Here is a 46,068-nt window from a genome sequence, read left to right as displayed (position 1 = left end):
AGCTCCACCACATCGGAGGTCTTCGCCATGTTCAAGACCCGCCAGTGTCAGCAACGCTCGTGATCGATACACCTAGGTCGTGTCTGACGATTCCCGCCGTCGCCCGGAGGGCGGCCTCGCGGCGTCAGGTGCGTGGCAGGAGGGAATGGTCAGACAGGCCCTAGGCGAAGACGACGGTCCGTCGCCCGTTGAGCAGGATCCTCCGCTCGGCGTGCCACTTCACGGCCCGCGCCAGCGCCTGGCACTCCACGTCCCGCCCGATCGCCACCAGCTGGTCCGGCGTCACGTCGTGGCCGACCCGCTCGACCTCCTGCTCGATGATCGGGCCCTCGTCGAGGTCGGCCGTCACGTAGTGCGCCGTCGCCCCGATCAGCTTCACGCCCCGGGCGTGCGCCTGGTGGTACGGCTTCGCGCCCTTGAAGCTCGGCAGGAACGAGTGGTGGATGTTGATGATCCGCCCGCTGAGCTGCTTGCACAGGTCGTCCGAGAGGACCTGCATGTAGCGGGCCAGCACGACCAGCTCCACACCCTCGGCGCGCACGATCTCCAGCAACCGCGCCTCGGCCTCGGGCTTGTTGTCCTTCGTCACCGGGATGTGGTGGAAGGGGACGTTGTACGAGGCCACCAGCTCGGCGAAGTCCGTGTGGTTGGACACCACGCCCGCGATGTCGACGGGCAGTGCCCCGATCCGCGCCCGGAACAGCAGGTCGTTCAGGCAGTGCCCGAACCGGCTGACCATCAGCACGACCCGCATCCGGTCCTCGGCCCGGTGGATCTGCCAGTCCATCTGGAAGGAGTCGCCGATCGCGGCGAAACTGGCGCGCAGCTTGTCCACGGTGACGGGCGCGTCCGCCGAGAAGTGCACCCGCATGAAGAACAGTCCCGTGTCGTGGTCGCCGAACTGCTGGCTGTCCTCGATGTTGCACCCGGTCATGAACAGGTAGCTCGACACGGCGTGCACGATGCCCTTCCTGTCCGGACAGGAGAGGGTCAGGACGTACTGGTCGGGCGGGACCGGGGCGCTGGAGGACTGCTCGCTCATGCGGAACAGGTTCCCACAAGGGACGGCGGCTCCGGCAATCGTCCCGATCCGCGGACCGGCGGCGACGACCGCGGGCGGCGACCGCGGGCGACGTCCGCAGCACCGCCGCCGCGCCCGCCGGGCTAGGCGGACCTCGTCATGAGGTGCAGGACCTCCAGGCTGCGCGGCGGGGAGTCGGGCTCCTCGCCGTCACTCGCGGCGAGCCGCACGTGGGCCTCCCGGGCCGCCCGCACCGCCTCCGGCCACGCCTCGTGCTCCAGGTACGCGGCGACCGGGGCGTCCGGCCCCACCTGGTGCATGATCCGCAGCACCCGCAGCACGGCCGTGTCGACGAGCGCCGCCTCCTGCGAGTCCCGGAAGATCGTGCCGACGTACTTCTCCGCCGACCAGTGGTCCAGCCAGGTGTCCTCCACCAGCCGGTACACCGCGTCGGTCACGTCGCCGTAGCCCTCCACACCGGCCAGCCAGACGTCCCGCTGGAAGGCGGGATCGGAGAGCATGTGGAGCGCCGAGCGCACGTTGCTGCGCCAGCGCCACCACGGCATGTCGTTGACAGGCATGCCGCCCATGGTGGAGGAGCGACGGCCACGCCGGGAAGAGTTCTCCGAAGCTTGCACGGTCATCGATCGTACGTTCCCCTCCACATCGGCCACACCAACCCCCGCAATTCACCTGTACGTCACCATCCGTTGATCGCGGATCACTCACGGGTTAGTCATGTGACGGAATCGTGCGGACCCATGACCGGCAGGCGACGCACCCGCAGCACATTCCTCCCCGGCCTCCTCACCCGTCACGCCAGAAAAGGCCTCTTCACCGCGGGCACGGCGGTCGCGTGCGCGTCGCTCCTCGCCGGCTGCGGTGTCGTCCCCGGCACCACGGGGGGAGCCGGGGACGACACCATCACCGTCATGACCTGGGCTCCGCAGGGCACCCGGGCCACCAACAAGCCCGGAATGCCCGCCTTCGCCCAGGCCTACGCCCGCTGGGTCAACGCCCGGGGCGGGATCAACGGCCGCACGCTCAACGTACTGACCTGCAACGACCACAACGACAGCGTGGCCGCCGCCAAGTGCGCGCGCCGGGCCGTCAAGGAGAACGCGGTCGCGGTCGTCGGATCCTACAGCCAGCACGCCGACTCCTTCTTCCCGTCCCTGGAGGGCGCCGGCATCCCCTACATCGGCGGCTACGGCATCACCAACGCCGAGTTCACCAGCCCCCTGTCCTACCCCGTCAACGGGGGCCAGCCGGCGCTGCTCGCCGGTCTCGGCCGGGAGCTCGCCGGCTGCGGGCCGGTCGCCCTGGTGCGGCCCGACACCATCGCGGGCGACCAGCTGCCCCCGCTGCTCGACTCCGGCCTGAAGACGGGCGGCCACGAGGGCTCACGCGACCAGCGCGCCGCGGAGGACGCCACCGAGTACGACGGCCAGGCGGCGCGGGCGCTGCGCACCACGACCGCCGACCCGGAGGAGCGGGGGTGCGTGGTCCCGGCGCTCGGGGACCGCAACGGCACCTTCATGGACTCCTTCCGCCGCGCCCGCGAGGACTACCCGGACGTCCGCACGGCCACGGTGCTCGGCAGCGTCGACCAGACGGTGATCGACGCGACCGGCGGGGCGTCGGGCCCCTACGAGGGGGCCTACATCACGGGCTGGTACCCGGTGGTGACCGATGCGCGCTGGGACGGGATGAAGCGGGTGATCCGGGAGGAGGCCTTCGGCGACAACCGCGTCGACCCCGCGGACGCCGGGGTGCAGACGACCTACATCGCCTACACCGTGTTCCGGAAGGCCGTCGAGTCGCTCGGCGGCGGCCAGGTGAGCGCCGACACCCTCACCGAGGCCCTCGACGACGGGCTGCGCATCGGCACGGGCGGGCTCACGCCGACGCTGCAGTGGCGGTTCCAGGACAAGCTCGCCGGCGTCGGCTTCCCCCGCCTGGTCAACGCGAACGTGACCCTGCAGGTCGTCCGGGAGGGGCGGCTGGTGTCGGCGCGCAAGGGCTTCGTCGACACCACACGCACGCTCCAGGACGCCGACGTCACCTACTGAGCGGCGCCGCTCACAGCTGGGTCGGCCCGCGCTCGGTCAGACCGTACTTGCGGGCGATGGCGTTCCACAGCCCGGCCGCCTTGGCCTTCTGGGCACTCGCCACACCGCTGGCCCGGTTCCCGGCCGCGGTCTGGCCGGTGACCCTGGCCTGGCCCTTCTTGCAGCCCTTCTTGCCGGCGGTCTGGTCGGCCCAGGCCGCGTAGTGGTCGTCGGCCGAGGCGGAGGCCTGCCAGGCCTTGGTCAGGGCGGTGGTCAGCGCGGCGTGGCCGGGCAGCCGGCCGATCTCGATGCCGCCGAGCCGGGTGACCAGCTGGTTGCGCTGCTTGGCGGCCTCGCGCAGGTCCTTGGCGGCCTGCGGGAGGTTGGCGCAGCGCTTGACGTCGGCGACGGCGTTGATCACGGTGCTGCGGCTGTCCCCGCTGTCGGCGAGCAGCTTGTCCAGCTCGACCGCCTGCGCCCGGGCCGGGTCGGCGGACGGCGAGGCGGACTCCTCCTCGGCGGGCGCGGAGGCGGCCACGGTCCTGCCGTCGCTGCCGTCGTCGCCGCCGCCCCCGCCGCCGGCGAGCAGCGCGCCCGCGCCGATGCCGAGGACGGCGATGCCGACGCCGACGGCGGCGATGACGGGCACGCGCGAGCCGGTGCGGCCGCCGCGGGAGCGGCCGGGGGCCGCCGCGGCGCGGGAGGACTGCCGGCCGCGCGGGGGCGGCGGCACGGACGCCTCGACCCGGGGCATCTGCTGCGTGGCCCCGGACGGCTCCTGGCCGCCGTCGCTGCGGAAGAGGTGGCCGAAGCCGGCGGGCGGCTGCTGCTCCCCGCCGCCGGGCACCGGCGGGATGTACTGCGTGGCCTCGGCGTCCGGGCCGGGAGCCGGCGGCATCCCCGCGGCCCGCGGCCCGGTGCCCAGGTAGCGGGTCGCCTCGGGGTCCTGCGCCGCGGGCCGCTCGGGCGGCAGCGCCCCCGGCGTGACCGGGGGTATGTACTGGGTCGCGGCCTCGTCGGCGCCCGGGGGCACGGGCGGCAGGTACTGCGTCGCCGCGGCGGACCCGTCGGCCGGGACGGGCGGCAGGTACTGCGTCGCGCCCTCGTCGGACGCCGGGGCCGGGTGGCCGGCTCCGGCGGCGGGCGGCAGCGGGGCCCCGGCGGTGCCGTAGCCGCCCGCGGTCCCGTACGCCTGCGGGTCGCCGCCCGCGGTCCCGTACCCCTGCGGGTCGCCGCCCGCGGGACGGCCGTAGGGGTCGGCGGCGGGGGGCAGCGGACCGTACCCCTCGGCGCGGCCGGTGTCCTGCGCGGGCAGCGCGGCTCCGCCGCCGGGCGCGCCGTAGGGGTCGGTGCCGTACGGCCCGGCGGACTGCCGGCTGCCGTACGGGTGCGGTGCGTTCTCCGGCGGGAGCGCTCCCGGTCCCTGCCCGCCGGACGGCTGTCCGCCGTTCCACCCCTGCTGCTGCTCCGGGCCCGTCCACTGCGGGGCCTGCGGGGACTGCCAGCCCTGGTCCGGCGGCGGGGGCGGCGCCTGCTCGCCGGGGCCCCAGGGCTGTCCCCACATCTGGCCGCCCGCCGGAGCGCCCGACGAGGCGTCACGGTGGCCGGACGGGGCGCCTGCCGGTCCGCCCGTCATGCCCGGCAGCAGCGGTTCGCCACCGTCCGAGGGCAGCACGATGCCTTCGCGCGCGGGGCGCGCCGAGGGCTCCTCGCCCTGTCCACTCTGCGTCACCGGGACTCCTACTAATGGGGGACCTTGTGAATCGTCGGGTCACGCTACCGGGTCCCCGGAGCCCGGTGCCACGCAGCACAGGACGTGACCTCCCGCCCTGTGAGCGCGGCAACGGCACGGCTCACGGCACGCCTTGCGGTTCACCTCCCCCGCGTCAAGCGGCCGTTGTCCGCACGTTCACGCGCCGGTGGAGCGTGTGTTCACGCGGCCGCCTGGAGATCCAGCCGGGCCCCGAACTCCCGTACCACCGCCTCGTCCCGGTACGGCTCCAGCCGCTGCTGGAAGTCCTCCAGGTACTCGGCACCCCGGTTGGAGCGCAGGTCCTCCAGCAGTTCCACGGCCTTCATCCCCGTGCTGCACGCCTCCTCGATCTCGCGCTGCTGCACCTGGGCCGTGGCGAGCAGCACGTAGCCGATGGCCCGGCGGCGGGCCCGTGTCTCCGGGTGCCCGGCCAGCGACTCCTGCGCGCAGCGGGCCGCCGCCTCGGCCTGGCCCAGGTCCCGGTGGCAGTGCGCCAGCTCGTCGGCGAGATAGGCCGCGTCGAAGTGTGCGATCCACACCGGGTCGTCACCGGCTCCGGGGTCGGCCGCCTCCAGGGCGCTCACCGCGCGCCCCGCGCAGGAATGAGCGGCGCGCGCGTCGCCCAGGAGGGCGTGCCCGCGCGCCTCCGCGGCGTGGAACATCGACTCCGCCCGCGGGGTCACGCGCCCCCGCGCCCCCTCCTGCGCCGCCCGCGCCAACTGCGCGATCTCCCGCGGGTTCCCGAGCTGCGCGGCGAGGTGGCTCATGGAGGCGGCCAGGACGTAACCGCCGTAGCCGCGGTCCCCGGCGGCCTGCGCGAGCCGCAGCGCCTGGATGTAGTAGCGCTGGGCCAGGCCGGGTTGGCCCGTGTCGACGGCCATGTACCCGGCGAGTTCGGTCAGGCGGGCCACCGCGGCGAACAGGTCGCGGCCCACGGCCTCCCGGTACGAGCCGGCGAGCAGCCCGGAGACCACGCTGTTGAGATAGTGCACGACGACCGGCCGCACGTGCCCGCTGCCGTACTGGTGGTCGAGGTCGACCAGCGCCTGCGTCATCGCCCGTACGGCCTGCACGTCCGACTGCCCCACGCGCGGCCCCGCCGACCGTGACACCTGCGCGTCCGGTGCCGAGATCAGCCAGTCGCGGCTGGGCTCGACCAGCGCGGACGCGGCGACGGACGAGCCGGCCAGGAAGTCCCGCCGCCCCACGTCGCTGCGCCACAGTTCGCAGACCTGCTCCACGGCCCCCAGCACCGTCGGCGAGAACTGCAGACCCACGCCCGAGGCGAGGTTCTTGCCGTTGGCCATGCCGATCTCGTCGATCGTGACCGTGCGGCCGAGTTTGCGGCCCAGTGCCTCGGCGATGATCGCCGGTGCCCGGCCCCGCGGTTGCTGCCCGCGCAGCCAGCGCGCCACCGAGGTCTTGTCGTAGCGCAGGTCGAGACCGTGCTCGGCGCCGCACATGTTGACCCGGCGGGCGAGGCCGGCGTTGGAGCATCCGGCTTCCTGGATGAGCGCCTGGAGCCGTTCGTTCGGCTGCCGGGCGACGAGCGGCCTTGCGGCCATGGCTTACCCCCTTGGCTGCGGTGCCCTGCCCACGCACCGAGTTGACGTGTCTTCCGCGGCCGGGGCCCTTTCGCGTCCCGGCGAGAGAGATCCGGCCGTGAAGATCAATGCCCCGCCGACCAGCCGAAAATGCGAGGCATGTGAGGATTGCCGGGGTTGCGGCTGGCGCCGGCCCCCCTCGTGGCTACCCACCCGAGGCCGCCGATCCTCACGCGCGCCCCCGGACATGCACCCATGCGCCCCGGCCACGGGCACGATGCCCCTCCCCGCGCACACGGGTGGGCGTAACCCCTGGTGACCACCGGAGTTGTGTTCATCGTGGAAGAGACGATCGCCGGCCCCGAAGCCGCCCAGATCCCGAAGCAGCGCGGGGAATCGCTGCTGGAGACCGCCGTCCGCTACGCCGAGGAGCGCCACTGGGACGTCTTCCCCGGCACCTGGCTGGAGGCAGTCGACGGAAGCCAGCGCTGCTCCTGCGGTGACGCGGCGTGCCCGGCACCCGGATCACACCCGGCGCGCCCCGACTGGGCGACGCAGGCGACGGGCAGCGCCACCGTCGCGCGGCGGATGTGGCAGAAGCAGCCGGCCGCGTCCATCCTGCTGCCGACGGGCCGGACGTTCGACGCGATCTCCGTGCCGGAGACGGCCGGGTTCCTGGCGCTGGCGCGGATGGAGCGGATGGAGCTGACCCTGGGGCCGGTGACGCTCACGCCGGACCGGCGGATGGAGTTCTTCGTGCTGCCGGGGGCCGCGGCGAAGGTGCCCGACCTGGTGCGCAAGCTCGGCTGGTCGGTGTCGTCGCTGGACCTGACCGTGCTGGGCGAGGGGGCGTACGTGGCCGCGCCGCCCACGCGGTTCGGGTCGCGGGGGGCCGTGCAGTGGGCCTGCCGGCCGACGCCGGCGAACCGGTGGCTGCCGGATGCCGAGGAGTTGGTGTCGCCGCTGGCCTACGCGTGCGGGCGGGATCGGTAGCGCCTGTTCGTCCGCCGGGTTGCGGTCGGCCGGCGGCTGCGGCTTCGTCGAGGCCGATCGCGCGGTTCCCCGCGCCCCTTCGGGCACGCTGCTCCACCGTAGGGTGCAGGGTGACGGAGGGAGGCGCGGTGGGATCCAGCGCTGTGCGTGTGCAGGGGCTCTGGAAGCGGTTCGGGCAGCAGGTCGCTGTCGCCGGGATCGATCTGGAGCTGCCCGCGGGCAAGTTCATCGGGCTCGTCGGGCCGAACGGGGCCGGGAAGACCACCACCTTGTCGATGGTGACCGGGCTGCTCCGGCCCGACCGGGGAACCGTCGAGATCGTCGGGCACGACGTGTGGCGCGACCCCGTCGAGGTCAAGGCCCGCATCGGGGTGCTGCCGGAGGGCCTGCGGCTGTTCGAGCGGCTGTCCGGCCGGGAACTGCTCGCCTACACCGGGCGGTTGCGCGGGCTGCCCGGGGCCGAGGTGGACAAGCGGGCCACCCAGCTCCTGGACGTGCTCGACCTCGCCGGGGCGCAGCACAAGCTGGTCGTCGACTACTCGACCGGCATGCGCAAGAAGATCGGGCTCGCCACCGCTCTCCTCCACAACCCCGAGGTGCTGTTCCTCGACGAGCCGTTCGAGGGCGTCGACCCCGTCTCCGCCCAGACCATCCGGGGCGTCCTGGAGCGGTACACGGCCTCCGGTGCCACCGTGGTGTTCTCCTCCCACGTCATGGAGCTCGTCGAGTCGCTGTGCGACTGGGTCGCGGTGATGGCCGCCGGGCGGATCCGCGCCACCGGCACGCTCGCCGAAGTGCGCGGTGACGCACCGTCGTTGCAGCGGGCCTTCCTCGAACTCGTCGGCGCGCAGGGCCGGGACGCCGGCTCGGACCTCGACTGGCTGGGCGGCGGGGCCCGGTGAGCACCCCCGCGATCACTTCGGTCTTCGTCCGGCTGAAGCTGTCGCTGCTGCGCAACGGACTGCGCCGGTCCGGGGGGCGCAAGGCCGCCTACGTCACCTCGGCCGTCTTCGCCCTGCTGTTCGCCGCCCTGCAGCTGATCGGCCTGATCGCGCTGCGCGGGCACGCGCACGCCGACGCGGTGGTCGTGCTGGCGGTGGCGGTGCTGGGGCTCGGCTGGGCGGTGATGCCGCTGTTCTTCCCCGGCGGTGACGAGACCCTCGACCCGACCCGGCTGGTGATGCTGCCGCTGCGGCCCCGGCCCCTGATGCGGGCCCTGCTCACCTCCTCCCTGGTGGGCATCGGCCCGCTGTTCACGCTGTGCCTGCTGATCGGCTCCGTGGTCGCGGTGGCCCGGGGCGCGGCGGCGTTCGTGGCCGGCGTGGCCGCCGTCGTCCTGGCGCTGCTGGTGTGCGTGGCGCTGGCCCGGGCCGTCGCCGCCGCCAACGTCCGGCTGCTGACCAGCCGCAAGGGACGCGACCTGGCGGTGCTCAGCGGGCTCGTCGTCGCCGTCGGCGCGCAGGTGGTCAACTTCGGCGCGCAGCGCATCGGCGCCTCGGGCCTGGGCGAACTCGCCCCGGCGGCGGACGTGCTGCGCTGGGTGCCGCCCGCGTCGGCGATCGGCGCCGTGCACGCCGTGAGCGAGGGGGCGTACGGGCGCGCCGGCGCACAACTGGCGCTGACCGCCGGCGCCCTGGCCGCGCTGCTCGCCGTCTGGTCACGACACCTGACACGGCTGATGACCTCGCCGGACGGATCGACCCTGCCGGCCGCCGACTCGGCCGCCCGGGAGCGGACCTCCACCGGCCTGGCCCGGCTGCTGCCCTCCCCCGGTGCCGAAAGCCCGGGAGGTGCCGCCGCCCGCACCGGCACGGTCATGGAGCGCAGCCTCCGGTACGTGTGGCGCGACCCGAAGACCAAGGCCGCCTGGGTGACCTCGCTGGCCATCGGGCTGATCGTGCCGGTGTTCAACGCCTGGCAGGGCACGGGCTCGGTGTACTTCGCGTGTTTCGCCGCGGGGATGCTCGGCATCCAGATGTACAACCAGTTCGGGCAGGACACCTCCGCGTTCTGGATCGTCGTCATGACGATCTCCTCCACCCGTGACGCCTACGTCGAACTGCGCGCCCGCGCCTACGCGCTGCTGCTGATCACCCTGCCCTACGCGACGCTCGTGACGGTCCTGACCACGGCCGTGCTGGGCGACTGGCGGCGGCTGCCCGAGGCGCTCGGGCTTTCGTTCGCCCTGCTCGGCGCGATGCTCGCGACCGGGGCGTGGACCTCAGCCCGCTTCCCGTACTCCATTCCGCAGGAGGGCTACAAGAACGTCGCCCCGGGGCAGACCGGGCTCGCCTGGATCTCCATCTTCGGCGGCATGATCGCCGCGGCCCTGCTGTGCGCCCCCGTCATCGCGCTCACGATCTGGCTGAACATCAGTGCCGGCGGCGAGGCCTACGGCTGGCTGCTGCTGCCGGCCGGCACCGCCTACGGGGCCGCGCTCACGGCGGCGGGGCTGCGCCTGGCCGCTCCGCCCACGGCCCGGCGGCTGCCGGAGATCCTGACGGCGGTGAGCAAGGGGTGAGGCCCCCGGGCCGGGGCCGGGGAGGCACTGCGTCAGTGGCCGCCCAGCGAGTCCAGGAACGGCTCGATCGCGGCGCGCCAGGCCTCCGGCTGGTCGTAGTGGACCAGGTGGCCGGCGTCGGCGACCTCCGCGTACTGGCCGCGGGGCAGGACCCGGACCATCTCCTGGGCCTCCGCGCGGCCCAGCTCGCCGTCCAGGCCGCGCACCACCAGTGCCGGGCACCGCACCTGCGCCAATTCCTCCCAGTGCGCGTCGTACACCCACGTCTCCCGGGAGCGGAGCATCTGCTCGGGGTCGAAGACCGGGCGCCAGCCGTCCGGGGACTCGGCCATCACCTCGGCGTAGAACTCGCCCCGGGCCGGATTGGGCCGTTCCACCCAGGGGTCGTCCTCGCCGAACCACTTGCGGACGTCGGCCAGGGTGGCGAACGGCAGGGGCCAGGACTTGAACCACTGGTCCCACTCCCGCTGGGAGGCGGCACCGAGCGCGGAGGCCCGCATGTCGCAGATGATCAGGCCGCGGACCAGGTCGGGGCGCCGGGCGGCGAGCTGCCAGGCGGTCAGCGCGCCCATGGCGTGGCCGATCAGGACGACCGGGGCGAGCCCGAGCTGTTCCAGGGCGGCCTCGGCGTCGTCGACGTAGGCGTCACGGGCGAACGACCCCTGCGGCGGCTTGTCGCTGCGGCCGTGGCCGCGCTGGTCCAGGGCGACCGCGCGATAGCGCTCGGAGAGCCAGCGGGCGGTGGGCGCCCAGTGCGAGGCACGGCCCATCAGGCCGTGCAGTAACAGCACGCCCGGGGACCCGTCGGAGGCGGGATGCGTACCCTGCGCGTCCGGGGCCGCGGCGGCCGGATCCGGCTTGGGCGGGTCGCCGAACTCCCAGGCCGCGAGGCGTACGCCGCCCGTCCCGGTCACGTCGATGCGTCGCGCCATGTCCTGGCACCCCCCAAGCTTCGCGCGGACCCCCGGCCCGATCGGCCGGTCCGGTCCTGTGAACCGTGTTCTGCCTGCTGTGCCTTCTGCCCTGCGTGACGTGCCACGCCACCGCCGGTGGCGCCCGTGCCGCACGCCGTCCGCAGACTATCGAATGCGCTTTCGAGGATGGCCGTCCGGCGGTCAACACCCCTCAATCGAGTGACCGCCCCCGGGGATTGATCGCCGTCTGCGAGGGGAGACCTTCAGCGGGGGGCGGACCGCTCGGGGAAAAACGGTCCGAGGGAATGACCCTGAGAGCTCGGGGCTCCGGGTCAGTCCAGGGGAGGACAGGCCCCGGCGCCGCACGGCGCCGGGGCTCTCCACGTTCCGACGGCGCATCCTCCCGCCCCCTCCCCGGCCGGGTGACATCGCTGTCAAGCCGCGGCCCAGAGCCCCTCAGGTCATATGCCTCACGCCCCAGCGTCGCACGGGAAGCGGACGAGCGCTGCCCTTCGACGCACTGCGCACGGGAACCGGCAAAGATCGCGCCAACGCCACGGCGCCACGCTCAGCGACGCGAACCGGGCCCCACCCGCGACGAGAACCGAGCCACCACCTGGGAGGGACAGCGAGCCGCCACCCGCGAGGAAGCCGAGTCACCAGGGGCGAGGAAGCCCCGTCCCCCGGCGCCAGGAAGCCGAGCCGGTGACAACCGCACCCGCGGCCCGCCGTGACGCCCGGCCCCGGCGGCCCCGGCCCTGTCCGCGACGGCCGGACCCACGACGGCTCAGGGCTTCGCCACGAACACGTGCGAGGCCACGTCCGCCTCCAGCTCGGCCGCCTCCCCGCCGCTGCCGACCAGCACCCCGCCCGCCGACTCCGTCACACTCACCACCGAGCCGGGCTGCACACCGGCCCGCCGCAGCGTGTACATCAGCTGCGCATCCGTCTGGATCGGCTCACCGATCCGGCGCACCACGACCGTCTTGCCCTCCGCACCCGGGTCCAGACTGGCCAGCGACACCATGCCCTCGTCCAGGAACGGATCAGCGCCGTCCTTCTCGCCCAGCTCCTCGAGACCCGGGATCGGGTTGCCGTACGGCGACTCCGTCGGGTGCCGCAGCAGCTCCAGCACGCGGCGCTCCACCGCCTCGCTCATCACGTGCTCCCAGCGGCACGCCTCCGCGTGGACCTGCTCCCACTCCAGACCGATCACGTCCACGAGCAGGCACTCGGCCAGGCGGTGCTTGCGCATCACCCGCGTGGCCAGCCGGCGCCCCTCCTCCGTCAGCTCCAGATGCCGGTCGCTCGCCACGGACACCAGACCGTCGCGCTCCATCCGCGCCACGGTCTGGCTCACCGTCGGCCCGCTCTGGTCGAGCCGCTCGGCGATACGGGCGCGCATGGGGACCACACCCTCTTCCTCCAGCTCGAGGATGGTGCGGAGATACATCTCCGTGGTGTCGATCAGTCCGGACATACGTGCCCCTCGAATGAGATCTGCCGGAGGCTGGACAGCTCACCGGCGTGTGCGCTGGCCCTGCCTCCAATTCTGCCGGATACCACCGACAACCGTGCCGCGGGAGCGAAAGCAGGGGGTTACACGCCCTCGTGCGAGGGTACGGCCCCGGGTTCGGCCCGGGTTCCGCCGCTCACCCGCCCACTGGGGCCCGGCCCGCACCCCCCGCACCCGGCCGTATTGACACCACACTGGTCCAGACCGCACCGTGATGCGCGACACAACGACGAGGCCAGCATGAAGGGACCCTCCATGAGCGACCGCGCGCCGGCCGATCAGTTCCTCGACGCCGCGATCGACCTGCTGCGCACCGTCCGCGACGAGGAGGCCGACAGCATCGACGCGGCCGGAACCCTCCTCGCCGACACCGTCGCGAGCGGCGGCCGGCTCTTCGCCTTCGGCGCCGGGCACTCCTCCCTCGCCGCGCAGGACCTCGTCTACCGCGCCGGGGGCCTCGCCCTGATGAACCTGCTCGTCGTGCCGGGTGTCGTCGGCGTCGACGTCATGCCCGCCCCGCTCGGCTCCGCCCTGGAACGCGTCGACGGCCTCGCCTCCGCCGTCCTCGACAGCTCCCCCCTCCGCGCGGGCGACGCCCTGCTGATCATCTCCCTGTCCGGACGCAACGCCCTCCCCGTCGAGATGGCCCTGCACGCCCGCGCCCTCGGCGTGAAGGTCATCGGCGTGACCTCGGTGGCCTACGCCTCCCAGACCACGTCCCGGCACAGCTCGGGCACGTACCTCAAGGACCACTGCGACCTCGTGCTCGACTCCCGGATCGCGGTCGGGGACGCCGAACTCACCCACGACGCCATCCCCGCGCCCTTCGCCCCCGCCTCCACGGTCGTCACCTGCGCCCTGCTCCAGGCCGTCATGGCCACCACCGCCACGACGCTCGCCGCCCGCGGCATCGAACCCCCACTGCTCCGCTCCGGCAACGTCGACGGCGGCCACGACTGGAACGCCCGCGTCATGGAGCAGTACGCCGACCGCATCTTCTACCGCCACTGACACCCTCCGGGCAGGCCGGCCGGGACCCCCGAGGGCGTCCCCGGCGACCCACCGCCGGCGCGGGACGGCACCCGCCGTCGGTGACCCGGCCGCCGGGAGCGGCCCGGCGGGCTCAGCCGCGGCCCGTCAGTTCCGCCAGGTCCAGGGCCGCGGCGATCCGCACCGCCACGTCCTCCGCGTACATCGCGTCCGCGCGCTCGAAGGCACTGCGGCCCGCGCCCCGCAGGAACGTCACCACGCCCAGCGTCCGCCCCCGGCTGCGCAGCACCGCGCACAGCGCGTGCACCGCGTCCGGCGGCCACTGCCGGGACACCGCCCAGGCCCGCGCCTCCTCCGGCGCCGCGGCCCCCGCGCTCGCCCGCAGCGCACCCGCCCGCTCCACGCACTGCAGCGCCGGATGCCCCTCGGCGTACCGCACGGGCAGACCCGCGCGGCCGGACAGCCTGCTCGGGCCCGGCGCGCCGGACGGCGTGGCCGCCACCCGCACCAGCCGCACCGGCCCCCCGTCCTGCTCACCGGCCGGCGACCCCTGCGCGACCCGGTCGATCAGCGCGTGATCGGCGAACCCCGCCAGGGCGAAGTCCAGGTGCACGGTGGCCGCCTCCCCCGGGTCCTCGCACTCCGCCGCCGCCCGGGACGCCCGGTGCAACTGCTGCGCACGGAACCGCAGCAGCGACGCCTCCTGCTCCGCCTGCTTGGACTCCGTCACGTCCTGGAACAGCCAGCCCACACCCAACGGCACCGGCTCCTCCGCCAACGGCGACGCCAGCCGCAGGAAACCGCTGCGCCAGCACCGCCGCCGCTCGCCCTCCGGCGAGCGCACACTCACCCACACCTCGGCCGGCTCCGGCGGCGCCCCCTGGGCCAGCACGTGCTGCAGCGCGCTCTCCAGCTCCTCCACGCCCTGCGCCAGCAGCTCCCCCAGCGGCCGCCCCAGCACCGACGTACGGCCCGTGCCCAGCGCCCGGGCCGCGTGCGCGTTCACCACGGCGGGCCGCAGATCGGCGTCGACCAGCACGACACCCCAGCCCGCGTCCTCGAACAGCGCCTCGCTCAACGCGATCGACCGCTCGAGGTCGATCTGCGTGTGCACCTCGCTGAACGCGCAGTACACCCCCGCGGGCTTCCCGTCCGGCCCCCGCACCGCCGCCGACTGCGTCCGCACCAGCACCCGGCCGCCGTCCTTGGTCAGCAGCGCGAACTCGTGCACCTGCCGCCCCGGGGCGTGCATCGCCGACAGCAGCCGGCTCTCGACCTCCTCGGCGTCCGCGCTGCGCACCGCCCAGCCGGCCAGCCCGCGCCGCCCGACGGCCTCCTCCGCGCTCCAGCCGAGAATCCGCTCGGCCTCGCGGTTCCAGTGCGTCACGACCCCGTCGGCGTCGAACGCGCACAGCGCCGCGTCCATCCCGTCCAGCAGCGCGGCGAGCAGATCGGAACCGGAACCGTCCGAACCGTCCCGCCCGGGCTCGTCGGGCCCCAGCTCGTCGGTGGTCCCACTACGCCGGGAAGCACTCACCTGGACCCCCTGCAGGCTGCGTCCGCACGCACGGCACGTCGGTTCGCTCCTTGCAATCATTCAACTTGAACGTGACCGGGCGCACACCGAGTTCCCACAACATTGAAGGAATCGTTGTACGGCGGCAATCCCCACGTCAACGCCCCGGCCACCGCCTCGCACCCCGCATCACGAGGTCGAGCTCTCAGAAAAACAGTTGATCCCGAGCGGAACGGTTTCTTAGGGTTCCAGGTACACGAGAAGGGAGGTGGTTCGGCAGATGTATGAGAACCGGACGCGTGAGGTGGCTGCGGGCTAGCGGCTCGTCACCACACTCAGTGCGGTGCCGGACCAGCGTGTGATCGAAGCGCGCAGCCGGCCCAATCTCAAGCAGTCACCCGACCCGCGAGTCGCCGGTACGTCCGGCCGGCTCCTCCACTGGAGGACCCGGACTCGCGGGTCGTCTGCGTTCTCGGTGTTTTCACGGCGTTCCGCGTTCTCGGGGGTGTGGTCGTGGCCGGTGGGTGGCGTTCCGACCGGGTCGGCAGTGCTCTGCGGGGCGAGAATCCCACGGTGCTGCGCAGGCTGGAGGCCGGGTTCGCGGTGATCGGGGACGTGCAGTTCCTGCCGGGCTACTCGGTGCTGCTGACCGACGATCCGGCGGTGCAGCGGCTGTCGGAGCTGCCGCGCGGCAGGCGCCTGGCGTTCCTGGAGGGCATGGACCGGCTCGGGGAGGCCGTCGAGCGGGCCTGCCGGCGGCTGGAGCCGGGGTTCCGGCGGGTCAATCTGGAGATCCTGGGGAACACCGACCCGTTCCTGCACGCGCATGTGTGGCCGCGCTACGACTGGGAGCCGGCGGATCTCGTACGGCGGCCCGTGTGGCTCTATCCGCGGCGGATGTGGCGTGAGGAGCGGTACGCGCTCGGGGTGCGGCACGGTCCGCTGCGGGCCGCTGTCGGCGAGGAGCTGGACCGGCTGCCGGGGCGGGGTGCGGGTGCGGCCCCACCCGGGGAGCGGATGGGGCCGTGAGGGGGGAACGGGGGCGAAGGGTCAGTGGGCGATGTCGCCGTAGCCCTCGATCTCGCGGGGGTTGCGGCTGCCCGGGCCCACGTACCGGGCCGAGGGGCGGACCAGGCGGCCGGTGCGCTTCTGCTCCAGGATGTGGGCGGACCAGCCGGCCGTGCGGGCGCAGGTGAACATGGACGTGAACATGTGCGCGGGGACTTCGGCGAAGTCCAGGACGATGGCCGCCCAGAACTCGACGTTGGTGGCGAGGACCCGGTCGGGGCGGCGGGCGTGGAGTTCGGCCAGGGCCGCCTTCTCCAGGGCTTCGGCGACCTCGAAGCGGGGGGCGCCGAGTTCGCGGGCGGTGCGGCGCAGGACGCGGGCACGGGGGTCCTCGGCGCGGTAGACGCGGTGGCCGAAGCCCATGAGGCGTTCGCCCTTGTCGAGCGCGTTCTTCACGTAGGCCTCGGCGTCGCCGGTGCGTTCGATCTCCTCGATCATGCCGAGGACGCGGGAGGGGGCGCCGCCGTGCAGGGGGCCGGACATGGCGCCCACGGCGCCGGACAGGGCCGCCGCCACGTCGGCGCCGGTCGAGGCGATGACGCGGGCGGTGAAGGTGGAGGCGTTCATGCCGTGCTCGGCGGCGCTGGTCCAGTAGGCGTCGACCGCCGCGACGTGCTTGGGGTCGGGCTCACCGCGCCAGCGGATCATGAAGCGTTCGACGACGGACTGGGCCTTGTCGATCTCGCGCTGCGGGACCATGGGCAGGCCCTGGCCGCGGGCGGACTGGGCGACGTAGGACAGGGCCATGACGGCGGCGCGGGCGAGGTCCTCGCGGGCCTGCTCGGCGTCGATGTCGAGGAGGGGTTTGAGGCCCCAGACGGGTGCGAGCATGGCCAGCGCGGACTGGACGTCGACGCGGATGTCGCCGGAGTGGACGGGGATGGGGAAGGGTTCGGCGGGCGGCAGGCCGGGGTTGAAGGCACCGTCGACGAGCAGGCCCCAGACGTTGCCGAAGGAGACGTGGCCGACGAGGTCCTCGATGTCGACGCCCCGGTAGCGGAGGGCGCCGCCCTCCTTGTCCGGTTCGGCGATCTCCGTCTCGAACGCGACGACTCCTTCGAGCCCGGGTACGAAGTCGGACATCAGGCGGCTCCTCGTGGTGTAAGTGACAGATGGTGCGTTGCGGGGTGGGCCGAAGGCACCGTGTCGGTCAGCTGGCGAGCGGGCGACCGTCCGACGGATCCGCGGTCGTCTGCGGCGACTCGCGGTCCCGGCCGGTCCTCCCTGTGATGCCCCGTGCGGTCGGCGGTCATCCGGCCGCAACGGCACGGAAACGATATCCCCGGGTGTCAGGATTGGGGAGGGGTCGCGGCACTGAGTGCCATGCAGTGACGAAGGACACCGTCCGTACGGCAAGATGACCGGGTGACCGACCGCGACGCCGTCCCCTTCGATCTGGCCTCGATGCGCAAGCAGTACCGGGCCGACGGACTTGCCGAGAGCGAGCTGGCCGCGAGCCCGGTGGAGCAGTTCGCGCGCTGGTTCAAGCAGGCCGCGACGGACGGCGGGCTGTTCGAGCCGAACGCCATGGTGGTCTCCACGGCCGACGCCGAGGGGCGGCCCAGTTCCCGTACGGTCCTGCTGAAGCACTTCGACGAGCAGGGGTTCGTCTTCTACACGAACTACGACTCCCGCAAGGCGCGTGACCTGGCGCAGAACCCGTACGTCTCGCTGCTGTTCCCGTGGCATCCGATGGCGCGGCAGGTGATCGTGTCCGGGGTGGCGCGGCGGACCGGGCGGGACGAGACGGCGGCGTACTTCCGGAGCCGGCCGCACGGTTCCCAGCTGGGGGCGTGGGCCAGCGCGCAGTCGTCCGTGGTGTCGACCCGGGCGGACATCGACGCGGCCTACGCGGAGCTGGCGGCGCGGTATCCGGAGGGCGAGCAGGTGCCGGTGCCGCCGCACTGGGGCGGTTTCCGGGTGGCGCCGCGGACGGTGGAGTTCTGGCAGGGCCGGGAGAACCGCCTGCACGACCGCCTGCGGTACGTGGGGCAGCCGGACGGCAGCTGGCGGGTGGAGCGCCTGTGCCCCTGAGCCGGCGCCGGCAGGGTTCTCAGCCGAGGGTTTCTTCCAGGAGGCCGGCCCACTGGGCGACCACGCGTTCCCGGCGGGGGGCGTCGTCCGTGAGGAGGTTGGCCAGGCCGAGGCCGCGGGCCATGTCGAGCAGGCCCTGGACGGTTTCGCGGACGCCGGGGACGGTTTCGTCGGCGGACAGCAGTTCGACGGCTATGCGGTGGGTCTCGCGGCCGACCCGGGATTCGAGTTCCGTGACGCGGGGGCGCAGCTGGTCCTCGTTGGAGGCGGCGACCCACAGATGGAGGGCCGCGCGGAACAGGGGCCCGGTGTAGAGGTCGACGAGGGCGGCCACGACGGCGCGGCGGTCGCCCGCGGCGCCGTCGGGGAAGAGGGCGCGCAGGGCGGTCGAGCGTTCCTCGGCGACGTATTCGACCGCTGCCGTGAAGAGGTCCTCGCGGGTCGGGAAGTGGTGCTGGGCGGCGCCGCGGGAGACACCGGCGCGTTCGGCGACCACGGAGACGGTGGAGCCCGCCCAGCCGTGTTCGGCGAGGCAGGCCACGGCGGCCTCCAGGAGCCGCTGCCGGGTGGCCCGGCTGCGGTCCTGCTTGGGGACTCTCTCCGCACGGTCGACCGCGCTCACACCACCCATGCCGGATCCCGTCGTTCGAGGAAGGCCGTCATCCCCTCGCGTGCCTGTGCGGAGGAGAACAGCCGGGCCGAGAGCGCGGTGAGGTGTTCCGCGTCCCGGTCGAAGGCTTCCAGCACCCTAGCCGTGAGCAGCCGTTTCGTCTCGGCCAGGGCGTCGGGGGCGGACTTGCGCAGGCCGTCGAGCATGGGGGTGAGGGCCGTGTCGACGTCGTCGGCGTGGGCGGTGAGCAGGCCGGCCGCGGTGGCTTCGGCGGCGTCGAAGCGTTCGCCGGTGAGGCAGTGGCGGGACAGGGCGCGCGGATCGGCGCGGGGCAGGAGCGGCAGGGAGATGACGGCGGGGGCGACGCCGATGCGGACCTCGGTGAAGGCGAAGGTGGCGGTGGTGGCGGCGACGGCGATGTCACAGGCGGCCAGGAGGCCGAGGCCGCCGGCGCGGACGTGTCCGGTGACGCGGGCGACGACGGGTTGGGGCAGTTCGACGATCTGGCGCAGGAGGGCGACCAGGGCCTCGGGGCGCGGAGGGTCCTTGAGGTCGGCGCCGGCGCTGAAGGTGTTGCCGGTGTGGGTGAGGACGACCGCGCGGACGGCTCTGTCCCGGCCGGCGTCGGTGAGGGCGTCGGCCAGCTCGGTGACGAGGGCCGCGGACAGGGCGTTGCGGTTGTCCGGTGAGTCGAGGGTCAGGGTGTCCACGGCGCGGGTGCGCGTGCGGGTCACGAGGGTCATGTGCGCTCCCTGAGTCGGCGTCGCAGGATCTTGCCGGAGGCGGCGCGCGGGATGCCGGCGGTAAAGGTGACGCGGCGCACCCGCTTGTAGGGGGCGACGCGTTCGGCGACGTACGCCATGACGTCCTCCTCGGTGAGGGCGGCGGAGGGCTGGCGGACGACGTAGGCGTGCGGGGTCTCGTTGCCGTCGTCGTCGTAGGTGCCGACGACGGCGGCGTCGGCGATGCCCGGGTGGGTGAGGAGGAGGGCTTCGAGTTCGGCGGGGGCCACCTGGAAGCCCTTGTACTTGATGAGTTCCTTGACGCGGTCGACGACGAACAGCCAGCCCTCCTCGTCGACGTGGCCGACGTCGCCGGTGTGCAGCCAGCCGTCGGGGTCGATCATGGCGGCGGTGGCGTCGGGCCGGCCGAGGTAGCCCTTCATGATCTGCGGTCCGCGGATGAGGATCTCCCCGGATTCGCCGGCCGGGAGGTCCTCGGCGGGGTCGTCGAGGGAGACGATGCGCATCTCGGTGCCGGCGACGAGCTTGCCGACGGTGCCGGGCGGGGCGTCGCGCATGGCGTCCAGGGGGACGACGTGCGTGCCCGGGGAGAGTTCGGTCATGCCGTAGGCCTGGCCGACGGGCGGCAGGCCGAGGCGTGCGGAGCAGGCGGCGGCGAGGCGGGCGTCCAGGGGTGCGGCGGCGCTGATGATGTATCTCAGCGACGACAGGTCGTACTGGGCGACGGCCGGGTGCTTGGCCAGGGCGAGGACGATGGGCGGGGCGACGTAGAGCGCGGTGATGCGGTGGTTCTGGATGGCCGCGAGGAACTGTTCGAGGTCGAAGCGGGGCAGGACGACGACCGTGGCGCCTTGCCGCAGGGGGGCGTTCATCAGGGCGGTGAGGCCGTAGATGTGGAAGAAGGGCAGGACCGCCAGGACGCGTTCGCCGGGGCCGGCGGGGATCGCGGGGTGGAGCTGGGCGAGGTTGGTGGCGATCTGCCGGTGGGTGAGCATGACGCCCTTGGGCGTGCCGGTGGTGCCGGAGGAGTAGGGCAGGACGGCGACGTCCTCGCCGGGGTCGATGGCGACCCGGGGCTCGGGGGCGGTGGTGGCCAGCATGTCGATCAGGGAGCGGTGGCCGGTGGCGCTGTCGCACACGAAGATCTCCCTTACGCCGCCCGCGAGTTCGGCGGCGCGCCGGGCGGTGCCGAGCAGCGGTGAGACGGTGATGATCCAGCGGGCCGCGCAGTCCGTGAGCTGTTTGGCGAACTCCTCGGCGGTGGCGAGCGGATGCACGGTGGTGACGGTGGCGCCCGCGCGGGTGGCGGCGTAGAAGGCGGTCGGGAAGGCGACGGTGTTGGGGCTGTGCAGGGCGAGGACGTCGCCCTTGCGGACCCCGGTGTCGGCGAGGGCGGCGGCGACGCGCCGGTGGAACCGGTCCACCTGCTCGTACGTGAGCGTGGTGCCGTCGGTGCCGTCGACGAGGGCGGGGGTCGCGCCGAACTCGGCGGCCCGGGCCAGGACGGCGTCGTGGATGGGCCGGTCGACGGGTGGGACGTCTGCGTACTCGCTGCGGAACATGGCTGGTTCCTCCTCGCGGCGCGGGCCGTCTCAGTACGACTTGGGCAGGCCCAGAGTCTGGTGGGAGACGTAGTTGAGAATCATCTCCCGGCTGACCGGCGCGATACGAGCCACGCGCGCGGCCGTTATCAGCCGGGCCAGGCCGTACTCGCGGGTGAGGCCGTTGCCGCCGAGGGTGTGCACGGCCTGGTCGACGGCCTTGACGCAGGCCTCTCCGGCGGCGTACTTGGCCATGTTGGCGGCTTCTCCGGCGCCGGTGTCGTCACCGGTGTCGTAGAGGTGGGCGGCCTTCTGCATCATCAGGCGGGCCAGTTCGAGGTCGATGTGCGCCTGGGCGAGGGGGTGGGCGACGGCCTGGTGGGCGCCGATGGGGGTGTTCCAGACGGTGCGGTCGCGGGCGTAGCCGACGGCCTTGGCGAGGGCGTGGCGGCCCATGCCGATCGCGAAGGCGGCCGTCATGATGCGCTCGGGGTTGAGGCCGGCGAACAACTGGAGCAGACCCGCGTCCTCGTCGCCGACCAGGGCCTCGGCGGGCAGGCGCACGTCGTCCAGGACGAGTTCGAACTGCTTCTCCGCCGCGTGGAGTTCCATGTCGATGGGGCGGCGGGTGAAGCCGGGGGTGTCGCGCGGGACGATGAACAGGCAGGGTTTGAGGCGTCCGGTGCGGGCGTCCTCGGTGCGGCCGACGATCAGGGTGGCGTCGGCGATGTCGACGCCGGAGATGAAGACCTTGCGGCCGGTGAGGATCCAGCCGCCGGTGCCCCGGTCGCGGCGGGCGGTGGTGGTGATGCGGTGGCTGTTGGAACCGGCGTCGGGTTCGGTGATGCCGAAGGCCATCCGGCGGGTGCCGTCGGACAGGCCGGGCAGCCACTCCCGCTTCTGGGCGTCGGTGCCGAAGCGGGCGATGACGGTGCCGCAGATGGCGGGTGAGACCACCAGCATGAGGAGGGGGCAGCCCGCCGCGCCCAGTTCCTCGAGGACGATGGAGAGTTCGGAGATTCCGCCGCCGCCGCCTCCGTACTCCTCGGGGAGGTTGACTCCGAGGTAGCCGAGTCCGCCTGCGTCCGACCAGAGGTGGGTGGGGTCGCCTCCGGGGCCGTGCCGCGTGCCGAGGGCGGCGACGGCTTCTCGGAGCGCCTTGTGCTCTTCGGTGTCCATGGGAGTTCCTTTCGGTGCGGGCCGGATGTGGCTTGTCGCGCAGTTCCCCGCCCCCTAAGAGGCTTCCTTCACCACGGCCAGCAGCGCGCCCGGTTCGACCTGTTGCCCTGACGCGACGCACAGGTCGGTCAGTGTTCCCGTCACCGGGGCGGTGATCCTGTGCTGCATCTTCATCGCCTCCAGCCAGAGCAGGGGCTCGCCGGCCCGCACCGGCGTCCCGGCCGTGAGCCCGTCGGCGACGCGGACGACCGTGCCCGGCATGGGCGCCAGGAGGGAGCCGGGGGCGTGCCGGGCGGTGGGGTCGGGGAAGCGGGGCAGGGCGGTCAGGAGGGCGGTGTTGACGTACACCCGCTCGCCGTGGCGGGCGACTTCGTAGGTGCGCCGCACGCCGTCCACGTCGAGGACGACGAGGTGGGCGTCGGCGTGCACGACCCGCACGCCGTCGGCCTCGGGGCCGTTCCTGCCGTGCCGGTAACGCGCCTCGTGCTCCTCGCCGGCCATCAGGTAGCGCTTGGTCTGCGGCTGGGAGGGGACGTTGCGCCAGCCGCCGAAGCGGGAGCGGCCGTGGGCGTCGGCGAGGGCGGCGGCCAGGGGGGCGTGCGGGTCCGGGGCCGGTTCGGTCAGGCCCGCGAGGTGGCGGTCGTAGAAGCCGGTGTCCATGCGGGCGGCGGTGAACTCCGGGTGGCGCAGGGAGCGGACCAGGAGGTCGCGGTTGGTGACGGGGCCGTGGATCGCCGCGCGTTCGAGGGCGGAGGCGAGCCGGCGCAGGGCCTCGGGGCGGGTGGGGGCGTGCGCCACGACCTTGGCGATCATCGGGTCGTAGTGGACGCCGATGTCGTCGCCGTCGGTGTAGCCCGTGTCCAGGCGGACGCCCTCCGGGACGGCGAGACGGTGCAGGCGGCCCGTCTGCGGGGACCAGTCGCGGGCGGGGTCCTCGGCGTACAGGCGGGCCTCGACGGCGTGGCCGCGGGCGGGCGGCGGTTCGGCCGCCAGGGGGTGGCCCTCGGCGACGCGGATCTGCTCGGCGACCAGGTCGACGCCGAACACGGCCTCGGTGACGGGGTGTTCGACCTGGAGGCGGGTGTTCATCTCCAGGAAGTGGGCGCGGTCACCGGCGACGAGGAACTCGACGGTGCCGGCGCCCACGTAGTCGACGGCCCGGGCGGCCCGGACGGCGAGGGCGGCGAGTTCCCGGCGCAGTCCGTCGGTCAGGCCGGGCGCGGGGGCCTCCTCGACGACCTTCTGGTGGCGGCGCTGCAGGGAGCAGTCGCGGGTGCCGAGCGCGTGGACGGTGCCGTGGGTGTCGGCGAGGATCTGCACCTCGACGTGGCGGCCGTTCTCGAGGTACGGCTCGACGAACACCTCCCCGTCGCCGAAGGCGGCGGCCGCTTCGGCGCGGGCGGCGGCGAGTTCGGCGTCCAGGTCCGCGAGGTGCCGTACGACGCGCATGCCGCGGCCTCCGCCGCCCGCCGCGGCCTTCACCAGCACCGGCAGGTCGGCCTCGGTGACCTCGGTGAGGGGTGCGATGCCCATGAGCTGCTTGGCGCGGGTCTTGGACGCCATGGCCTCGATGGCCTCGGGGGGCGGTCCGATCCACACCAGGCCCGCGTCCCGCACGGCCCGGGCGAAGGCGGCGTTCTCGGAGAGGAAGCCGTAGCCGGGGTGCACGGCGTCGGCGCCGGCCGCGAGGGCGGCCTTCACGATCAGGTCGCCGCGCAGGTAGGTGTCGGCGGGCGTGTCCCCCGGCAGCCGTACGCTCGTGTCGGCCGCGCGTGTGTGCAGGGCCCTCGCGTCGGCGTCCGAGTGCACGGCGACGGTTCGGATGCCCAGTTCGCGGCAGGTGCGGAAGACCCGGCAGGCGATCTCGCCCCGGTTGGCGACGAGTACAGAACAGATCACTGGGGGTTCCTCACATCCGGAAGACGCCGAAGCCGCCGCGCGCGCCCTCGTAGGGGGCGGTGTGGATCGCGGACAGGCACAGGCCGAGGACGGTGCGGGTGTCGCGCGGGTCGATGACGCCGTCGTCGTAGAGCCGCCCGGACAGGAACATCGGCATCGACTCGGACTCGATCTGCTGCTCCACCATGGCGCGCAGCGCCGCGTCGGCCTCGTCGTCGTAGGGGTGTCCCTTGGCGGCGGCCGACTGGCGGGCGACGATCGACAGGACGCCCGCGAGCTGCTGCGGGCCCATGACGGCGGACTTGGCGCTGGGCCAGGCGAACAGGAAGCGCGGGTCGTAGGCGCGGCCGCACATGCCGTAGTGCCCGGCGCCGTAGGAGGCGCCCATCAGGACGGACAGGTGGGGGACCGTGGAGTTGCTGACGGCGTTGATCATCATGGCGCCGTGCTTGATGATGCCGCCCTGCTCGTACTCCTTGCCGACCATGTAGCCGGTGGTGTTGTGCAGGAAGAGCAGCGGGATGTCGCGCTGGTTGGCGAGCTGGATGAACTGGGCGGCCTTCTGCGACTCCGCGCTGAACAGCACGCCCCGGGCGTTGGCGAGGATGCCGACCGGATAGCCGTGCAGCGTGGCCCAGCCGGTGGTCAGGCTGGTGCCGTACAACGGCTTGAACTCGTCGAAGTCGGAGGCGTCGACGAGGCGGGCGATGACCTCGCGCGGGTCGAAGGGGGTCTTCAGGTCGCCCGGGACGATGCCGAGCAGCTCCCCGGCGTCGTACTTGGGTGGTTCGGCCGGGCCGGGATCGCCGTACGCCTTGCGGTGGTTGAGGCGGGCGACCACGCGCCGGGCCTGCCGCAGGGCGTCGGGCTCGTCGACGGCGAAGTGGTCGGCGAGGCCCGAGGTGCGCGCGTGCATCTCCGCACCGCCCAGGGACTCGTCGTCGCTCTCCTCGCCGGTCGCCATCTTCACCAGCGGCGGGCCTCCGAGGAACACCTTCGCGCGCTTCTCGACCATGATCACGTGGTCGGACATGCCGGGGACGTAGGCGCCGCCCGCGGTGGAGTTGCCGAAGACGACCGCGACGGTGGGGATGCCGGCGGCGGACAGCCGGGTGAGGTCGCGGAAGATGGCGCCGCCGGGGATGAAGATCTCCTTCTGGGACGGCAGGTCGGCGCCGCCGGACTCCACCAGGCTGATCACGGGCAGCCGGTTGGCGAGGGCGATGTCGTTGGCGCGCAGGGCCTTCCTCAGCGACCAGGGGTTGCTCGCCCCGCCGCGCACGGTCGGGTCGTTGGCGGTGATCAGGCACTCGACGCCCTCCACGACGCCGATACCGGTGACGAGGGAGGCGCCGACGGTGTAGTCGCTGCCCCATCCGGCCAGCGGGGACAGTTCCAGGAAGGGCGTGTCCGGGTCGAGGAGCAGTTCGATGCGCTCGCGGGCGAGGAGTTTGCCGCGCGCCCGGTGCCGTGCGACGTACTTGTCGCCGCCGCCCGCGAGGGCCTTGGCGTGTTCGGCGTCGAGCGCGGCGAGCTTGTCGAGCATCGCCTCGCGGTTGGCCCGGAACTCGGGGCTGCCGGGGTCGAGGGCGGAGGTCAGGACGGTCACAGCAGGGCCTCCGGTATCTCCAGGTGGCGGGAGCGCAGCCATTCGCCGAGGGCCTTGGCCTGCGGGTCGAAGCGGTGCTGCGCGGCGACGCCGGCGCCGAGGATCCCCTCGACGACGAAGTTCAGGGCGCGCAGGGCCGGCAGCACGTGCCGTCGGACGGTCAGGTCGCGGCTCTCGGGGATCAGCTCCCGGAACCGGTCGGTGGTCAGTTCGTGCGCGAGCCAGCGCCACGCCTGGTCGGTGCGGACCCACACGCCGACGTTGGCGTCGCCGCCCTTGTCCCCGCTGCGGGCCCCGGCGACCAGCCCCAGCGGTGCCCGGCGGCACGGCCCGGCCGGCAGCGGTTCGGGCAGCGCGGGCTCCGGTACGGGTTCGAGGGCCCGGGTGTCCTGCGGGGGCGGCACGTTGATCCGGCGCCCGTCATGGAGGACGGCCACATGGTCGACGGCCCCATGGGGGACGTACACCTCCTCGAACACCCCGTAGGGCGAGCCCTTGGAGGGTGGGGCCAGCACATGGAAGCCGGGGTAGCTCGCCAGGGCCAGCTCCACCGCGGCCCCGCTCAGGGCACGTCCCACGGCCTGCTGGTCGGGGTCCTTGACGACGAGCCGCAGCAGGGCGCTGGCGGTCTCCTGCGTGCCGGCGTCGGGCTGGTCGGTGCGCGCGAGTTCCCAGCGCGCCTCGGCGACCGTGCCCAGGGCGGGCTCCAGCTGCTCCCTGACCAGGGCCGCCTTTGCCTCGACGTCCAGCCCGGTGAGCACGAAGACGACCTCGTTGCGGAACCCGCCGAGGCGGTTGCGCCCGACCTTGAGGGTGGGCGGCGGTGCCTCCCCGCGCACGCCCTCGATCCGCACCCGGTCGGGCCCGTCGGAGCCGAGCCGGACGGTGTCCAGCCGGGCGGTGACGTCCGGCCCCGCGTACCGGGCGCCCGCCGTCTCGTACAGCAACTGGGCCGTGACCGTGCCGACGTCGACGAAACCGCCGGTGCCGGGGTGCTTGGTGACGACGCAGCCGCCGTCCTCGTGCAGTTCGGCGAGCGGGAAGCCGGGGCGGCGGACGTCGCCGTCGCGGAAGAAGGCGTAGTTGCCGCCGGTGGCCTGGGTGCCGCACTCGAGTACGTGCCCGGCGACCACGGCCCCGGCCAGCCGGTCGTACGCACCGGGCTGCCAGCCGAAGTGGGCGGCGGCGGGCCCGGTGACCAGGGCCGCGTCCGTGACCCGCCCGGTGACCACGACGTCGGCGCCCTCCCGCAGGCAGGCCGCGATGCCGAAGCCGCCGAGGTAGGCGTGGGCGGCCAGGCTCCCCGGGTGGGCCGCGGTCAGGTCGTCGCCCTCCACGTGGGCGACCCGCACGGGCAGCCCCAGCCGGCCGGCCAGCTTCCGTACGGCGTCGGCGAGCCCGGCCGGGTTGAGGCCGCCCGCGTTGGCGACGATCCGCACGCCCCGCTCGTGGGCGAGCCCGAGGCACTCCTCCAGCTGCCGCAGGAACGTGCGGGCGTATCCCGCGGCCGGGTCCTTCAGCCGGTCGCGGCCGAGGATCAGCATGGTCAGCTCGGCGAGGTAGTCGCCGGTGAGGACGTCCAGTTCGCCGCCGGTGAGCATCTCGCGCATGGCGTCGAAGCGGTCGCCGTAGAAGCCGGAGGCGTTGCCGATGCGCAGGACCGTCATGACGCGGCCCTCCCGCCGGCGCCCGGGATCGCCCAGGCGCCGGGCGCCGCCCCGGTGTCCCGGCCCGTCACGAATCGGCTCCCTTCGGCGGGCGTCCGCCGCCCGGTGGCCCGGCGAACGCCTGCGCGATGTCCAGCCAGCGGTCGGCGTCGGGGCCGTCGGCCCGCAGGGCCAGGTCGCCGCGGTGGGCGCGCTGGGTGACCAGCAGACAGAAGTCGACGGCGGGTCCGGTCACGCGCTGCGGGGCGTCCTCGGGGCCGTAGGCCCACACGTCGCCCGAGGGGGCGAGGAGTTCGACGCGGAAGGGCGCCGCAGGCGGGGTCAGCCCGTGCACGCTGTAGGCGAAGTCCCGGGTCCGGACCCCGAGCCGGGCCACATGGCGCAGCCGGTCGGTGGGTGGGCGCACCACACCCAGGGTGTCGGCCACGTCCTGCCCGTGGGCCCAGGTCTCCATGAGCCGGGCCGTCGCCATGGAGGCGACCGACATGGGCGGGCCGTACCAGGGGAAGCGCGCCGGGGGCGGGGCGGCCCGCAGGGCCCGCTCCAGGTCCGTACGCCCCTCCCGCCACCGGGTGAGCAGCTCGGCGGGCGGCAGCGCGGCGCCCTCCTCGGCACCCTCGTCGACGAAGGAGCCCGGGGCCGCGAGCGCCTTGTCGACCAGGGCGTGGAAGGCGCCGGTGTCCGTGACGGCGAGCAGGGCCGAGCGGTCGGTCCAGGCGAGGTGGGCGATCTGGTGGGCCACGGTCCAGCCGGGGGCGGGCGTCGCGAGCGCCCAGCGCTGCGGGCTCAGCCCGGCGACGAGCGCGTCCAGTTCCTCGCTCTCCTCGCGCAGGTCGTCGATCACCGGCGTCGGATCGGACACGGGCGCTCCCTCGGGACACGGCGGTGTGCGGGGTGGTGCGGCGTGCTGAGGAGCATGGCAGCGGCCCGAGAAACAATCAAGCGTGCTTGCATGAAAAGGTGCGCGGGGCGCGTACCGTCAGTTCCCTCCGGCCGCCTCGCGGGCCGCGCGTTCCAGGCGGTCGCGGTGGGACGCCCACCAGGCCCGGTCACCCTCGGGCATGTTGTCCCTGCCCACGGCGAGGCCGACCGACCCGTCGATCAGTTCCCGCACGATGTCCGCGTGTCCGGCGTGCCGGCTGGTGTCGGCGGTCACGCGGGCCAGGACGTGGTGCAGCGTGGTCTCGCACCGCTCGGGCGGCCACCAGGGGACACGGCCGGTGGCCTTCAACGGCAGGCTCGCGATCGTGGTGTCCGCGTGCTCCCAGGCGCGGCGGTAGAGCCCGGTGATCTCCTCGCGGGTCTCCTCGGGCGTGGCCCACATGTCGGCGTTGGGCTCGGCGTCCCGCGTGTACCACCAGGGGGGCACGTCCGCCGCGGCGAAGAAGGGCCTGCCGAAGGTGTCGCCGAAGTACCCCAGTTCCACCCCGGCGGCGTGCTTGACCAGCCCGAGGAGATTGGTGCCGGTCGGTGTGAGGGGGCGGCGGACGTCGTACTCGGAAAGGCCGTCGAGCTTCCACAGCAGGGCGTCCCGGGCCTCCTGGAGGTAGCGCAGGAGGTCCGACTTCGGGTCATGTGCGCTCATGCCGGGGAGTGTCGCACCGGCCACCGACAACCGCGGCCGCACGGCGACACGACCCGATGCCCCCGCCCCGCGTCCCGGGCACCGTCCCGGGACAGCACACCTAGCCCTCCAGTCCCGTGCTCTCCAGCGCTGCCCTCTTCTTGCGGCCACGGCCCACCTGGGTGCGGACCGCGCCCATGCTCGCCGCGATGACGAGGGCGATCGCGGCGGCCTCGGTCGCGGCGAGGGCCTGGTCGAGGATGAGGAAGCCGGCCGCCGCCGCGAGCGCCGGCTCCAGGCTCATCAGGATCGCGAAGGTCGAGGAGGGCAGGCGGCGCAGGGCGAGCAGTTCGAGGGTGTAGGGCAGGACGGAGGAGAGCAGGGCCACCGCCGCGCCCAGCCCCAGGGTCACCGGGTCGAACAGCTTCGCACCGGACTCGGCGAGCCCCAGGGGCAGGAACAGCACCGCCCCGACCGCCATCGCCAGCGCGAGACCGTCGGCCTGGGGAAAGCGGCGGCCCGTACGGGCGCTGAAGACGATGTAGGCGGCCCACATGGCTCCGGCGCCCAGGGCGAAGGCCGCTCCCACGGGATCGAGGCCGCTGAAGCCGCCCCCGCCGAGAAGGAAGACACCGGCGAGCGCGAGGGCCGCCCAGACGACGTTGATCGCGCGGCGGGAGGCCACGACCGACAGGGCGAGCGGGCCGAGGACCTCCAGGGTGACGGCGGGACCCAGCGGGATGCGGGCGACGGCCTGGTAGAAGAGGCCGTTCATCGCGGCCATGGTGACGCCGAAGGCGACGACGGTGCCCCAGTCGGCGCGGGAGTGGCCGCGCAGCCGCGGCCGGCAGACCAGCAGCAGGACGACCGCGGCCACCAGCAGCCGCAGCGCCACGACCCCGAGGGCTCCGGCCCTCGGCATCAGCGTCACCGCGACCGCGGCGCCGAACTGCACGGAGACCCCGCCCGCGAGCACCAGGCCCACGGGCCCGAGGGAGCCGAAGCGGCCCGGGCCGGCGGACGGGGAGCCGGCGGCACCGGTCGTGGACTGGGGTGGGGCGGTGGTCTCCGGCGTGGTCACGGGCGGGTCCTGTGCTCGAGGGTCGGGGTCCGGGGTGCTGCTCGTGTGCGGTGCGTACACCCTGATGCACTCAACGTGCAACCAGATGCACTGCACAGTCCAGGGTAATGGACTCCGTCAGGTGCGTGAACCCTTTTTGCCTCTGTCTCGGGCTGTGAGATGTCAGCGGCGGGCGAGATACAGGCTGAACCCCTTGTAGAGCAGCCGGTTGAGGGGGTGGTCCCACTCGCCGAGGTACTCGACGGCCTCGCCGCCCGTACCCACCTTGAAGCGCAGCAGGCCCAGCAGGGGGCTGGACTCCTCCAGGGTGTCCGTGATGCCGCGCAGGTCGTAGACGGCGGCGCCGAGTTCGTGCGCGTCGCTCATCATGCGCCATTGGACGGCGCTGCTGGGCTGCACCTCGCGACGGCGGGCGGTGGAGGCGCCGTAGGAGTACCAGACGTGGTCGCCGACGGTCAGCATGGTGGCGGCGGCGAGCACCTCCCCGTCGTGGTGGGCGAGGTAGAGCCGCATGCGGTCCGGGTGTTCCGCGGTGAGCGCGGTCCACATGCGCTGGAAGTAGGGCAGCGGGCGCGGCTGGAACCCGTCCCGTTCGGCGGTCTCCGTGTACAGCCCGTGGAAGACCGGCAGGTCCGCCAGGTCGCCGCGGACGACCTTCACCCCGGCCTTCTCCGCCTTCTTGATGTTGCGCCGCCACTGCTGGTTGAGGCCGTCGTGGATCTCTTGCAGCGAACGCCCGGCCAGCGGCACCTGGAAGACGTAGCGGGGCTGGCCCGCGGCGAAACCGTTCCGGCCGGGCGCGGTCTGCCGCCAGCCCATGTGCCGCAGGACGTCCGCCACCCGCCCGGCCGGGGTCTCGTACGACGTGGCCCGGACGTCGCGCAGCCGCCGGGCGGCCGGGTCGGCGATGGCCGCCTTGACCGTCTCGGCGCTCCAGCGGCGCACCACGACCGGGGGCCCCATGCGCACGGCGAAGGCGCCCCGCAGCTTCAGGTAGGTGAGCATCGGTTCCAGCAGGCGTTCCAGACCCGGTTCGTGCCAGTCCAGGAGCGGGCCCTCCGGCAGGTAGGCGAAGTGGCGCGGCAGGCCGGGCAGCCGTGGTCCGGGCAGGGACCGCAGCAGCACCAGGCCGGCGCCGACGAGCTGTCCGGACCGGTCGAACCAGCCGAGGCTCTCCGCCTGCCAGTCGGGCTTCACCTCACCCCAGGACGGGACCTGGGTGTGGCTGGCGGAGGGACGGGCCGCGACGAACGCGAGGTGCTCCTCGCGGGTGATCGGCTGGACGCGGACGCTCATGCGCGGGCTCCTTCGAGCAGCGGCCCTCGACGGGCAGTGACTGGTCCCGCGAGCGTAGGAGCGGCCCGGGCCCTCCCCCGGCTCAGACACTCGGGTCCGCCCGCCCGTGGCCCGAACGCCCCACAGCCCCGAGCCACCTCACTCCCCGCCCCGCCGCCACACCAGCCGGCCCGTCACCTCACTGCCCGCCCCGCCGCCGCACTCCCCGCCCCGGCCGCCTCACTCCCTACCCTCGTCCAGCGCCTGCGCCAGCACTTCCGCCAGGTGCCTGCCCCGCACGCCGGCCAGGTGTTCCAGCTGGGTGCGGCAGGAGAAGCCGTCCGCCAGGACCACCGTGCCGTCCGGGGCGTTCCGCACCGAGGGCAGGAGCCTCTCCTCGGCGACGGCCACGGAGACCTCGTAGTGGCCGCGCGTGAAGCCGAAGTCGCCCGCGAGCCCGCAGCAGCCGCCGCTCAGTTCCCCGGTGAGCCCGGCCGCCCGCCGCAGCCGGCGATCGGCGGCGTCGCCCAGGACCGCGTGCTGGTGGCAGTGGGTCTGTCCCGCGACGGGACGGCCGACGCTCGGCGGCGTCCAGCCGGGGGCGTGCCGCTGCAGTGTCTCCGCGAAGGTGAGGACCTGGGCGGCGAGGCGGGCCGCCCGGGGATCGTCGTGCAGCAGCTCGGGGAGGTCGGTGCGCAGGGCGGCGGCGCAGCTCGGTTCCAGGACCACGACCGGCGCATCCGTCTCCAGCACCGGTTCCATCAGGTCGAGCGTGCGGCGCATCACGGCACGGGCGCGGTCGAGCTGCCCCGTCGACACGTACGTCAGTCCGCAGCACACCCGGCCCCGCCCGCGCAGCAGCGACAGCGGGTCGAGGGCGACCGTCCGGCCGTCACCCACGGGCGGCCTGGCCAGGTGCACGGTCGGCGGCAGCGCCACCCGCAGCCCGGCCGCCTCCAGCACCCGCACGGCGGCCCGCCCGACGGCGGGCGAGAGGTGCTCGGTGAAGGTGTCGGGCCACAGCACGACGAGGTCCCCGCTCGTGGCGGGGCGGTGCGGGCGCCGCCGCTCCCACCAGCCGCTGAACGTCCGCCGCGCCAGCCGCGGAAGCGGCCGTTCGGGTGCGATGCCGCCCAGCCGCCGGGCCGCCCGGGCGAGCGGCCGGATACCGGACAGCGCGTTGACCAGCCAGGCCGTGCGCGTGCGCGACACCACCCGCAGCCACAGCGGCAGCCGGCCCATCGCGTGGTGCGCGGCGGGGCGCCGGCGCCCGGCGTAGTGGTGGTGCAGGAACTCCGCCTTGTACGTGGCCATGTCGACGCCGACCGGGCAGTCCGAGCGGCAGCCCTTGCAGGACAGGCACAGGTCCAGCGCGTCCCGCACCTCGGGCGAGCGCCAGCCGCCGGTGACCACCTCGCCCGCGAGCATCTCGTGCAGCAGCCGGGCCCGCCCGCGCGTGGAGTGCTCCTCCGCACCCGTCGCCCGGAAGGACGGGCACATCACGGCCGGGCCGGACACCGATTCGGTGCGGCACTTGGCGACGCCCACGCAGCGGCGCACCGCTGCCGTGAAGTCACCGCCGTCGCCGGGGTAGCCGAAGGCGACGTCGACGGGCTCACGGGGCAGGACGGCGAAGCGCAGGCCGGAGTCCAGGGGCGCGGGCCGGACCAGCATGCCGGGGTTGAGCAGGTCGTCCGGGTCCCACAGGCCCTTCACCCGCTCGAACAGGCCGACCAGGTGGGCCCCGTACATCTTCGGCAGCAGTTCGGCGCGGGCCTGCCCGTCGCCGTGCTCCCCGGACAGCGACCCGCCGTGCGCCACCACCAGGTCCGCGAGTTCCCCGGAGAAGCGGCGGAAGCGGGCGACCCCGGGACCGGTGAGCAGGTCGAAGTCGATGCGGACGTGGATGCAGCCGTCCCCGAAGTGCCCGTACGGCGCGCCGCGCAGGCCGTGCGAGGCGAGCAGGGCCCGGAAGTCCCGCAGGTAGGCACCCAGCCGTTCCGGCGGCACCGCGCAGTCCTCCCAGCCCGGCCAGGCCTCGGTGCCGTCCGGCATCCGGGTCGCCGTGCCGCTCGCGTCCTCCCGGATCCGCCACAGCGCCCGCTGCCCGGCCGGGTCGGTGACGACCAGCGCGTCCAGGACGTCCGCCGCCCGCACGATCCTCTCCGCACGCGCGCGTGCCTCCGCCGGGGACTCCCCGCCGGTCTCCACGAACAGCCAGGCCCCGCCCCGCGGCAGCTCCACCGCCGAGGGCACCAGGTCCGCCGCCATGCCCTCCACCGTCAGCGGCCGGTAGGGCAGCAGCCCGGCGGCGGCCTCGGCCGCCGCACCCTCGTCGGCGTACGCCAGCACGGCCAGCGCACGCGCGCGTGGCGCCTCGACCAGACGCACGACCGCCTCCGTGAGGACGCCCAGGGTGCCCTCGCTCCCGCAGAAGGAGCGGGCCACGTCGGCTCCCCTCTCGGGCAGCAGGGCGTCCAGCGCGTACCCGGAGATGCGGCGGGGCAGGTCCGGGAAGCCCGTGCGCAGCCGGGCCAGCTCCCCCTCCACCAACGCCCGCAGGCCCTCCGGCGCCCCGGCCCACTCCCGCCCGAGCCGCAGCCGCTCCCCGCGCGCGGTGAGGACGTCCAGCCGGCGCACACTGTCGGCGGTCGTGCCCCACGCGACCGAGTGCGAACCGCACGCGTTGTTGCCGATCATGCCGCCGAGCGTGCAGCGGCTGTGGGTGGACGGGTCGGGTCCGAAGCGCAGTCCGTGCGGGGCGGCGGCCTCCTGGAGCCGGTCCAGCACGAGCCCCGGCTGCACGACGGCCGTGCGTCCCTCGGGGTCGAGGGCGACCAGCCGGTTCATGTGCCGGGTGAAGTCCAGGACGACACCGGTCCCGGTGGCCTGCCCGGCGATGGACGTCCCCCCGCCCCGCGCCACGACCGGCACCCCGTGCTCCCGGCACACCGCCAGCACGGCGGCCACGTCCTCGGCGTCCACGGGGGCCACCACCCCCAGCGGCACCCGCCGGTAGTTGGACGCGTCCATGGTCACCAGCGCCCTGGCCCCGGCCCCGAAGGCGACCTCACCCCGGACGGCCGCCCGCAACTCGCCCTCCACGGCCGCCGGATCCGCACCGCGCAGAAGATCCGTCATCCCTCCAGCATGCACGCGTCCCCGTCCGGCGGCGGGGGGACGGGGCGATGCAACGGGCGCCGGGTGGGGCGGCAACGGCCCCGGAAGGACGCCGTCGGCCTGCCGTCTCACCCGACGGACGACGTTTCGCCCGCGTTTGGGGAAACGGCTACGCTCCCCTCCGTGGCTGAGATCCGGATTCCCTCTGACATCAAGCCCGCGGACGGACGTTTCGGCGCGGGACCCTCCAAGGTGCGGACGGAGGCGCTGGACGCCCTCGCCGCCACCGGCACCTCCCTCTTGGGCACCTCCCACCGCCAGGCCCCCGTCAAGAACCTGGTCGGCCAGGTCCGCGAGGGCATCCGCGAGCTGTTCCAGCTCCCCGACGGCTACGAGGTGATCCTCGGCAACGGCGGCTCCACCGCCTTCTGGGACGTCGCGACGCACGGACTGATCGAGAACAAGTCGCAGCACCTCAGCTTCGGCGAGTTCTCCTCCAAGTTCGCCAAGGCCGCCAAGCTCGCCCCCTGGCTGGCCGAGCCGGACGTCATCTCCGCCGACCCGGGCACGCACCCCGAGGCGGCCGCCGAGGCGGGCGTGGACGTCTACGCGTTCACCCACAACGAGACCTCCACCGGTGTCGCCATGCCGATCAAGCGCGTGACCGGCGCCGACGAGGGCGCCCTGGTCCTCGTGGACGCCACCTCCGGCGCCGGCGGCCTGCCCGTCGACATCAGCGAGACGGACGTCTACTACTTCGCCCCGCAGAAGTCCTTCGCCTCCGACGGCGGCCTGTGGATCGGCGTGTTCTCCCCGGCCGCGATCGAGCGCGCCGAGCGCGTCCACGCCTCGGGCCGCCACGTCCCGGAGTTCTTCAGCCTCCCCACGGCGATCGACAACTCCCGCAAGAACCAGACGTACAACACCCCGGCGCTGGCCACCCTCTTCCTGCTGAACCAGCAGCTGGAGTGGATCAACGGCCAGGGCGGCCTGGACTGGGCGGTGCGCCGCACGGCCACGTCCGCGCGGACGCTGTACGGCTGGGCCGAGGACGTGAAGTTCGCCAACCCGTTCGTCACCGACCCGGCCAAGCGCTCGCAGGTCATCGGCACGATCGACTTCACGGACGAGGTCGACGCCGCCGCCGTCGCCAAGGTGCTGCGCGCCAACGGCATCGTGGACACCGAGCCGTACCGCAAGCTCGGCCGCAACCAGCTGCGCGTCGCGATGTTCCCGGCGATCGACCCGGCGGACGTCGAGGCGCTCACCAAGTGCGTCGACTACGTGATCGACAAGCTCTGACCGTCGCGCGTACGTGAGTGAGGGCGCCCCGCGTGTGCGGGGCGCCCTCGCCCGTCACCGGCTCAGCTTCTGGAACCGCCGGACCGCCAGCGGCAGGAAGAGCGCCGTCAGGATCACCGGCCACACCCCGGCCATCAGCAGCGCGTGCTGTTCCACCCACGAGCCGTCGCCGCCGGCCGGGACGCCGAACAGCTCCCGGGTCGCCGCCGCCGTCGAGGAGATCGGGTTCCAGGCCGCCACCCAGCCCAGCCAGTCGGGCATCAGCTGCGGCGCGACGAAGATGCTGGAGATCATCGTCAGCGGGAAGGCGACCGCGAACAGCCCGCCCGCCGCCTCCGGGTTGGGCACCAGCAGACCGAGCCACACCCCGATCCAGATGAGCGCGAACCGCAGCCACAGCAGCAGCCCGAACGCGCCCAGGAAGGCGAGGCCGCCGTCCGGCCGCCAGCCCATCGCGAACGCGGTGAGCATCATGATGGCCAGCTCGGCGCAGGCGACGATCAGATCGGTGACGCCCCGCCCGGCCACCACGGCCGAGGACGCCATCGGCATGGACCGGAACCGGTCGATGACCCCCTTGGTGGAGTCGTAGACCACGACGGTGGCGGTGTTGATGAAGCCGAACGCCATGGTCATCACGAACATGCCCGGCATCAGGAAGTCCTGGTAGTCGCCGCCGCCCGGCACCTTCATCGCGCTGCCGAAGACATAGCCGTAGAGCAGCACGGACAGGATCGGGAAGCCGAGCTGCCAGGCGATGTTGACGGGCTGGCGCCGGTAGTGGGTCAGTCCGCGGCGCACGATGTTCCAGCAGTCGGCCAGCAGCCAGTAGGCACCGCTGCGCGTGCTCGGTGTGCTCAGGTCGACGGCGCTCACGCTGCGGCCTCCTTCTCGGTGCGGTGTCCGGTCAGGCGCAGGAACACGTCGTCGAGGCTGGGCCTGCGCAGCCCGATGTCCTCGACGCGCACGCCCTCGTCCTGGAGGGTGCGCGCCACGTCGGTCAGGGCGGCGACGCGGTCGGCGACCGGGGCGTGCACCCGCAACTCGGTCTCGTCCGCCTCGGGTTCGCCGTCGGCGACCCGGGCGACCACCTTCACCACCCGGGGGATCTCGGACCGTTCCGCGACCACGACCTCGATGCGGTCGCCGCCGACCCGGTTCTTCAGCCCGTCCGGAGTGTCGTCCGCGATGGCCCGCCCCTGATCGATGACGGTGATGTGCGAGGCGAGCCTGTCGGCCTCCTCCAGGTACTGCGTGGTCAGCAGCACGGTCGTGCCGCCCGCGACCAACGCCCGTACGGAGTCCCACACTTCACCGCGGCTGCGCGGGTCGAGACCGGTCGTCGGCTCGTCCAGGAAGAGGACGGCCGGCGCGAGGATCATCGACGCGGCCAGATCGAGGCGGCGCCGCATGCCGCCGCTGTACTTGCCGACGCCGCGGTCGGCCGCGTCGCTCAGGTCGAACTGCTCCAGCAGCTCGGCCGCCCGGAGCGCGGCCCGCCGGCCCCCGAGATGGAACAGTCTGCCGAACATCTCCAGGTTCTGCCGCCCGGTGAGCACCTCGTCGACCGCCGCGTACTGCCCGGTGAGGCCGATGCGGGCCCGGACCTCGCGGGGCCGGCGGGCCACGTCCAGCCCGGCGACCGTCGCGTGGCCCCCGTCCAGGCGGACCAGCGTGGACAGGATGCGCACGGCGGTGGTCTTGCCCGCGCCGTTCGGCCCGAGCAGGCCGTGCACCGTGCCCTCGCGGACCGCGAGGTCGAAACCGTCCAGGGCGCGCTTCTCGCCGTACCGCTTCTCCAGCGCCTCGGCGCGCACCGCGTATCCGTCCATGTCGCCCCTCCCGTGGCTCGTGCCGTGCCGGCACTGAACTGAGTACAGCGTACCCGATTGTGCGTACGGCGTACCCGGTTTTTGCGCAGGGCCCTAAGCTGGGCTCATGACGAGCGGCACGAGCGGCAGTGGCGGTACGGAGACCAGCGGCAGCGGTGACATCGCCCGCACCCTGGAGCTGCTGTGGGACACCGGCCGGCGCCCGAGCCGCGGCCCCAAGCCGACCCTGACCCTGGACCGGATCGTGGAAGCCGCCATCCGGGTGGCGGATGCCGAGGGCCTGGAAGGCCTGTCGATGCGCCGCGTCGCGGCCGAACTGGGCACCGGCACCATGTCGCTGTACCGGTACGTCCCCGGCAAGGGCGAGCTGCTCGACCTCATGCTGGACCGCGTCCAGCGTCCCTCGGACAACCCGGCCGACCTGGGCGACGGCGGCTGGCGCGGGGCCCTGGAGGCACTGGCCCGCGCGACCCTCGCCCTCTACCGCCGCCACCCCTGGCTGCTCCACGTCAACCAGTCCCGCCCGATCCTCGGCCCGAGCGCCCTCGACGGCATGGAGAAGGTCCTCACCCTCATCCGCCCGATGGGACTGAGCGACCCCGAGCTGGTCTCCGCCATCATCATGATCGACGGATACGTCGTCGGAGCGGCCCGCACGCAGCTGTACCAGCAGGAGGCGGAACGCCGGACGGGCCTGACCGACGCCGAGTTCTGGCAGGCGCAGGTGCCGGTCCTGGAGAAGGTGATGGCCTCGGGCCGCTACCCGGTCATGGCCTCCCTCTCGGAGGACGCGTTCGGCACCGAGTTCGACCACTTCGAGTTCGGCCTCCAGCGCATCCTGGACGGCCTGGAGGTCCTGGTGAAGGACCGCGAGGCGGCTGCCGCCCGGCCCGACTCCTAGGGCCTGTCCGACGATTCCCGCCGTCGCCCGGAGGCAGGAGGGAATCGTCGGACAGGCCCTAAGGCCGGCGCCTCAGCTTCCGCAGGGCGACGACCACCACCAGGGCCGCGCCCGCGGCGATCACGCCCGTCCGCAGATTCCCGTTCAGCCCCTCACCCCCGCCGGACGCGGCAGAACCCCCCTCGCCCGCACGCGAGTCGGAGCCCTGACCCCCGGGTGCGTCCTGCGGTTCCACCGGACTGTCGGCACCCTCGGCCCCGTACATCAGCTTCGTGCCGTCGGCGGTGTAGGTGACCGACTCGCCCTGCCCGAGGAACGGCACCCCGAGCCGCTTCTCGCGCTTGATCCGCCCGCCGTTCCAGTCGTACGCGATCGACCCGAAGTAGCTGCGCACGACGAGGTGTTCGCCGTCCGGCGAGAGCGTGGCGTCCGTGGCCTCCAGGTCGGGGACGGCCGCGACGGGGCGGAAGGTGTTGGACCCGGACGCGGACAGCCGCGCCGGGCCCTCGTAGAGGTGGCCGCCCTTCTCGTTCTTGTCGACGATGTAGACCCGCCCGGTCTTCGGGTGCACGACCAGGGACTCCGCGTCGCGGGGTCCGTCGGAGTACTTCACGACGTACTGCGTGGCCCGGATCGTCCGGTCCGTCAGCTCCTTCGGCTCGGGCAGCCGGTAGATCCACACGTACGGCCAGGTGCCACCGAGATTGTCGCCGATGTCGCCCACGTAGAGCTGGTCGTCCGGCCCGACCGAGACGGCCTCCACGTCCCGCGGGCTGCCCACACCGGACATCGTGATCGTCGCCACCGTCTCGCCGGTGGAACCGTCCACGGCGTACAGGTACGCCCCGTCGTCGCTGTCGTTGTGCGTCCAGTAGATGCCGGGGTGCTGCCGGGAGGCCGCCAGGCCGCTGGACTCGGTGATGCGCGGATCCTTGATCGTGAACTTCCCGTCCCCGTCGGCGGCGGAGGCGGGCACGGCGAGCGCGCCCGTGACGAGGGCCGCGGCGAGGAGGGCGAAGGATCTGCGCATGCCCCAAGCCTGCCACCCCGCCCGGCCGTTCAGCGCCGGGGAACCGGAGCGGGGGACTGCGGAGGGCGGTCGCGGGCGGGTGCGTGGCCCGACTCACATCCCGCGGCGCACGGCGATCGTCCATGATGAGCGGATGCTCAGGTTCATGCCCGTCGGTGACTCCATGACGATCGGGAGCGCGGGCGAACACACGTGGCGCTACCGGATGTGGCAGCACCTGTGCCGCTCCCACGGCGGCCCCTTCACCCTGGTCGGCCCCCGCGAGACGCTCTACGACAAGCTCACCGACGCCCCGACCTCGTACGCGTACGCCGAACCCGACTTCCCCCGTGCCCACCTGGCCGGCTGGGGCGAGGGCTGGCTGCACATGGCCCCCTTGATCGGCGAGGCGGTGCGGGCCGGCCGCGCCGACGTCCTGCTGGTCTCCCTCGGCCTGATCGACCTGGGCTTCTACACGAACGCCGAGCAGACCGCCGAGAACGTCCGGGCCTTCACCCGCGAGGCACGGGCCGCCAACCGCCGGGTGCGGATGGTGTGGCTGCCGGTCACCCCGAACATCCGGGCCCGGACGGACGAGGCCTTCGCCACCGAGGTCGCCCGCTTCAACGAACTCCTCGCCAAGACGGCGGCCGACCTCGACGAGCCCGGCTCCCCCGTCCTCCTGGCCTCCTCCCCGCCCTCGTACGACGTCTCCGCCGACACCTACGACGGCACGCACCCCAACGCGAGCGGCGAGCACAAGATCGCGGCGGCCTTCGCGGCGGCCATGCACCAGGGGTGGGACCTGGGCGGGCCCTACGGGTCCTGACCCTCGGTGATCGTCCGATCCCCCGACTCGCCCCTGACGCCCTGCGCGTGCTTGCCTGGAGCGCACTCCAAGACGTTGGCTTGGGCACCATGGAGTACACGCAGCTCGGACGCACGGGACTCAAGGTCAGCCGACTCGTCCTCGGCACCATGAACTTCGGCCCGCAGACCGACGAAGCCGACAGTCACACCATCATGGACGCGGCGCTGGACGCCGGCCTCAACTTCTTCGACACCGCCAACGTGTACGGCTGGGGCGAGAACAAGGGCCGTACCGAAAGCATCATCGGCACCTGGTTCGCCAAGGGTGACGGGCGTCGCGACAAGGTCGTCCTCGCCACGAAGGTCTACGGCAACATGGGCGCCGACGGCCCCGCCTGGCCCAACCACGACAAGCTCTCCGCCGTCAACATCCGCCGGGCCGTCGACGCCTCCCTCAAGCGGCTGCAGACCGACTACATCGACCTCTACCAGTTCCACCACATCGACCGGGACACCCCGTTCGAGGAGATCTGGCAGGCGATCGACGTCCTGATCCAGCAGGGCAAGATCCTCTACGTCGGTTCGTCCAACTTCCCCGGCTACAAGATCGCCCAGGCCAACGAGATCGCCGCCCGGCGCGGCGGGACCATCGGCCTCGTCAGCGAGCAGTGCCTGTACAACCTCGCCGAGCGGCGGGCCGAGATGGAGGTCATCCCGGCCGCGCAGGACTACGGCCTCGGCGTCATCCCGTGGTCCCCGCTGCACGGCGGCCTGCTCGGCGGTGTCCTCAAGAAGGAGGTCGAGGGCAAGCGCCGCGCTTCCGGCCGGGCGGCCGACGCGCTCGCCGACCCCGCGCAGAGGGCCCGGATCCAGGCCTACGAGGACCTGCTCGACAAGCACGGGGTGGAGCCCGGTGAGGCCGCCCTGGCCTGGCTCCTCACCCGTCCCGGCGTGACCGGCCCGATCGTCGGCCCGCGTACCGCCGAGCAGCTCGCCTCCGCCGTCCGCGCGGTCGAACTGGAACTGTCCCAGGAGCTGCTGGCCGGGCTGGACGAGATCTTCCCGGGTCCGGGGCCCTCCCCGGAGGCCTTCGCCTGGTAGGTCCGCCCGGCAGAGCACGTGGTGAAGCCGCCCGGCAGGGCACGTGGTGAACCCGCCCGGCAGGGCACCTGGCAGGCCCGCCTGGCGGGGCACCCGAAGAGCCGTGCCGCTCGCACAGGCCCGCGGGGAACCGTGTCGCACGCCGCCCACCGGCCCGTCGCCGGAGCGCAGGCGTCCGCGGTTCCCCGCCGGTCTACCTCCCGAGCACCGAGGCCAGGGCGACGACGAGGAACATCAGCACGAGCACACCGGCCATGATCCGGTTGCGGGTCTTCGGGTCCACGCCACCGAGCCTAACCGGCACCGCCGAGCGCCCAGCGCCCGACCGCCTCGTAGCGGGGCTGCTCGCCCGGCACCCCCGACACCGGCAGCCTGCTGCGCACCAGCGTCAGCTCCTCCACGGTCCAGGTCCGGCCGCCGAACGCCGCCAGGGCGTCCACGTACGGCCGTACGTCCCTCGCCTCCCGGCTGCGGGCCACGGTCAGGTGGGCCTTGTACCGCCGGTGCTCCCCCAGCGGCACTCCGGCCTTCCGCGCCGCCGCCTCGGCCCGTTCGGCCAGCAGCCGCAGCGCGGCCACGTCCTCCCCGGCCCCGGCCCACAGGGCTCTGCCGTGCCCGAACTGGCCCCCGCCGCGCACGGCCAGCGGGAACGGCGCGGTCCGCCGCGCGGCGCGCTCCAGCCGGTCCGACAGCGCGGGCACGAGGGCGTCGTCGACCTCGCCGTAGAAGGCGAGGGTGAAGTGCCAGCCGGGGCGGCCGGTCCAGCGCATCCGGTCGGCACCGGGGCGGCTCCGCAACTCGTCGACCAGGGCACCGAGTTCACGCACCACGTCATCGGGAGGCAGCACCGCCGCGAAGAGTCTCATGGGTCCACCCTGGCATCATGAGCCCGTGGAGATCACCCTCAGGGACGGCGGCCCGGACGACGTCCCGGCGATACTCGGCATGCTCGACGGGTGTGTGGAGTGGCTGGTCGCGCAGGGCCGCACGGAGCAGTGGGGGACGAAGCCGCTGTCGCAGAACCCGGGGACGGTGGAGTCGGTCCGCCGCTCGCTGGACGAGCACAGCGTGTACATGGCCGACGTGGACGGAAGGCCGGCCGGGACCCTCACCCTCGCCGAGTCGCCCGGGGCGTCCCTGTCCCACCTGCCGCCGCCCGGTGAGCCCGAGCGCTACATCCGCTGGCTGGCAACCGACCGCCGCTTCGGCGGGCGCGGCGTGGGCAGCGCCCTGCTGGCCCACGCGGCGCGGGAGACCCGCCGCGCCGGCGTCTCCCTCCTGCGGGTGGACTGCTACGCCGGGCACGACGGCGGGCTGGTCCGCTACTACGAGTCCCAGGGCTTCACCCGCGCCGAGGCCTTCACGGTCGGTGAGCACCGCTGGCCCGGCCGGCTCCTGGCCCGCCGGCTGTAGGCGCCGGGCCACGGGCCCCGGCGCGCGAGTACGGGGTGTGTCCCGGTCACCGTGCGCATGCCGTCCTGCGCTGCCGGTCCGATCCGACCGCGGGTACGGCCGGGGAGGGGCGCCACGATGACCGTCCTCGACGACAGGATCGCGAGGACCGGGGCGAGCCGAGTCCGGCCCTCGGGTACCGGATCGACCTGACGGGCACCGCGGCCGGGATCGTGCTGGAGACCGGCGCGTTCCCCCGGGACCGACGGGCCTATGCGGCGGGGGCCAGCTCCTCCCGTCGTTCCCGGGGGACGAAACGGACCGTCGGGTGGCCGCGGTGCCAGCCGACGGACAGGCGGAGGTTGCCGACGCGGGCCAGGATCAGGCCGATGACGGCCGCGGCGAGGGCCGCCACCGCGCCGCCGGCGGCCAGGCCGACGCGTGCGCCGTAGGTGTCGGTGACCCAGCCGACGATCGGGGCGCCGACCGGGGAGCCGCCGAGGAAGACCATCATGTAGAGGGCCATGACGCGGCCGCGCATGGCCGGGTCGGTGGACATCTGGATCGCGGTGTTCGTCGTGACGTTGACCGTCATGCCGAACAGCCCCAGCGGGACCATGAGCAGGGCGAACATCCACAGTGCCGGGGTCGTCGCCGCGAGCACCTCCAGCGCGCCGAAGGCCATCGCCGCCACGATGAGCAGCCGCAGCCGGGCGGTGCCCCGCCGTGCCGCGAGCAGCGCGCCCGCGACGGAGCCGACGGCCATCAGCGTGTTGAACATGCTGTAGGCGCCCGCACCCGCGTGGAAGACGTCGTCCGCGAAGGCGGAGAGGTAGACGGGGAAGTTGAAGGCGAAGGTGCCGACGAAGCCGACCAGGACGATCGGCCAGATCAGCTCCGGGCGGCCGGTGACGTAGCGGACGCCCTCCCGCAGCTGCCCCTTGCCGCGCGGGGCGCGCTCGGCGACGTGCAGGTCGCGGGCGCGCATCAGCAGCAGCCCGGCGAGGGGTGCGACGAAGGACAGGCCGTTGAGGAGGAAGGCGTACCCGGTGCCGACGCCGGTGATCAGCAGGCCGGCGACGGCCGGGCCGACCAGGCGGGCGGACTGGAAGTTCGCCGAGTTCAGGCTGACGGCGTTCTGCAGCTGGCCGGGGCCGACCAGCTCGGAGACGAAGGACTGCCGGGCGGGGTTGTCGACGACCGTGGCGAGGCCGACCGCGAAGGCGGCGACGTACACGTGCCAGACCTGGACCTGGCCGGTGAGCGTGAGGACGGCCAGGGCGATCGCCGTGAGTCCCATCGCCGTCTGGGTGACGAGCAGCGTGGGCCGCTTGCGCAGCCGGTCGACGAGGACACCGCCGTACAGGCCGAAGAGCAGCATCGGCAGGAACTGCAGCGCGGTCGTGATGCCGACCGCGGCGGAGGAGCCGGTGAGGCTGAGCACCAGCCAGTCCTGGGCGATGCGCTGCATCCAGGTGCCGATGTTGGAGACGACCTGCCCCAGGAAGAACAGGCGGTAGTTGCGCACCTTGAGGGAGGAGAACATCGAGGACGTGCGGGCGGGCCGGGAGAGGGGGGCTTCGCGGGCGGGCGGGGAGTCGTGGGGTTCAGGTGCGGGGGCGGAAGCTGTTCCGGGTCCCGAACTCAAAGGGTTCGCCTCCTTGGTGCATACGGCTTACAGGTGCGCGAGCTTCTCCAGCACGGGGGCGGCGGCGCGCAGTTTCGCCCACTCGTCCTCGTCGAGGTTCTCCGCGAGCGAGGCCAGGAAGGCGTTGCGCTTGGCGCGGCTCTCCGCGAGCATCGCCTCGGCCTGCTCGGTGCGGGTGACGACCTTCTGGCGCCGGTCCTCGGGGTGCGGCTCCAGCCGGACCAGCCCCTTGGCCTCCAGCAGCGCCACGATGCGGGTCATCGACGGCGGCTGGACGTGCTCCTTGCGGGCGAGCTCGCCCGGTGTGGCGCGGCCGCACAGGGACAGGGTGCCCAGCACCGACATCTCGGTGGGGCTGAGCGACTCGTCGACCCGCTGGTGCTTGAGACGGCGGGAGAGCCGCATCACGGCGGAGCGGAGGGCGTTCACGGCGGCAACGTCGTCGCCATGGCTGAGGTCCGGCATGTTCGTTAGTTTAACTCATTACTCTCGCTAAGGACCACCGGTGACGCACCTCTCCGGCCGTGACCCCCGCCACTACGCCACGAGATCACTCATTCGGGTGATCCGGTGGCGGAATGCGACACACCGCCCCGAACGGTGCCGCGACCCTCATGGCCATGGGGACCAGCGTGCTCAGCCTGCGAATAGACCACGACCTGCTCGAACGGCTCCGGCACCATGCCGCGAAAAGGGGAACGAGCGTCCAGGACTATGTCGTCCGGACGCTCGTTCGGGATGACTTCGACCAGCGGTTCCAGGCCGCGGTCGAGGAGACGGAGCGGTTCTACGGGTCACCCGGCTCCGAGGACGGCGATCAGGTCAGACCCAGCGCCGGCATCAGGTAGTAGAAGGCGAACACCGCCGCCACCGCGTACATCGCGGGCGGCACCTCGCGGCCCCGGCCCGCCGCCAGGCGCAGCACCGCGAAGGTGATGAAGCCCATGCCGATGCCGTTGGTGATCGAGTAGGTGAACGGCATCATCAGCATCGTCACGAAGGCCGGCACGGCGATCGTGTAGTCCGCCCAGTCGATCTCCTTCACCGATCCGGCCAGGATCAGAAAGCCCACGGCGACCAGGGCGGGGGTGGCCGCCTGCGAGGGGACCATCGTGGCGACCGGCGTCAGGAACAGCGCGACGGCGAAGAGAGAGCCGGTCACGACGTTGGCCAGGCCCGTCCTGGCCCCTTCGCCGACCCCGGCCGTGGACTCGACGAACGCGGTCGTCGCCGAGGAGGAGCTGGCACCGCCCGCGGCGACCGCGAGGCCGTCGACGAACAGCACCTTGTTGATGCCGGGCATCTGCCCCTCGCCGTCGGTCAGCTTCGCCTCGTCGGAGACGCCCATGATCGTGCCCATCGCGTCGAAGAAGCACGACAGCAGCACGGTGAAGACGAACAGCACACCGGTCAGCACGCCGACCTTGCCGAAGCCGCCGAACAGGCTGACCTCGCCGATCAGCCCGAAGTCGGGGGTGGCGACCGGGTTGCCGGGCCACTTGGGCGTGGTCAGGCCCCAGCTCGGCACCGTGGCCACGGCGTTGATGACCACCGCGACGACCGTCATCGCGACGATCGAGATCAGGATCGCTCCCGAGACCTTGCGGACGATCAGCGCCAGGGTGAGCAGGACGCCCAGGACGAAGACCAGGACGGGCCAGCCGTCGAGATGCCCGCCGCCGCCGAGCTGGAGCGGGACGGTCGTCCGGGCGGCGTCGGGGATCCGGGAGACGAAGCCGGCGTCCACCAGACCGATCAGCATGATGAACAGGCCGATGCCGATGGAGATGGCCTTGCGCAGGCTGTAGGGCACGGCGTTCATCACGCGCTCGCGCAGACCCGTGGCGACCAGCAGCATCACGAC

General features: G+C 73.4%; 40 protein-coding genes (1 of these 40 only partly in view). 13 read left to right on the top strand and 27 right to left on the bottom strand.

Annotated features, from left to right (window positions below):
• Positions 1-160: 160 nt before the first annotated feature.
• Positions 161-1,042 carry a formyltetrahydrofolate deformylase gene (purU, locus tag Q5694_RS24220; RefSeq protein WP_333935388.1) on the bottom strand — a complete coding sequence of 294 codons (882 nt, stop codon included), beginning with the start codon at positions 1,040-1,042 and terminating at the stop codon, positions 161-163.
• A gap of 122 nt (positions 1,043-1,164) precedes the next feature.
• Entirely contained in the window at positions 1,165-1,665 is a 501-nt protein-coding gene (locus tag Q5694_RS24215; protein WP_333935386.1) for an SCO4402 family protein, read from the bottom strand.
• Between the two features lie 117 nt (positions 1,666-1,782).
• On the opposite strand from Q5694_RS24215, the gene Q5694_RS24210 reads away from it, so the two are divergent.
• Positions 1,783-3,093 carry an ABC transporter substrate-binding protein gene (locus tag Q5694_RS24210; protein WP_333935385.1) on the top strand — a complete coding sequence of 437 codons (1,311 nt, stop codon included), beginning with the start codon at positions 1,783-1,785 and terminating at the stop codon, positions 3,091-3,093.
• Between the two features lie 10 nt (positions 3,094-3,103).
• Here the strand turns inward: Q5694_RS24210 and Q5694_RS24205 are convergent, their stop codons facing one another.
• Both Q5694_RS24205 and Q5694_RS24200 read right to left on the bottom strand, forming a co-directional pair.
• A complete protein-coding gene (locus Q5694_RS24205; RefSeq protein ID WP_333935384.1) occupies positions 3,104-4,804 on the bottom strand; it encodes a hypothetical protein in 1,701 nt (566 codons plus the stop codon).
• Positions 4,805-5,004: 200 nt separating this feature from the next.
• Complete coding sequence (locus Q5694_RS24200) at positions 5,005-6,390, bottom strand: transcriptional regulator (RefSeq protein WP_333935383.1); 1,386 nt, start codon at positions 6,388-6,390, stop codon at positions 5,005-5,007.
• A gap of 309 nt (positions 6,391-6,699) precedes the next feature.
• Between Q5694_RS24200 and Q5694_RS24195 the strand changes: the two genes are divergently transcribed.
• From Q5694_RS24195 to Q5694_RS24185, 3 genes are all read left to right on the top strand, one after another.
• On the top strand, positions 6,700-7,362 hold the full coding sequence (locus tag Q5694_RS24195) for a bifunctional DNA primase/polymerase (RefSeq protein ID WP_333935396.1): 663 nt from the start codon (positions 6,700-6,702) through the stop codon (positions 7,360-7,362).
• Positions 7,363-7,472: 110 nt separating this feature from the next.
• The gene (locus Q5694_RS24190; protein ID WP_333935382.1) at positions 7,473-8,264 is read left to right on the top strand and encodes an ABC transporter ATP-binding protein; all 792 of its coding nucleotides are present in this window, start codon (positions 7,473-7,475) and stop codon (positions 8,262-8,264) included.
• Positions 8,261-9,883, top strand: a complete 1,623-nt coding sequence (locus Q5694_RS24185) for a transporter (RefSeq protein WP_333935381.1) — start codon at positions 8,261-8,263, stop codon at positions 9,881-9,883. The genes Q5694_RS24190 and Q5694_RS24185 overlap by 4 nt, the downstream gene beginning before the upstream one ends.
• 32 nt (positions 9,884-9,915) lie before the next feature.
• Here Q5694_RS24185 and Q5694_RS24180 read toward each other — a convergent pair whose 3' ends face one another.
• Complete coding sequence (locus tag Q5694_RS24180) at positions 9,916-10,815, bottom strand: alpha/beta fold hydrolase (RefSeq protein WP_333935380.1); 900 nt, start codon at positions 10,813-10,815, stop codon at positions 9,916-9,918.
• Positions 10,816-11,584: 769 nt separating this feature from the next.
• The gene (locus tag Q5694_RS24175) at positions 11,585-12,277 is read right to left on the bottom strand and encodes a metal-dependent transcriptional regulator (protein WP_333935379.1); all 693 of its coding nucleotides are present in this window, start codon (positions 12,275-12,277) and stop codon (positions 11,585-11,587) included.
• A 291-nt stretch (positions 12,278-12,568) separates the two neighbouring features.
• Here Q5694_RS24175 and Q5694_RS24170 point away from each other — a divergent pair, with 291 nt between their 5' ends.
• The gene (locus Q5694_RS24170; protein WP_333935378.1) at positions 12,569-13,324 is read left to right on the top strand and encodes an SIS domain-containing protein; all 756 of its coding nucleotides are present in this window, start codon (positions 12,569-12,571) and stop codon (positions 13,322-13,324) included.
• A gap of 112 nt (positions 13,325-13,436) precedes the next feature.
• Here Q5694_RS24170 and Q5694_RS24165 read toward each other — a convergent pair whose 3' ends face one another.
• Complete coding sequence (locus Q5694_RS24165) at positions 13,437-14,840, bottom strand: PAS domain-containing protein (RefSeq protein WP_333935377.1); 1,404 nt, start codon at positions 14,838-14,840, stop codon at positions 13,437-13,439.
• A gap of 492 nt (positions 14,841-15,332) precedes the next feature.
• Between Q5694_RS24165 and Q5694_RS24160 the strand changes: the two genes are divergently transcribed.
• Positions 15,333-15,848 carry an HIT family protein gene (locus Q5694_RS24160; RefSeq protein WP_333935376.1) on the top strand — a complete coding sequence of 172 codons (516 nt, stop codon included), beginning with the start codon at positions 15,333-15,335 and terminating at the stop codon, positions 15,846-15,848.
• A gap of 21 nt (positions 15,849-15,869) precedes the next feature.
• Here the strand turns inward: Q5694_RS24160 and Q5694_RS24155 are convergent, their stop codons facing one another.
• Positions 15,870-16,970 carry a citrate synthase 2 gene (locus Q5694_RS24155; protein WP_333935375.1) on the bottom strand — a complete coding sequence of 367 codons (1,101 nt, stop codon included), beginning with the start codon at positions 16,968-16,970 and terminating at the stop codon, positions 15,870-15,872.
• 282 nt (positions 16,971-17,252) lie between these two features.
• On the opposite strand from Q5694_RS24155, the gene pdxH reads away from it, so the two are divergent.
• Positions 17,253-17,921: a pyridoxamine 5'-phosphate oxidase gene (gene pdxH, locus Q5694_RS24150; protein WP_333935374.1), complete on the top strand. Its 669-nt coding sequence runs from the start codon at positions 17,253-17,255 to the stop codon at positions 17,919-17,921.
• 19 nt (positions 17,922-17,940) lie between these two features.
• Here pdxH and Q5694_RS24145 read toward each other — a convergent pair whose 3' ends face one another.
• The 12 genes from Q5694_RS24145 to Q5694_RS24090 all read right to left on the bottom strand — a co-directional run bounded on the left by Q5694_RS24145 (position 17,941) and on the right by Q5694_RS24090 (position 34,230).
• Positions 17,941-18,552: a TetR/AcrR family transcriptional regulator gene (locus Q5694_RS24145; protein WP_333935373.1), complete on the bottom strand. Its 612-nt coding sequence runs from the start codon at positions 18,550-18,552 to the stop codon at positions 17,941-17,943.
• A complete protein-coding gene (locus tag Q5694_RS24140; protein ID WP_333935372.1) occupies positions 18,540-19,274 on the bottom strand; it encodes an enoyl-CoA hydratase family protein in 735 nt (244 codons plus the stop codon). The genes Q5694_RS24145 and Q5694_RS24140 overlap by 13 nt, the downstream gene beginning before the upstream one ends.
• Positions 19,271-20,836 (bottom strand): 4-coumarate--CoA ligase family protein, encoded by a 1,566-nt coding sequence (locus tag Q5694_RS24135; protein ID WP_333935371.1) that lies wholly within the window; start codon positions 20,834-20,836, stop codon positions 19,271-19,273. The genes Q5694_RS24140 and Q5694_RS24135 overlap by 4 nt, the downstream gene beginning before the upstream one ends.
• A gap of 30 nt (positions 20,837-20,866) precedes the next feature.
• Positions 20,867-21,994 (bottom strand): acyl-CoA dehydrogenase family protein, encoded by a 1,128-nt coding sequence (locus Q5694_RS24130; RefSeq protein ID WP_333935370.1) that lies wholly within the window; start codon positions 21,992-21,994, stop codon positions 20,867-20,869.
• Between the two features lie 54 nt (positions 21,995-22,048).
• Positions 22,049-23,893 carry an acetyl/propionyl/methylcrotonyl-CoA carboxylase subunit alpha gene (locus tag Q5694_RS24125; protein WP_333935369.1) on the bottom strand — a complete coding sequence of 615 codons (1,845 nt, stop codon included), beginning with the start codon at positions 23,891-23,893 and terminating at the stop codon, positions 22,049-22,051.
• Between the two features lie 10 nt (positions 23,894-23,903).
• The gene (locus Q5694_RS24120; protein ID WP_333935368.1) at positions 23,904-25,502 is read right to left on the bottom strand and encodes an acyl-CoA carboxylase subunit beta; all 1,599 of its coding nucleotides are present in this window, start codon (positions 25,500-25,502) and stop codon (positions 23,904-23,906) included.
• Positions 25,499-27,169 (bottom strand): acyclic terpene utilization AtuA family protein, encoded by a 1,671-nt coding sequence (locus Q5694_RS24115; protein ID WP_333935367.1) that lies wholly within the window; start codon positions 27,167-27,169, stop codon positions 25,499-25,501. The genes Q5694_RS24120 and Q5694_RS24115 overlap by 4 nt, the downstream gene beginning before the upstream one ends.
• A gap of 67 nt (positions 27,170-27,236) precedes the next feature.
• Entirely contained in the window at positions 27,237-28,031 is a 795-nt protein-coding gene (locus Q5694_RS24110) for a TIGR03084 family metal-binding protein (protein WP_333935366.1), read from the bottom strand.
• 117 nt (positions 28,032-28,148) lie between these two features.
• A complete protein-coding gene (locus Q5694_RS24105) occupies positions 28,149-28,754 on the bottom strand; it encodes a DinB family protein (protein ID WP_333935365.1) in 606 nt (201 codons plus the stop codon).
• Positions 28,755-28,854: 100 nt separating this feature from the next.
• A complete protein-coding gene (locus tag Q5694_RS24100) occupies positions 28,855-29,814 on the bottom strand; it encodes an EamA family transporter (protein ID WP_333935364.1) in 960 nt (319 codons plus the stop codon).
• A 162-nt stretch (positions 29,815-29,976) separates the two neighbouring features.
• Positions 29,977-31,110 (bottom strand): lipid II:glycine glycyltransferase FemX, encoded by a 1,134-nt coding sequence (locus Q5694_RS24095; RefSeq protein WP_333935363.1) that lies wholly within the window; start codon positions 31,108-31,110, stop codon positions 29,977-29,979.
• Between the two features lie 219 nt (positions 31,111-31,329).
• The gene (locus Q5694_RS24090) at positions 31,330-34,230 is read right to left on the bottom strand and encodes an FAD-binding and (Fe-S)-binding domain-containing protein (protein WP_333935362.1); all 2,901 of its coding nucleotides are present in this window, start codon (positions 34,228-34,230) and stop codon (positions 31,330-31,332) included.
• Positions 34,231-34,392: 162 nt separating this feature from the next.
• Between Q5694_RS24090 and serC the strand changes: the two genes are divergently transcribed.
• Positions 34,393-35,511 (top strand): phosphoserine transaminase, encoded by a 1,119-nt coding sequence (serC, locus tag Q5694_RS24085; protein ID WP_333935361.1) that lies wholly within the window; start codon positions 34,393-34,395, stop codon positions 35,509-35,511.
• 54 nt (positions 35,512-35,565) lie between these two features.
• Here the strand turns inward: serC and Q5694_RS24080 are convergent, their stop codons facing one another.
• Together Q5694_RS24080 and Q5694_RS24075 are read right to left on the bottom strand one after the other, a co-directional pair.
• Positions 35,566-36,387: an ABC transporter permease gene (locus Q5694_RS24080; protein ID WP_333935360.1), complete on the bottom strand. Its 822-nt coding sequence runs from the start codon at positions 36,385-36,387 to the stop codon at positions 35,566-35,568.
• Positions 36,384-37,343, bottom strand: a complete 960-nt coding sequence (locus tag Q5694_RS24075; RefSeq protein ID WP_333935359.1) for an ATP-binding cassette domain-containing protein — start codon at positions 37,341-37,343, stop codon at positions 36,384-36,386. The genes Q5694_RS24080 and Q5694_RS24075 overlap by 4 nt, the downstream gene beginning before the upstream one ends.
• Before the next feature lie 106 nt (positions 37,344-37,449).
• Between Q5694_RS24075 and Q5694_RS24070 the strand changes: the two genes are divergently transcribed.
• Complete coding sequence (locus Q5694_RS24070) at positions 37,450-38,244, top strand: TetR/AcrR family transcriptional regulator (protein ID WP_333935358.1); 795 nt, start codon at positions 37,450-37,452, stop codon at positions 38,242-38,244.
• 58 nt (positions 38,245-38,302) lie between these two features.
• On the opposite strand, the gene Q5694_RS24065 is transcribed toward Q5694_RS24070, so the two are convergent.
• Positions 38,303-39,274 (bottom strand): WD40 repeat domain-containing protein, encoded by a 972-nt coding sequence (locus Q5694_RS24065; protein ID WP_333935357.1) that lies wholly within the window; start codon positions 39,272-39,274, stop codon positions 38,303-38,305.
• A gap of 133 nt (positions 39,275-39,407) precedes the next feature.
• On the opposite strand from Q5694_RS24065, the gene Q5694_RS24060 reads away from it, so the two are divergent.
• Together Q5694_RS24060 and Q5694_RS24055 are read left to right on the top strand one after the other, a co-directional pair.
• Complete coding sequence (locus Q5694_RS24060) at positions 39,408-40,082, top strand: GDSL-type esterase/lipase family protein (RefSeq protein ID WP_333935356.1); 675 nt, start codon at positions 39,408-39,410, stop codon at positions 40,080-40,082.
• Positions 40,083-40,171: 89 nt separating this feature from the next.
• Entirely contained in the window at positions 40,172-41,164 is a 993-nt protein-coding gene (locus Q5694_RS24055) for an aldo/keto reductase (RefSeq protein ID WP_333935355.1), read from the top strand.
• A gap of 293 nt (positions 41,165-41,457) precedes the next feature.
• Here Q5694_RS24055 and thpR read toward each other — a convergent pair whose 3' ends face one another.
• Positions 41,458-42,030 carry an RNA 2',3'-cyclic phosphodiesterase gene (gene thpR, locus Q5694_RS24050; RefSeq protein ID WP_333935354.1) on the bottom strand — a complete coding sequence of 191 codons (573 nt, stop codon included), beginning with the start codon at positions 42,028-42,030 and terminating at the stop codon, positions 41,458-41,460.
• A gap of 25 nt (positions 42,031-42,055) precedes the next feature.
• Here thpR and Q5694_RS24045 point away from each other — a divergent pair, with 25 nt between their 5' ends.
• Complete coding sequence (locus Q5694_RS24045) at positions 42,056-42,577, top strand: GNAT family N-acetyltransferase (protein ID WP_333935353.1); 522 nt, start codon at positions 42,056-42,058, stop codon at positions 42,575-42,577.
• A gap of 250 nt (positions 42,578-42,827) precedes the next feature.
• Here the strand turns inward: Q5694_RS24045 and Q5694_RS24040 are convergent, their stop codons facing one another.
• The gene (locus tag Q5694_RS24040; protein WP_333935352.1) at positions 42,828-44,204 is read right to left on the bottom strand and encodes an MFS transporter; all 1,377 of its coding nucleotides are present in this window, start codon (positions 44,202-44,204) and stop codon (positions 42,828-42,830) included.
• A 27-nt stretch (positions 44,205-44,231) separates the two neighbouring features.
• Entirely contained in the window at positions 44,232-44,669 is a 438-nt protein-coding gene (locus Q5694_RS24035; RefSeq protein ID WP_333935351.1) for a MarR family winged helix-turn-helix transcriptional regulator, read from the bottom strand.
• 149 nt (positions 44,670-44,818) lie between these two features.
• Between Q5694_RS24035 and Q5694_RS24030 the strand changes: the two genes are divergently transcribed.
• Positions 44,819-45,052, top strand: coding sequence for a ribbon-helix-helix protein, CopG family (locus Q5694_RS24030; protein ID WP_333935394.1), 234 nt, complete (start codon positions 44,819-44,821; stop codon positions 45,050-45,052).
• On the opposite strand, the gene Q5694_RS24025 is transcribed toward Q5694_RS24030, so the two are convergent.
• Positions 45,022-46,068 carry the 3' portion of an NCS2 family permease gene (locus Q5694_RS24025; RefSeq protein ID WP_333935350.1) on the bottom strand. It continues 405 nt past the right edge of the window, so 1,047 of the gene's 1,452 nt are visible here — the last part of the coding sequence; the start codon falls outside the window, past its right edge; the stop codon is at positions 45,022-45,024. The two genes, Q5694_RS24030 and Q5694_RS24025, sit on opposite strands and share 31 nt — an antisense overlap.

Origin of the sequence: Streptomyces sp. AHA2 (assembly GCF_036857595.1) — a bacterium.
In the GTDB taxonomy this organism is placed as follows: Bacteria; Actinomycetota; Actinomycetes; order Streptomycetales; family Streptomycetaceae; genus Streptomyces.
Note: the sequence above shows the minus strand (reverse complement) of the source record. Positions and strands in the feature narration are given on the sequence as shown.

Bases quoted from the DNA above. Each gene is read 5' to 3' on its own strand.
- purU (WP_333935388.1), bottom strand. From the start codon at position 1,042: ATGAGCGAGCAGTCCTCCAGCGCCCCGGTCCCGCCCGACCAGTACGTC.
- Q5694_RS24215 (WP_333935386.1), bottom strand. From the start codon at position 1,665: ATGACCGTGCAAGCTTCGGAGAACTCTTCCCGGCGTGGCCGTCGCTCC.
- Q5694_RS24210 (WP_333935385.1), top strand. From the start codon at position 1,783: ATGACCGGCAGGCGACGCACCCGCAGCACATTCCTCCCCGGCCTCCTC.
- Q5694_RS24200 (WP_333935383.1), bottom strand. From the start codon at position 6,390: ATGGCCGCAAGGCCGCTCGTCGCCCGGCAGCCGAACGAACGGCTCCAG.
- Q5694_RS24180 (WP_333935380.1), bottom strand. From the start codon at position 10,815: ATGGCGCGACGCATCGACGTGACCGGGACGGGCGGCGTACGCCTCGCG.
- Q5694_RS24175 (WP_333935379.1), bottom strand. From the start codon at position 12,277: ATGTCCGGACTGATCGACACCACGGAGATGTATCTCCGCACCATCCTC.
- Q5694_RS24170 (WP_333935378.1), top strand. From the start codon at position 12,569: ATGAGCGACCGCGCGCCGGCCGATCAGTTCCTCGACGCCGCGATCGAC.
- Q5694_RS24155 (WP_333935375.1), bottom strand. From the start codon at position 16,970: ATGTCCGACTTCGTACCCGGGCTCGAAGGAGTCGTCGCGTTCGAGACG.
- Q5694_RS24145 (WP_333935373.1), bottom strand. From the start codon at position 18,552: ATGGGTGGTGTGAGCGCGGTCGACCGTGCGGAGAGAGTCCCCAAGCAG.
- Q5694_RS24140 (WP_333935372.1), bottom strand. From the start codon at position 19,274: ATGACCCTCGTGACCCGCACGCGCACCCGCGCCGTGGACACCCTGACC.
- Q5694_RS24135 (WP_333935371.1), bottom strand. From the start codon at position 20,836: ATGTTCCGCAGCGAGTACGCAGACGTCCCACCCGTCGACCGGCCCATC.
- Q5694_RS24130 (WP_333935370.1), bottom strand. From the start codon at position 21,994: ATGGACACCGAAGAGCACAAGGCGCTCCGAGAAGCCGTCGCCGCCCTC.
- Q5694_RS24115 (WP_333935367.1), bottom strand. From the start codon at position 27,169: ATGACGGTCCTGCGCATCGGCAACGCCTCCGGCTTCTACGGCGACCGC.
- Q5694_RS24105 (WP_333935365.1), bottom strand. From the start codon at position 28,754: ATGAGCGCACATGACCCGAAGTCGGACCTCCTGCGCTACCTCCAGGAG.
- Q5694_RS24095 (WP_333935363.1), bottom strand. From the start codon at position 31,110: ATGAGCGTCCGCGTCCAGCCGATCACCCGCGAGGAGCACCTCGCGTTC.
- Q5694_RS24090 (WP_333935362.1), bottom strand. From the start codon at position 34,230: ATGACGGATCTTCTGCGCGGTGCGGATCCGGCGGCCGTGGAGGGCGAG.
- Q5694_RS24075 (WP_333935359.1), bottom strand. From the start codon at position 37,343: ATGGACGGATACGCGGTGCGCGCCGAGGCGCTGGAGAAGCGGTACGGC.
- Q5694_RS24070 (WP_333935358.1), top strand. From the start codon at position 37,450: ATGACGAGCGGCACGAGCGGCAGTGGCGGTACGGAGACCAGCGGCAGC.
- Q5694_RS24065 (WP_333935357.1), bottom strand. From the start codon at position 39,274: ATGCGCAGATCCTTCGCCCTCCTCGCCGCGGCCCTCGTCACGGGCGCG.
- Q5694_RS24060 (WP_333935356.1), top strand. From the start codon at position 39,408: ATGCTCAGGTTCATGCCCGTCGGTGACTCCATGACGATCGGGAGCGCG.
- Q5694_RS24055 (WP_333935355.1), top strand. From the start codon at position 40,172: ATGGAGTACACGCAGCTCGGACGCACGGGACTCAAGGTCAGCCGACTC.
- thpR (WP_333935354.1), bottom strand. From the start codon at position 42,030: ATGAGACTCTTCGCGGCGGTGCTGCCTCCCGATGACGTGGTGCGTGAA.
- Q5694_RS24035 (WP_333935351.1), bottom strand. From the start codon at position 44,669: ATGCCGGACCTCAGCCATGGCGACGACGTTGCCGCCGTGAACGCCCTC.
- Q5694_RS24030 (WP_333935394.1), top strand. From the start codon at position 44,819: ATGGCCATGGGGACCAGCGTGCTCAGCCTGCGAATAGACCACGACCTG.